This window comes from Comamonas denitrificans (assembly GCF_042654745.1).
GTDB lineage: Bacteria > Pseudomonadota > Gammaproteobacteria > Burkholderiales > Burkholderiaceae_C > Comamonas > Comamonas denitrificans.
This window is the reverse complement of sequence record NZ_JBHSEY010000046.1, coordinates 55493-112480: the sequence shown is the minus strand read 5'-3', so window position 1 is coordinate 112480 and position 56988 is coordinate 55493. Positions and strand designations below refer to the sequence as shown.

Here is a 56988-nt window from a genome sequence, read left to right as displayed (position 1 = left end):
CCATGGCTACGGATGGGTCACCGCGCTCGATACGCGCCATGGTGGGCTGCGAGATGCCCAGCTTTTTGGCCCATTGCGCCTGTGATTCTCCGCGCCGCTTGCGGGCGATGACGATGTTTTGCGCCAGCTGTTCAATTTGCTGGAGCACGGCTTGTGGGTAGTCGGCTGGGGGTGTAGTTTGGCGTGGCATTCATAGATATTAGTGATTTATCAAAAATATGCAAATCTATGAATTTTTTTGAGTAAAGAGGCTATGCATGGCGGCCATGCATAGCAATCAAAAACAACAAAAACCCCTTGAGGGGCTTTTGTTTGCCAGTGCAAAAAACAAGCGTGTTGCACTGGCGTGACCGGGGGGATTGCCGTTGGTCGGCCAACCGCGCTTAGAACGTGTTCATGATCTCGAATGAAGGTGTGGGGGATGCGGTTGGGGATGGGTTGCGAGGCGCAAACCACAGCAATAGCTTGGCTATTGCGAGGATTTGCAACGACGCAGCCCGCCCGAAGCGGCGCCCGCACACCCATGAGGAGATCGTGAACACGTTCTTAGAACGCCGGTACGACCGCGCCTTGGTATTTGTCCAGGATGAACTGTTTGGTCTCTGGGCTGTGCAGGGCTTTCATCAGCTTGGCAATGTCGGCACCGTCAGCGCGGTCTTTGCGGGCGGCCACGATGTTGGTGTAAGGCGAGTCAGCCCCTTCAATGAACAGCGCATCTTTGGTGGGGTTGAGCTTGGCTTCGATGGCGTAGTTGGTATTGATCAGGGCCAAATCCACATCGGCCAAAGCGCGGGGCAGCAGGGGGGCTTCAAGCTCTTTGAATTTCAGTTTTTTGGGGTTTTTCACAATGTCCAGCGGGGTGGGGGTCAGGCTGGCGGGGTCTTTGAGTTCAATCAGGCCCTGCTTGGCCAGCAAGATCAGCGCACGGCCGCCGTTGGAGGGGTCGTTGGGGATGGCGATCAAGGCACCGTCTTTGAGTTCGGCCACGTTTTTGATTTTGCTGGAGTAGGCGCCAAACGGCTCGACGTGAACCTTGCCATTGGGCACGGTGACCAGGCTGCTTTGGCGGTCTTTGTTGTAGCTGTCCAGGTAGGGCTGGTGCTGGAAGAAGTTGGCATCGAGCTGCTTGTCTTGCACGGCGGCGTTGGGCTGCACGTAGTCGCTGAATTCTTTGACTTGCAGCTCAATGCCAGCGGCCTTGAGTTGGGGCTTGATGAAGTTCAGGATTTCCGCGTGCGGCACGGCCGTGGCGGCCACTTTGAGCACGTCAGCGGCTTGGGCGGTGAAGGCCAGGGTGGCGATGGCAACGGCAGTCAGGGTTTTTTTCAACATGGTGGTCAATCAAACAAGAAAACAAGCAGGTTGTGGGGTGTCCAGGGCCTTGGGGGTCGCGGTGCGGTTGCGATTGCCACGGGCCGTGGGGTGAGAAGTTGCATAGTCTAGGGGTGGTTGGTGGGCGTGGATTGGAATTTTTTCTTATTTGGTTATAAGGAATCTGGTTTTTATGCATTTGCAGGCAGGCCTTGCCAGGTCTGCTGGCCGGACGGAGCTGGCTCTGGCGCTGGCGGCAATGCGCCCAGGGTGTACTGGCTGTGAAAGTGGCGCTGTTGCTGGGTTAGGGGGTCGGTGAAGGCAATCGCTTGTGCCAATAGCCGCAGCGGGCGGGAAAAGTCGCCTTCCGGTGCATCGTTCACCTCGGGGTAGAGGCCATCGCCCAAGATGCCGATGCCCAGGGCCGCCATGTGTACGCGCAGTTGGTGGCGTTTGCCGCTGATGGGCTCCAATTGGTAACGGGCCCAGTGGGTGTTGTGCTCTAGCAGCGTCAGGCGGGTGTGGCTATTGGGCGGGCCAGCCACTTCGTGCATGCGGATGAAGTGGCCGCTTTCCTGCATGCGGCTGTGGTGTTCGCGCGGGAAGCCAAGCTCGGGCCGGTAAGGCGCGATGGCTTGGTAGGTTTTGTGCACACGCTGCTCGCGAAACAGCGCTTGGTACGCCCCCCGGTCACTGCGCTGGGTGGACAGCAGTACCAGTCCGGCCGTGTCGCGGTCAATGCGGTGGATGGGGGACAGGTCTGGCAGGCCCAGCTGATTTTTTAGCTGCACCAGCAAGGTGTGCTGGATGTAGCTGCCGCCGGGGGTGACGGGCAGAAAGTGCGGCTTGTCGGCCACGACCAGGTGGGCATCTTGGTACAGCACCTGGGCCCGAAAAGGCATGGGCGGCTCGTGCGCTGTTTGGCGGTAGTAGTAGATGCGCAGGCCGGTCAAAAATGGGGTTTCTGGGGTGACGGGGCGGCCCCGCTCATCGACCACTTCGTGGGCAGCCATGCGCTGCAGCCAGTCGCTGCGCGAGACCGCAGGCAGGCGTTGGCACAAAAAATCCAATGCCAAGCCCTGGCCTTGGCTGGGCAGCACCACGCAGCTGGGTTTGACCCCATTTTTTAATGGGAGCACTTTCGGGTCATTTTTATTGAACATTAGAAATAAAAGTATTTAAAATATCGGCAAATAAAGTGCAAATAGCTATAAAAAAATAAAAAATAGCCCGTCAATCGTTTAAGCCTTCCTGCGTATCTTTGGCAGCAAGCCTCGCAACTTCAGCGAAAATCGCCCGCCATGAATTCTTCCTCCCCAATGTCACCTGCAACCGCCAGTGCGCCGCGTTTGCAGTTGGTGGGTATTACCAAACGGTATCCTGCTGTGGTGGCCAATGATGCGGTCAGTCTAAGCGTGCAACCAGGCCAAGCCCATGCCATCTTGGGTGAGAACGGTGCGGGTAAATCAACCCTGATGAAAATTATCTACGGCAGCACCCAGCCCGATGCCGGTCAGGTGCTGTTTGATGGCCAGCCGGTGCAAATTCGCAATCCCCAGCAGGCCCGCCAGTTGGGCATTGCCATGGTGTTCCAACACTTTAGTTTGTTTGACACCTTGACCGTGGCACAGAATGTGTGGCTGGGCTTGGACAAAAGCTTGAGCCTGGCCGAAGTCACGCAGCGCATGATCGACAAAGGCCGCCAGTACGGTTTGGAGCTCGATCCGCAGCGGCCCGTGCACACCCTCTCGGTGGGGGAGATGCAGCGGGTGGAAATTGTGCGGGCGCTGCTGGCCAATCCCCGTTTGCTGATTTTGGATGAGCCCACCTCGGTGCTCACACCCCAGGCGGTGGAGCAGTTATTTGTCGTTTTGCGCCAGCTGGTCAGCGAAGGCTGCTCTATTCTGTATATCAGCCACAAGTTGCACGAAATTCGTGCCCTGTGTACCGCGTGCACGGTGCTGCGTGGCGGCAAGGTCACGGGCGTGTGCCAGCCGCAAAACGAGAGCAACGCCTCGCTCTCGCGCCTGATGATTGGGGCCGAGCCTGCGGCGCTAGAGCACCGCCCGGCGCAGGCCGGCGACGTGGTATTGCAAGTGCGTGATTTGCTGCTGCCGCGCCAAGATGCGTTTGGCGTAGATTTAATCGATGTGAGCCTGCAGGTGCGCAGTGGCGAAGTGGTGGGCATTGCCGGTGTCTCGGGCAACGGCCAGCAAGAGCTGCTGCGGGCCTTGTCCGGCGAAGACACCCGGGCGCAGCCCGCGATGGTGCAGGTCACCGGCCAAGACGTGGCCCGCTTGGGCCCCCAGCAGCGCCGGGCGCTGGGCCTGCACTTTGTGCCCGAAGAGCGCCTGGGCCGGGGGGCGGTGCCCACCATGGGGTTGGCGCACAACCTGCTGCTTACGCGCAGCGATGCGGTGGGGGCCATGGGTTGGTTGCACCTGGGGCAACTGAAGGCGCAGGCCCGGGCCATCATTGAGCGTTTTGGTGTGAAAGCGGGGGGGGCCGATGCGCCAGCGCGCTCGCTTTCCGGGGGGAATTTACAGAAATTCATTGTGGGGCGCGAGATTGCCGCCCAGCCCAAGCTCATCATCATTGCCCAGCCCACCTGGGGCGTGGATGTGGGGGCGGCCGCGCAAATTCACGCCGAGATTTTGGCGCTGCGCGATGCCGGGTGTGCCGTGCTCATCGTGAGCGAAGAACTGGATGAATTGTTTGAGTTAAGCGACCGTTTGTACGTACTGGCCAAAGGGCATTTAAGCCCCAGCGTGGCCCGTGCCGATGCCACGGTCCAGCAAGTAGGGGAATGGATGAGTGGCTTGTGGAATGCCGACGTGCAACAGCATTTGGCCGATATGGAGCAGGTGCTGCCCAGCAGCGAAGCCGCGCAGGCAAATGCCCTGGTGAAGGGGCCGCAGCATGTTTAAGTTGGAACAACGCCCGCAGCCATCCAAGCTGTGGACTTATGCGGCGCCGCTGTTGGCCTTGGCGGTGACCGTGGGCATTGGCGTGCTGCTCTTTATTTTGCTGGGCAAAGACCCGGTGAAAGGCTTGCAAGCTTTTTTTTGGGAGCCGATCAAATCCGCCTACGCACTGGGCGAGTTGGCCATGAAGGCCACGCCCCTGCTGCTGATTGCCTTGGGGCTGGCCGTGTGCTTTCGCTCCAATATCTGGAACATTGGGGCCGAGGGGCAATTTGTCATCGGCGCGGTGGCCGCCGGTGGCGTGGCGCTGCTGGCGGACAAGAGCACGGGGGGCTGGATTATTCCGGTCATTTTGCTCGCCGGGGTGTTGGGTGGCATGGCCTGGGCGGCCATCGTGGCCTTGCTGCGTGACCGTTTTAATGCCAATGAGATCTTGGTCAGCCTGATGCTGGTGTACATCGCCACCTTGGTACTGAGTTACTTGGTGTATGGCCCATGGAAAGACCCGGCCGGCTACAACTTTCCGCAATCGAAGCTGTTTGAGCCGATTACACAAATACCTAAATTAATAGCTGGAAGCCGTTTAAACATCGGCGTTTTCCTGGCTTTGGGTGCTGCTGCGCTGCTGTGGGTGTTTTTGTTTCGCACCCGCGCTGGCTTTGCGCTGCAGGTGGGCGGCTTGGCCCCGGCCGCAGCGCGGTATGCGGGATTTTCTTCGCGCCGTGCGTTGTGGACGGCGCTGTTGGTCTCTGGGGCTACCGCCGGTTTGGCCGGGGCATTGGAGGTAGCGGGCCCCATCGGCCAGCTCACGCCGTATGTGCCAGCGGGCTACGGTTTTGCGGCCATCATCGTGGCCTTTGTGGGGCGCTTGCACCCGGTGGGCATGATTTTTTCGGCGATTTTGATGAGTATGTTTTACATCGGGGGAGAGTTGGCCCAATCCCGTTTGGGGCTGCCCAAGGCCTTGTCAGGCGTGTTCCAGGGGTTGCTGCTGTTTAGCCTGTTGGCCTGCGATACCTTGATCGCTTACCGCGTGCGCTGGATGGGGCGCGCCCAAGCAGTTGCCGCTGCACAAGGAGGGCGCTAAGCATGGATGCCTACGCTTTACTCTTTGCCTCGACGCTGAGCGCGGGCACGGTATTGGCCCTGGCTTCGCTGGGCTTGCTGATCAATGAAAAGGTCGGCATCGTTAATTTAGGTGCCGAAGGCATGATGCTGTGCGCCGCCTTGGCCGGTTTTGCCACTGTGGTGGCCACCGGCAGCACAGGGCTGGGGTTTGCCGCAGGCATGGCCGCAGGTGCTGTGCTGGCCGGTATTTTTGGGGTGCTGGTGATTTGGCTCAACACCAATCAGTACGCCACGGGGCTGGCGTTAAGTTTGTTTGGTGCCGGTTTTTCTGCCTTTGCCGGCTTGAATTTCGTCCAGGCCAAGATGCCGACCTTGCCCAAGTACAGCATCCCGGGCTTGTCCGATATTCCGCTGATCGGCCCGGCCCTGTTTAACCACCACCCGTTGGTGTACCTGGCCGTGGTGCTGGCGCTGGGGCTGATGTGGTGGCTGGACCACTCTCGCGCTGGCTTGGTGCTGCGGGCGGTGGGCGAATCGCCCGATTCGGCACACGCCCTGGGCTATCCCGTGCGCCGCATCCGCTTGCTGGCGGTGATGGCCGGGGGCGCTTTGTGTGGCTTGGCCGGGGCGTATATCTCCACCGTCTATACCCCCCTGTGGGTTGAAGGCATGGTCGCCGGCCGGGGCTGGATTGCCCTGGCCCTGACCACCTTTGCCACCTGGCGACCTGTGCGGGTGCTGCTGGGCGCGTATTTGTTTGGTGGGGTGACCATGCTGCAGTTTCACTTGCAAGCCTCAGGGGTGCAGGTGGCCAGCCAGCTGTTGTCGATGCTGCCTTATGTGGCAACCATCGTTGTTTTGGTGTTGATTTCGCGCAACCCCACTTGGATTCGTGCGAACATGCCCGCCTCGTTGGGTAAGCCTTTTTATCCAGGCAATTGACCGTTTTTTCCTTGGAACGTGTTGGCGCTTTGCGCACAGGTGGCCGCTGTTGCCTACCTGTGCGGCAATCGTAAACATGGGCTTCAGGCGAGCGCACTGGGCTCGCCTTTTTTCATACTGTGTGTTTGCTTTATGACTTTATTTGCACAACGCCCTGTTGGGGGCAAAACCTTGGCGCTGTCCATTTTGGCCGCCGTCGCTTTGGCCGCCTGTGGCGAAAAAGAAGCGCCACCACCGCAAGCGGCCCCAGCCCCTGAGTCGGCCCAGGCCGCTGGCCCCTTAAAAATCGGCTTTATGTACGTCAGCCCCATCGGCGATGGAGGGTGGACCTACCAGCATGAGCTGGGCCGCCAAGCTGTGCAGGCCAAGTTTGGTGACAAGGTACAAACCAGTTTTATCGAAAGCGTGCCCGAAGGCCCCGATGCGGAGCGCGTTTTGCGCGACATGGCGGGCCAAGGCACACAGCTGATTTTTGCCACCAGCTTTGGCTTTCAGGAATACGTGCAAAAAGCCGCTGGCGATTTTGCCAACGTCAAATTTGAGCACGCCACCGGCTACAAACAGGCCAACAACGTGGCCGTGTACGACAGCAAAACCTTTGAAGGTGCCTACCTGGCAGGCATCGTTGCCGGGGGCATGACCAAGACAAATACCGTGGGCGTGGTCGCCTCGGTGCCCATTCCGGAGGTGGTGCGCAACGTCAATAGCTTTGTGCTGGGGGCGCAAAGTGTGAACCCTGCCATTCAGGCCAAAGTGGTGTGGGTGAACGAATGGTTCAACCCCCCCAAAGAGGCCGAAGCGGCCAGCAGCCTGCTCAATGGCGGCGTGGACGTGATGTACCAAAACACCAATTCGCCAGCCGTGCTGAAAACGGCCGAAGAGCGCGGTGCTTACGCCTTTGGCAAAGATGGCGACATGAGCGCCTTTGCACCCAAAGCGCACCTGGGTTCGGCGGTCATCAATTGGGAGCCCTACTACACCAAAGTGGTGCAAGACACGCTGGATGGCCAATGGCAAGGCGGCAATTACTGGTGGGGAGTGAAAGAAGGCGCGATGGACTTGATCAAAGTGCCCGAGATCGTCCCCCAGGAGATTCATGCCAAAGTGGCCGCCGCCAAAGCGGGCTTAAAGGATGGCAGCTTTGCTGTCTGGACTGGCCCGATCCGCAACAACCAAGGCCAAGAGGTGCTGGCCGCTGGCCAAGTGGCCGACGATGCGTTCTTGCGCGGGATTAACTTCTTTGTCCAAGGCATTGAAGGCCAAGTGCCCGGCACCCCCTAAATTTTTAAAACTTCGCGAGGAAGACCATGCAAAAACGCCAATTTTTCCAACTTGCAGCGGTTTCTGTCGCCGCTGTTTTGGGCTTGAGTGCCTGCGGTGAAAAAACACCGCCCCAAGCACAAGCCCCGGCGGCAGCGCCCACGGCGCAAGAAGCCCCGGCCGCCACCCCAACCGGCCCCTTAAAAATCGGTTTTGCCTACATTGGCCCGGTCGGCGATGGTGGTTGGACGTTTGCCCACGACCAAGCACGCAAGCAGCTGGAGGCGCAGTTTGGCGACAAGATTGAAACCACTTTTGTTGAAAGCGTGCCGGAAGGGGCCGATGCCGAACGCGTGCTGCGCGACCTGGCCACCCAGGGCAACACGCTGATTTTTGGCACCACCTTTGGCTACATGGACACCATCCAAAAGCTGGCCGCCGATTTTCCCGATGTGAAATGGGAGCACGCCACCGGCTACAAAACGGCGGCCAACGTGCGCACCTACGACACCCGCACCTATGAAGGCGCTTACCTGGCCGGCATCGTCGCTGGCAGCATGACCAAAAGCAACCAGCTGGGGGTGGTGGGCTCGGTGCCGATTCCCGAGGTGCTGCGCAACCTCAACAGCTTCACCCTGGGGGCGCAAAGCGTCAATCCCAACATCAGCACCAAGGTGGTGTGGGTGAATGAATGGTTCAGCCCACCCAAAGAAACCGAGGCCGCTACCAGCCTCATCAACAGCGGCGTGGATGTGTTGTTCCAAAACACCGATTCCCCGGCGGTGCTGAAAACCGCCCAAGAAAAAGGCGTGCGTGCTTTCGGCTGGGATTCGGACATGAAAGACTACGGCCCGCAAGCGCACCTGGGCTCGGCAGCGATTAATTGGGTGCCGTACTACACCCAATCGATCAACGATGTCTTGAATGGCACCTGGGCCGAAGGCAAAGCCTGGTGGGGCGTGAAAGAAGGCGCAATCGACTTGGTTTCGATGGCCGATGACATCCCCCAAGAGGTCAAAGACAAAGTGGCCGCCGCCAAGGCTGGCTTAAAAGACGGCAGCCTGCACATCTGGCAAGGCCCCCTTGTGAACAATCGCGGCGAAGTCGTGCTGAAAGACGGTGAAGTGGCGGACGATGGCTTCCTTGCCGGGGTCAATTTCTTCGTGCAAGGGGTGGAGGGCAAGGTGCCCGGCAGCAATTAAACGGTTATTGCTATATTAAATATAGCTTCATCCGCTTGAATTTTATGAGTTTAAAGGTTTTAATGCCTTTAAATTCTTATGATCAAAGCGGATGAAGCTATTTTTTATTCATAGCCCACCCGGTCTTTGGCCGGGTTTTTTGATGGATGAACGCACCCACGAAAAAAAGCCGCTGTGTAAACACAACGGCTTTTTATGTCACAACGGCTTTTTATGTGGTGCCCAGGAGAGGACTCGAACCTCCACGCCTCGCAGCGCTAGTACCTGAAACTAGTGCGTCTACCAATTCCGCCACCTGGGCTGATCGTTTTGCTTTTTCTTAGGAGTGTGGTAGCACTCAGCAAAACTATCTGCAAAATTTTAATCACTCACAATCAATCAACGGCTTTGGTGCCCAGGAGAGGACTCGAACCTCCACGCCTCGCAGCGCTAGTACCTGAAACTAGTGCGTCTACCAATTCCGCCACCTGGGCTCTTGCTAAAAGCACGTTGAATAATCTTTTTTTCTCTGAATTCTTTTCACAATTGGGTGAAGTGCTTCACCGCATATCGTTAAACTTGGTGCCCAGGAGAGGACTCGAACCTCCACGCCTCTCAGCGCTAGTACCTGAAACTAGTGCGTCTACCAATTCCGCCACCTGGGCATTTCAGGAAAGACTCAAATTGTATATTAAAAAAAACACCTCTCGCAATAATTCCCGCGAGTTTCAAAAAGAAATTGAAGGACAAGTGCAAGGCCACCGCGATGGCCATGGCTTCGTGCTGCGCAGCGATGGGCAATCGGACATCTATCTGCCGCCCAATGAAATGCGCGCTGTGCTGCACCAGGACAAGGTGCGCGTGCGCATCATTGGGCAAGACCGCAAAGGCCGCCCGGAAGGCCATGTGCTGGAAATTGTTGAGCGGCCCGTCAAACAACTCATTGGCCGCTTGCTGCAAGAAAGCGGTGTCTGGCTATTGGCCCCGGAGGACAAACGCTTTGGCCAGGATGTGCTGCTGCCGCAGGGGCCGGGGGAAGGTAAATCGGGCCAAGTCGTTGTTGTTGCCTTGACCGAAGCGCCTGCCCTGTATGGCCAGCCCGTGGGCAAAGTGATTGAGGTACTGGGCGAGGTCGATGACCCGGGCATGGAAATTGAAATTGCCGTGCGCAAATACAGCGTGCCGCATGTGTTCTCTGCGGACTGCTTGGCCGCAGCAGAAGCATTGCCCGACAAGGTCCTGGCCAAAGACCGCAAAGGCCGGGTGGATCTGCGCGATGTGCCGCTGGTCACCATTGACGGCGAAGATGCCCGCGATTTTGACGATGCCGTGTACTGCGAAAGCGCCAAAATTGGCCGCGCCAAGGGCTGGCGCTTGCTCGTGGCGATTGCCGATGTCAGCCACTACGTGCAAAACGGCAACGCCATTGACGTGGATGCCTACGACCGTGCCACCAGCGTGTACTTTCCGCGTCGGGTCATTCCCATGCTGCCGGAAAAGCTGAGCAACGGCCTGTGCTCACTCAACCCCAAAGTGGATCGTCTGTGCCTGGTGTGCGATATGCTGATTACCGCTGATGGTGATTTGCATGCCTACCAGTTCTACCCGGCGGTGATGAACAGCCATGCCCGGCTGACCTACACCGAAGTGGCCGCGATCTTGAGTAATACCCGGGGGCCAGAAGCGGCACAACGTGCAGATTTAGTCCCACACCTCCTGGATTTGCACGGGGTGTACAGCGCCTTGCTCAAAGCCCGCGAAGCGCGCGGTGCCGTGGACTTTGACACGGTGGAGACGAAAATCGTCAGCGACGAGGCGGGGCGCATCGAAAAAATTGTGCCAAGCCAGCGCACCCTAGCGCACCGGCTGATTGAAGAGTGCATGCTGGCAGCCAACGTGAGCGCCGGTGATTTCATCTTGCACAACCAGCGTTTGGCGCTGTTTCGAGTCCACGAAAAACCGTCCATCGAGAAGATAGAAATTCTGCGGGCTTACCTGAAAGCCTTGGCCATCCCTGCCAGCATCAGCGACCATCCCACCGCTGCTGAATTTCAAGCGATCGCCAAAGCCACGCACGACCGCCCAGATGCGTTGCAGGTGCACACCATGCTGCTGCGCTCGATGATGCAGGCTATGTACACCCCGGAGAATATTGGCCACTTTGGCTTGGCCTATGAGGCCTATACCCACTTCACCAGCCCCATTCGCCGCTACCCGGACTTGCTGCTGCACCGGGTGATCAAAGCCATCCTGGCCGACAAGCCCTACACCCTGCCAGCGCTGCCCACCCCCGGCGAAGCGCAGGCCAAGCTGGCCAAACGCTTGGCCGAGCGGGTCACGGCCCCCCAAAGCGCCCAGGCAACCCGTAGCCGCGTTGCTCAGGCGCAAATGCAAGGCTGGGAGGCCGCCGGCCTGCATTGCAGTGCCAATGAGCGCCGCGCCGATGAAGCCAGCCGCGATGTGGAGGCCTGGCTTAAATGCAAATACATGCGCGATTACTTGGGCGAAGAGTTTTCGGGCACGGTCTCAGCGGTCACCAGCTTTGGCCTGTTCGTCACGCTGGAGACGATGTACGTCGAAGGCTTGGTGCACATCAGCGAGCTGGGTGGGGACTACTACCGCTTTGATGAGATGCGCCAAGAGCTGCGCGGTGAGCGCACCGGCGTGCGCTATGCCATTGGCACCCGCATGCAAGTGCAGGTCAGCCGGGTGGACCTGGATGCCCGGCGCATTGATTTTTGCCTGGTGCAGGAAGAGAGCAAAGAGGGGAAAGAGGGCAAAGACCTGGCCGCTGCACCGCTGCCGCAACGTGGCCCGGGCCGCAGCCGGGCGGCGCGGCGCACGGCGGCCTTGCTACAGCAGCAAGAGCAGGAAGAGATGGCGGGGGCATTGATCCCCGATGCACGCTTTGATGAGGCCCTAGCCTTCGGAAAAGTGGGCAAGGCTGAGCAGCGCGTACCCTCTGGTGCGAAAACCGCGTCCACGCACAAGGCCGGCGGCGCTCAAGCGGTGAAGGCCAGCAAAGCCAGTGCCAAAGCCACCAAAGGCAAGTCGCTCGGTCGCGCCAGTGGCCAAGCGAAAGCCGCAAAAGACGCTGCTAGCAGCAAAAAACTTAAATAAAAAAAGAGCATCTACCGCTTTAAATACGTGGAATTCAAGGTGAAAACACCATGAATTCCATTTTTTATCAGCGGTAGAAGCTCTTTTTTAAAACTTTGCTTGCCTGCGCAAGCTAGAGAAAACTTAAGGCTTTGGCAAATTTGTTTGTGTTTTTTCCGGATCTTCACCTAAGCGGATTTTGCCGAGGAACAAAATTGTGAACCAGATCCACATGACGATCAGAAAAACGATGACCGCCAAGCTCATCAGTCCATAGTCGGTGGAGAATAAATCAATCAGCATTTGCATAGCAGCCCTCAATTTGTTTAAGTTGGTAGTGCCCTAAATATCCATGCTCTTAGTAGTTTTTTGTTTGACGCATATCAAAATTTAGGATTGACCCTAGAGTTGTGCTTTGCTGTGGCATTTGCTTACTATCGCTCCCCCTTTGCTGTGCAGTTCCTAGTATGAATCTTGGTATGGATACTTCAACCGTTGCCCAAAACGTGCAGCTGGCACTGGCTCCCGTCTTTTTTTTAACGGCTGTGGCGGGCATGATTGCCGTGGTTGCAGGACGGCTGGCCCGCATCGTCGATCGTGCGCGGGTGGTGGAGTTGGCTTTGGAAAATGCCAGTAAAACCACTGAAGTCGAAAAAAATTTGCGTGAGTTGCGTTACTTGCACTTGCGCGGGCGGTTGTCCAATGCCTCGATTGGGCTGCTGACCTTGTGCGGCTTTTTGATTGGCCTGACGATTATTTTTCTGTTCTTGGGGCAAGAGTGGGGCCTGCACGGCCAACGCATGGCGATATTTAGTTTTTTGGCTGGCGTGGTGTCGTTTATTGCGGCACTGATCGGCTTTTTGTGGGAAACCGTGCTGGCGATGCAGTTGTTCAATTCCAACGCTTTAGAAGTCGAGCGGCACATCCAGCGCGAAGGCTGAAATGGGCCGCAGGCAGGCAAGAGTGCGCAGCCTTAGTCCAGGCGTGCCAAGGCTTCGAGCAAGCCCCATTGATTGGCCAAAATTTGGTAGTGCGCGGTTTGTCCGGTTTTTTGGCTTTCCCCTTGAATAATCACCACATTGCCCATGGCTTGGGCTTTGGACGACAGGGGTTTGATTTTGTCGTATTGGTAGTTCTCAGCAATATCGCCCCGAAAATTAATGATTTTCGGGTTGCCCGATCCCATCTGCTGGGCATGGGTGCTTAGTGTGCGCTCGCGGGTTACTTCGCTCAGGCCCTGGGTGATGGCTTTATCAAGGGAAATAGGTGTGTCGGTCATCGCTGTCTCTGAATCAATAATCCCGCCATCATGCCAGTTTGCTGGGGCAATCCCAAGCCGTGAGGGCCTGGGCTAGGGAAAACATGGTCGAATGCTGTGGCAAATTTCAAACGCCCGCCGCGATGCCCTTGGTGGGCGTTTTTGCACGCAATTGGTGAAATCACCAATGCGACCGATGGGTTGTTATTGTCCACTCTCGCCTTGTTTAGCACGGTCGTGCTTTTGCTGATGAGGAGAGATTCTGGTGGCCAAAAACAAGCAGGGCAGGATGCCCCATTTGAGCGTGACGCAAAAGTTGTGGCTGGGCGTGGCCACCATGGTGGTGGGCTCGATTGTGATTGCGGGCATGGCGGGGGTGCAATCGGCGCAGCACCAAAAAAGCTTTACAGCGCATGAGCAGGAGATTGAGGGCTTGGTCCAGGCGCTGCAAGCCAGTGCGCAAACACCGCAAGACAAACTGCAGTTGCAACAGGTGCAGCAGTTGCGTGAGCAGGCCTTGCAGCAGCGCCAAAAAATCTTCGCTGCCGATGGCGATGCCACCAGTCAGATTGCGCAAACCTATTTGCCTGCAGCGCAAGCTTATTTGCAGGGGATTGAGGGGTTGGTGCAGCACACAGGCCAAAGCTTGGCGGCACTGCGTTCAGAAATGGGAGCGGCCCGCCAAGGCGTGGTGCGCGGTGCCGTGATTAACATGCTGGTTTTGTTGGCCTTCATTGCGCTGGGTGCTTACCAATTGATTAATGGCATCCGGCGCGACTTGCTGCAGGCCAATGCTGTGGCAGGGCAAATTGCCGCAGGGGATTTGGCTGTGGCGGTGCAGGTGCAGCGCCAAGACGAATTTGGCCAGTTGCTGCAATCGATGCAAAGCATGAGTGGCTCGTTGGCGCAAATGCTCAGTGAGGTGCGTGATAGTGGCGACACGATTGCTTTGGCCAGTGCGGAAATTGCAGGTGGCAACCACGATTTGTCTTTGCGCACAGAGCAAACCTCCAGCCATTTGCAGCAAGCGGCAGGGGCTGTGCAGGCACTGGTGCAAACCTTGCAAACCACGGCGGATGGGGCGCAGCAGGCGGCTGAGTTGGCCGGCCAAGCGTCCAGTGTGGCCCAGCGTGGCGGGGCAGTGGTGGGGGAAGTGGTGGCGACGATGCAGGACATTCATGCCCATAGTGAAAAAATTGCGGACATCACCAGCGTGATTGACAGCATTGCGTTTCAAACCAATATCCTGGCCTTGAATGCGGCGGTTGAGGCGGCCCGGGCGGGTGAGCAAGGGCGTGGTTTTGCCGTGGTTGCGGCCGAGGTGCGCGAATTGGCCCAGCGCAGCGCCCAGGCAGCGCGGGAGATTAAACAGTTGATTCAGGATTCTGTGCAGCGTGTGGCCGATGGGAGGCGGCTGGTGGATACGGCCGGCAGCACCATGAGCGAAGTGGTGCAAGCAATTTACAGCGCCAGCACGGTGATGCACGGTATCAATGCCAGTGTGGCGGCCCAGCGCGATAGCGTGGGGCAGGTGCATGCGGCGGTGGGCGCTTTGGATCAAATGACGCTGCAAAATGCGGCCTTGGTCGAGCAAAGCGCGGCGGCCGCCAGCAGCATGCACCAGCAATCGGAGCAATTGCGCGGGTTGGTGCAGCGCTTTCATTTGGCCGATGTGGCCTATGCCTTGCCTGCGGTGCAGCCGACGTTGCGCTTGGCGTGAGCGCAGGCGCAAGCCAGGCTGGCTGTGAAATAAAAGGAGCGTTTTGCGCAGTATTTATAACAAATTAATTGGTTTAACCCTTGAATTTGTTGATAAATATGCGAAAGCAGCTATTATTTTTGAATATCCGCCTCTACGCCGGGCGGAAGCTGGCGCTTGATGGCGGGCCGCTGCAGACGTTGCTCGGTTTTTTGGCCCAGGTCGCTGGCGCGGCGCAGGTGAATTTGTGCTTCCATCCCGCCCCCTTCGGCGTTTTGCAGGGTCAGATGGCCGCCCATGCGCTGCACGGTTTTATCGACGATCGACAGGCCCAGCCCCGCCCCGGCGGCGGCCGTGCGGGCGGTGTCGCTGCGGAAAAAGGGCTCGATCAGCTTGGCTAACTGTGCGGGCGGTACACCGTTGCCGTGGTCGCGCACTTTTAGGCGCACGTGGCGGTGGCGGATGTCCACCGAGATATTGACCTGGGCAATATCGGTGTCTGGTGTCTTGCCGTAGCGCCGTGCGTTTTCCAAAAGGTTGGAGATCACCCGTGCCAGCTCGACCTCGTCGGCCAAGACGGCGCAGTCCTCTGGAACCTCCATGGTGATTTGCAGCTCATGGTGGTTTTGCACGGCGTACATGCAAGAGGAAACCACTTGATGCAGATTGATGGGAGTGAGATGGACGTGGTCGGGGCGGGCGTAGTCCAGAAACTTATCAATCGTTGCATCCAGCTGGACGATGTCGGCAATCATGTGCTCCCGCGCGACATCGTCGGTCACGCTCATTTCGGTTTCCAGGCGCAGGCGGGCCAAAGGGGTGCGCAGATCGTGGGAGATGCCCGCCAGCATGACGGCGCGGTCTTGCTCTAGGCTGGCAAGTTTTTGTGCCATGCGGTTAAAGCCGATATTGACTTCGCGGATTTCACTGGTGGCCGCCTCTTCATCCAGTTGGCTATCGAGAAAATCACCTTCACGCACCCGGGTGGCTGCGTAGCGCAGCTGTTTGAGGGGTTGGTTAATGAGCCGGGCAATCATGGCCGCGCCAGCAAAAGACAGCACCACGGCCACCATCAGCCACAGCAGCCAGGTTTTTTCTTCGGGCAGGACGGGAGGGGGGCGCTGCTCCAGCAACAGCCAATGGGGTCGGTCGTGAATGTCAAAGCCGATCCAGGTTCCGGTTTGTCCGTTCACATCGCTGGCCAAAATGGTTTCTGGGCCTAGGCGCTGGCGGATGATTTCGTGCAAGTACTGGTTGTCATGAGTCACTGCCATGGGCTTGAAGCTGTCGCTGGGCTTGCGTTCGCGAATGCGCAGCCCCTCTTGATCCGCCAGGGTTTTAAGCAAGGCTACCTGGGTAATGCCATCGGCATGCTCCAGCGCGGCACGGCTGAGATTGACCAGCGAGGCCGTTTGCTCTGCCGCCAGCAAATCATGGGGCTGGGCGTTGAAGGCGCGCAAAGCCTGCAGCCACCCGCCAGTGCTGGAGAGCATCAGCACGGCGAGTAAAAAAAAGGTGCGCCAAAAGAGGCTGAGCTCTACTTTGCGCCAACTGGGCTTATTGGGCATTAGTGCGCACCATCTGGAACAAACACATAGCCCACGCCCCAAACGGTTTGGATGTAGCGCGGGTTGGCGGCATCCTCTTCCACCAGTTTGCGCAGGCGTGAGACTTGCACGTCCAGGCTGCGGTCAAAGGGCTCGAATTCACGTCCTCGGGCCAGCAAGGCCAGTTTTTCGCGTGACAGGGGTTGCCGGGGGTGGCGCACCAAGGCTTTGAGCATGGCAAATTCCCCAGTGGTGAGCGGTTGTTCTTCGTTATTTTTCAGTAACACGCGGGTGCCCAAGTCCAGGCAGAAGGGGCCAAAATTAACCACTTCATTCTCGCTACTGGGGGCCCCTGGCGCTTCTGGTTGTGGGCGGCGGCGCAAAACGGCGTGGATGCGGGCCAGCAATTCACGGGGGTTAAAAGGCTTGCCCAAGTAGTCATCGGCCCCGACTTCCAGGCCGACGATGCGATCGACATCTTCGCTTTTGGCGGTCAGCATGATGATGGGGGTGCGGTCGTGGGCCGCGCGCAAGCGGCGGCAGATGGACAGACCATCTTCACCGGGCATCATCAAGTCCAGCACGATCAAGTCGGCACTTTCACGCAGCAGCAAGCGGTTGAGGGCTTTGCCATCTTCGGCAATCGAGACTTCAAACCCTTCTTGGGTCAGATAGCGGCGCAGCAGGTCGCGGATGCGTGCATCGTCATCGACCACAATGATTTTGTCGGTGCGGCTGGGGGAGGTAGACATCTCAAAATCCTTTCAAACGGGCAGCATCTGTAACATGCGCCAATTGTGCCGGGTTCTGTGGTTACTAATTGTTATTTTCTGTTTGCCTGACTAAAAGTTACATAAATTGCCAAATACTAAGAACGTGTTCATGATCTCGAATGAAGGTGTGGGGGATGCGGTTCGGGATGGGTTGCGAGGCGCAAACCACAGCAATAGCTTGGCTATTGCGAGGATTTGCAACGACGCAGACCGCCCGAAGCGGCGCCCGCACACCCATGAGGAGATCGTGAACACGTTCTAAGAAGGCCTGCACCTTGGTGCAGGCCTTTGTGCGCAGCGACAAAAAGGGGGCCGTGCGCTTACTGCGCAGCCCAGCCACCGTCCATGTTCCACGCCACACCGCGCACGTTGTTGGCGGCCGGTGAGCAGAAGAAGACGGCCAAGCCGCCCAGCTCTTCGGGGGTGGTAAATTGCATCGAGGGCTCTTTTTCCCCCAAGAGCAGTTTGGTGGCTTCGGCGTTGGAGATGCTGTGCTCAGCCGCTTTGGCATCCACTTGCTTTTGCACCAGGGGAGTCAGTACCCAGCCGGGGCAGATGGCGTTGCAGGTGACTCCTGTGGTGGCATTTTCCAGGGCCGTGACTTTGGTCAGGCCCACAATGCCGTGCTTTGCGGCGACGTAGGCGGATTTTTGGGCAGAGCCGACCAAGCCATGCACGGAGGCAACGTTGATGATGCGCCCCCAGTTGGCTTGCTGCATGGCAGGCAGGGCCAAGCGGGTGGTGTGAAAGGCGCTGGAGAGGTTGATGGCCAAAATCGCATCCCATTTCTCCACCGGAAAGTCTTGCACCGGGGCCACATGCTGAATGCCGGCGTTGTTTACCAAAATATCCACCCGGCCAAAGCGCTCAGCGGCAAAAGCCATCATGGCGGCAATTTCGTCGGCTTTGCTCATGTCGGCACCGTGGTATTCGACTTGGATGGCACGCTGGCCGGCCGCTTGGCGTACGGCCGCGATGGGGCCTTCAGTCTCACCAAAGCCATTGAGGATGATGTTGGCACCTTGGGCGGCCAAGGCTTGGGCAATCCCCAAGCCAATGCCGCTGGTGGAGCCAGTGACTAAAGCAGTTTTTCCTGTGAGCATGATGACTTTGCCTCTCTTTGATAGCAGCAGAATGAATTACGATGAGGCATTCATTATCAAATGCCCCATGGCATGTTTTCTACCATGATTGAATCTAGGCTGAACTACGTAATGTGCCCCGGTGCCGCCCGCGCCGTCCCGGGCGGGGAAGACGGTGTGACTCAGCACCGTGTGGGCTATTGGGAGTGGAACCAAACCGGTCAGGTGGACCATCCGCATGTCATTGTTTGTGTCCATGGATTAACCCGGCAAGGACGTGATTTTGATGTGTTGGCGCAGGCGCTCAGCCACCATGCACGGGTGATTTGCCCCGATATCGCAGGCCGTGGCCAAAGCGACTGGCTGGCCGATCCGATGGCCTATGGCGTGCCGCAATACGCATTCGATATGCTGGTGTTGCTCACGCAGGTGCATGCCCAGTACCCCATTGCGCAGCTCGATTGGGTGGGTACCAGCATGGGCGGTTTGATTGGTATGGCGGTTGCTGGAACCCCAGACTTGGCCTTGCCGGTGCCGATTCGGCGTTTATTGCTCAATGATGTTGGGCCGCGCTTGGAGTGGTCGGCGCTGCAGCGCATTGGCACGTATGTGGGCCAGTCGCCCCGCTTTGCCTCGGTGGAGGAAGGTGCCGCCTGGCTGCGGGTGCAGTCGGCCGATTTTGGGCCGCATACCGATGCACAGTGGCTGGCCTTGTCTGAGCCGATGCTGCGCCCTGGGCCTGAGGGCGGATTTGTCTTGCACTACGACCCCAAAATTGCCGTGCCGATGCAAGGCATGACCCAGGAGCAGGTCGTGCAGGGTGAAGCCTTGCTCTGGAATTTGTATGACGCGATCACCGCGCAAACGCTGGTGCTGCGCGGTGCAAAATCGGATTTGCTGACCGCTCAGACGGTGCAGGAAATGGCCCAACGCGGCCCCAAAGCACACAGCGTGACGCTTGAATGTGTGGGGCATGCCCCTACATTGGTGCAGCCAGAGCAAGTGGCGCTGGTGAAAGAATTCTTATTTAGGTAAATAAATGCCCTGTTGTAACTTTGGCATCCACCCGGGGCGTGTATGCGCAGCGTAACCTCCTTGCCTCCCACAGTGGGAGAAAACGTCACGCCCCCCAATGTGATTGCCCAGCCGGTTCAGCCCGTGGCCGATGTGCCAGATTTAATCGCGGCGACGGCCAATTCAATTCCGGGACAGGTCAATGCTTTGCTGCGGGCCCGTACCTTTGCCGAGCCCTTGTTGGCGGGTGAAACCCTTTCTACTGGCGAAGGCACCTTGGCCCACGCCGATGCCGTAGCGGCAATTTTGCAAGGCATTGGCGGCTCAGAAACCATGCAGGCGGCGGTGTATCTGGTGTATGCCAGCTTGCACTTGAATAAGCCCCTGGAGGTGCTCACCAAGGCGTTTGGCCCGCACTTTGCCTCTTTGGCGGTGGAGACTGTCAAGCTCATGCGCGTGCAGCAGCAATCGCGCAATGCCGAGCGCTTGGTGGCCCAGGCGCAAAACCCAGGCTTGCAAACCGAGACCGTGCGCAAAATGCTGCTGGGTTTTTCGCGTGATGTGCGGGTGGTATTGCTGCGCTTGGCCTCGCGCCTGCAAACCTTGCGCTGGTATGCGGCCAGTAAGCAAACCATCGCTCCGGCCATGGCGCACGAGGCTTTGCATGTGTTTGCGCCCCTGGCCAACCGCTTGGGTATTTGGCAAATCAAGTGGGAGATTGAGGATTTAGCATTTCGCTTTTTGGAGCCACAAACTTACCGTGAAATTGCCAAGCTTCTGGATGAAAAACGCGCTGAGCGCGAGGTGTACCTGGAGCAGCTGCGCCATAAATTAGAGGCCCAATTGCGGGCGGCAAGCATCAGTGCCAGCGTGCAAGGGCGGCCCAAGCACATCTATAGCATTATCAAAAAAATGCGCGGCAAGCGCCTGAGTTTTGACCAGCTGTTTGATCTTCGGGCCTTGCGTGTGGTGGTTCCCACGGTGAAAGATTGCTACACCACCTTGTCATGGGTGCACCAGCATTTCAAGCCGATCGAGTCGGAGTTTGACGACTACATCGCCCGCCCCAAACCCAATGGCTACCAGTCGTTGCATACCGTGGTACGTGATGAAAATGGCAAGGCCATTGAAATTCAAATTCGCTCTCAAGCCATGCACGACCATGCAGAAAATGGTGTGGCTGCGCACTGGGCCTACAAAGAGGCGGGGACCAAGGGCTATGCCGGAGTGAGTGCGACCGGGCAATACGATGCAAAAATTGCTGTCTTGCGCCAGCTGCTGGCCTGGGGCAAGGATTTGTCCGAAGACCCAGCGCACAAAGGGCTGTTTGACGATCGCATCTATGTGCTGACCCCAGATGCAGCGGTGATTGAGTTGCCGGAAGGGGCCACTCCGGTGGATTTTGCCTACAGCGTGCACACGGATTTGGGCCACCGCTGCCGGGGCGCGCGGGTCGATGGCAACATGGTGCCGCTTAATGCAGCACTGAAAAGCGGGCAGACGGTAGAGATCATCACCGTCAAAGAAGGCCGCCCTTCGCGCGATTGGCTCAATTCTGATTTAGGTTATTTGCATAGCAACCGCGCCAAGGCCAAGGTGCGGGCTTGGTTCAATGCCCAGGCCACGCACGAAACGGTGGCACGCGGGCGCGAGTCGGTCGAAAAACTCCTGCAGCGCGAAGGTAAAACAGCACTCAAACTGGACGACTTGGCACTGCAGCTGGGTTTTAAATCGGCCGATGCCTTGTTTGAAGTGGTGGGCAAGGATGAGTATTCCCTGCGCAATATTGAAACCTTGCTGCGACCCGCTGAGTCGGCTGCGCCGGACACCGACCCCCAATTGCTGGTGCGCAAACCCCGCACCAACCAAGGGAGCAAAGGAGGGGTGTTGGTAGTGGGGGTGGATTCTTTATTGACCCAGTTGGCCAAATGCTGCCGCCCGGCACCGCCAGATCCGATTGCCGGCTTTGTCACGCGTGGCAAAGGCGTGAGTGTGCACCGCACCGATTGCACCAATTTTCGGCAAATGGCCGCCTGCAACCACGAGCGGGTGATTGATGTGGCATGGGGCGCAAGCAATGCCAGCGCTGACAGCAAAGCCGCTGTTTACCCTGTGGATGTGGCCGTGCAAGCCAGCGACCGCCAAGGCCTGTTGCGAGACATCTCTGAGGTCTTTGCCCGGGAGAAAACCAATGTCATTGGTGTGCAAACCCAGTCGCTTAAAAATGTGGCGTGGATGACGTTTACCGTCGAAGTCTCGGATGCTGTGCGCTTGGCCAAAGTGCTGGCGTTGGTTGCGGGCGTGCCCGGTGTGCGCTCTGCACGCAGGCGATAAACGCAGGGCAGATCGGCTGCAAACACGGATAAATGAATAAATCGGTATTTTTGAAAAATCATCGAAAAAGTGGTGCTACAATTCGATCTTCGCAACGACAGGCGCGTAGCTCAGTTGGTTAGAGCACCACCTTGACATGGTGGGGGTCGTTGGTTCGAATCCAATCGCGCCTACCAAATTATTAAAAATCCCGCATTAAAAATTGCGGGATTTTTTTTTGCCTATTTTTTATGGATCATCCAGTTCTGCGTTGGGCTATTTTCTGTCAAGTTATTGATAATTTTGGCGATATCGGCGTTTGCTGGCGGTTGGCGGCCGATTTGGCCCAGCGTGGACATGCCGTATGTTTGCGGGTGGATGATTCGGCTGCCTTGGCCTGGATGGCCCCGCAGGGTACCAATGGGGTGCAGGTGCTGCCCTACGATGCGCCATGGAACGATGCGCAAGCGCCCAATGTGGTCATTGAAGCCTTTGGCTGTGAGGCGCCGCCTGCGTACTTGCTCGCCTTGGCCCAGCGACCGGTGCCGCTCATTAATTTGGAATATTTAAGCGCTGAAGGCTATGTGGAGCGCTGCCACCGCCTGCCGTCCCCGATTTTGCAAGGCCCAGGGCAGGGCTTGGTGCGCTGGTTTTTTTATCCTGGATTTACGCCAATGACCGGCGGTTTGCTGCGCGAGCCTGATTTGCCGCAGCGCCAGGCGGCGTTTGATCGCCAGCATTGGCGCCAGCAGCAGGGCGTGCGTGCTCAATCTTTGGCGATCTCTTTGTTTTGTTATGAACCGGCGGCCTTGCCGGAGTGGTTGCAACAGTGCGCAGCCCAGCCCGATTGGCAGTTGCTGGTGACCCCAGGGCGGGCAACTGCGGCAGTGCAAGAATATTTAGATAAAAATGCTGCTTATCCCTTGATGGATAAGCGTAAGCAGCTCTTATTTTTAAACCCCTGCAGCCAAGCTGAGTTTGATCATTTGCTCTGGGCCTGTGACCTCAATTTGGTGCGGGGTGAAGATTCATTGGTGCGGGCGCTGTGGGCGGGCCAGCCGTTGGTGTGGCACATCTACCCGCAAGAGGATGGTGCCCACCATGCCAAGCTGCAAGCGTTTTTGGATTGGCTGCAAGCCCCGGCCAGTTTGCGGGACTTTCACTGGGCCTGGAATGGCATGGCGGCCTCCGATACCTTGCCGTTGCTTGACCACGCCATGCTGGCGCAGTGGCGCGCTTGCACCGTGGCCGCGCGCCAGCGTTTGCTGGAGCAAAACAGCCTTATTGATCAACTGCAAATGTTTATTGCTGAAAAAAGTTAAAATCCGCAGCTTTTGCTGACCGTGGGTCATGCCTTTGCATGTTTTTACGTCTTTGGCCGGTGCGGTTGCTCTTTCTCTTTATTCCCTTTTTTCCTCTCTAGTTAAATTATGAAAATCGCTCAAGAAATCCGCGCTGGTAACGTCATCATGAACGGCAAGGATCCAATGATTGTTCTGAAAACCGAATACGCCCGTGGTGGCCGTGGCGCGGCAACGGTGCGCATGAAGCTCAAAGCCTTGTTGGGCAACATGGGCACCGAAGTGGTGTTCAAGGCCGACGACAAAATCGACAACGTGGTGCTCGACAAGAAAGAGTGCACCTACTCTTACTTCGCCGATCCTATGTACGTGTGGATGGACGCTGAGTACAACCAGTACGAAGTGGAAGCCGAAAACATGGCCGATGCCCTGAACTACCTGGAAGATGGCATGACCGCTGAAGTCGTGTTCTATGACGGCAAAGCCATTTCGGTCGAGCTGCCCACCATCGTGGTGCGTGAAGTGACTTGGACCGAGCCGGCTGTCAAAGGCGACACCTCGGGCAAAGTGCTCAAGCCCGCCAAAATTGCCACCGGCTTTGAAGTGGCCATCCCCTTGTTTGTGGACCAGGGCGACAAGATTGAAGTGGATACCCGCACCGGCGAATACCGCAAACGCGTGTAATCAGCGTGCCCAGCACGGCTGGAACGAAAAAAGGCTTCCGCAGGGAAGCCTTTTTTATGTGTGGCCGGATGGGGGGTATGTGGGCTTTTGTAAGCATTTCGGATAAAATCGCCCGCTTTGCTAACTAGGCCTAAGTGCTTTTGTTGTTCTTGCAAAAAAGATGTTTAAGATTTTTTTACTCTAGGAAAAATATTTCATGGCCCTCGAACGTACCCTCTCGATCATCAAACCCGACGCTGTTGCCAAGAACGTGATCGGTCAAATCTACGCTCGTTTTGAAGCTGCTGGCCTGAAGATTGCGGCTGCCAAAATGGCCCACCTGTCGCGTGGCGAAGCCGAGCAGTTCTACGCCGTGCACAAAGAGCGCCCTTTCTTTAAAGATCTGGTGGACTTCATGGTCTCCGGCCCCGTGATGATCCAGGTGCTGGAAGGCGAAGGCGCCATCCTGAAAAACCGTGAGCTGATGGGTGCTACCGATCCCAAGAAAGCCGAAGCGGGCACCATCCGTGCTGACTTTGCTGACAGCATCGATGCCAACGCCGTACACGGCTCGGACGCTGCGGAAACTGCCGCTGTGGAAATTGCCTTCTTCTTCCCCGGCATGAACGTTTACGCACGTTAATTTTTTGCGCTGACAGCAAAAAGCCCCATGCGGCCTTGGCGCTGCATGGGGCGTTGCCTTTTGGTGCGCGCACTTGCGCTGGCATGGGCATCATGACCACTACTACCACGACTTCCTTGACCAATCTTTTGAATTTTGATCTCCCAGGCCTGATTGCGTATTGCCAGGAGCTGGGGGAAAAACCTTTTCGCGCCACGCAGCTGTTTCGCTGGATTCACCAGCGCGGGGCGCCCGACTTTGCCCAGATGACCGATCTGGCCAAGTCGCTGCGCGAAAAGCTCACCGCCCAGGCCCGCATTGAAGGCCTGAAAATCCTCACCCAGCAGGAATCGCGCGACGGCACGATCAAGTGGCTGTTTGATGTGGGCGATGGCAATGCGGTCGAGGCGGTCTTCATTCCCGAGGACGATCGCGGCACGCTGTGCGTTTCTTCCCAGGCCGGGTGCGCGGTGGGCTGCCGTTTTTGCTCCACGGGCCACCAGGGCTTTAGCCGCAACCTGACCAGTGGTGAAATCATTGCCCAGCTGTGGTTTGCCGAGCATTTTTTGCGCCAGCACTTACAAACTTCTGAGCGTGTTATCACCAATGTGGTGATGATGGGCATGGGCGAGCCGCTACAAAATTATTCGGCCTTGGTGCCGGCCTTGAAAATCATGCTGGATGACCATGGCTACGGCCTGTCGCGCCGGCGGGTCACCGTGTCCACGTCTGGGGTGGTGCCGATGATGGAGCGCCTGGGCCAGGATTGCCCGGTGGCCCTGGCGGTGTCGCTGCACGCGCCCAACGATGCGCTGCGTGATTACTTGGTGCCACTCAATAAAAAGTATCCGCTGGCCGAATTGCTCCAGACCTGCGAGGACTATTTGCAGTTTGCCCCGCGTGACTTTGTCACCTTTGAATATTGCATGCTCGATGGCGTGAACGACCAGCCTGAGCACGCACAGCAGCTGATTGACTTGGTACGCCAGTACGGCAACGGCAAGGCCTGGTGCAAACTCAATTTGATTCCGTTCAACCCCTTTCCCCAGTCGGGGCTGCAGCGCTCGAGCAATGCGGCAGTGCAGCGCTTTGCCCAGTTGCTCACGCAGGCGGGCATCGTCACCACCGTGCGCAAGACGCGCGGCGATGATATTGATGCGGCCTGCGGCCAGTTGGCCGGCGACGTAAAAGATCGCACTGGAGCGGCTGACCGGATGGCAAAGCAACGTACTATTCGCATTCACCGCACCCACTAGGGTTTTTTGGTTGTTGAAAGTGAAAGGATCTTCATGTCTGCAGCGTTTGTCCCCTCTCGGTTGCTGCCCTCTGTGTTGGCTATTGCACGTCGATTGCAATCGGGCTTAAGCGTTGGGATATTGGCTGCAGCCATGGCCGGTTGCACTACCACGGGGGCGATGCACGATAGTGCAAGTGCAGTGAGCACGGGAATCGACACCGAGTCCGAGGTTTATCGCCTGGCCAACACCCGATTGCAACTGGGGGCCATGCACTTTCAAGAAGGGCGCAATGAAATCGCTTTGAACGAAGTGACGCGCGCTTTGCAGGTGTACCCGGAGTATGTCGATGCGCATAACCTGCAGGGCTGGATTTACATGGCCGAGCGCGATTACCTCAAGGCCGATGCCAGCTTTGACCGTGCGCTCAGACTGCGCCCGGGGGACCCCAACACCCGTTACAACCAAGGCTGGTCGCAGTGCCAGCAAAAGAATTTTGATATGGCCCAGCTGCACTTTGATGCGGCCTTGGCTGCCAGCCGCTTTGCCAACGAGGACCGTGCCCGCACCTTGTTGGCCAAGGTGGTGTGCCTGCGCCAGGCGGGGAGCAAAGAAGATTTGCTGCCGTTGATGGCCCAGGCCTATGAATTGAACCCGGGCAATCCGTCGATCGCGCTGAACTATGCGCAAGTCTTGTTTGACCAAGACAATGCCCAAAAAGCGCGTTTTTATGTGCAGCGGTTGAATAACAGTGAAGGGGTCAGCGCCGCCTCTTTGTGGCTGGGGATCAAGGTTGAGCGCAAGCTGGGCGACAGCGTGGCTGTGCGCCAATTGGCGGGCCAGCTGGTGCAGCGCTTCCCCACTTCGCCAGAGCGTGAGAAGTTTGAGCAAGGGACGTTTGATGAGTGATTCGATGTCAGCGGCGACAGAAACAGCGTTGCCACAGGAGGTGGCGCCTGCCGCAGCGGTATCTGCCGGTGCCTTGCTGCGCCAAGCGCGCCAAGCCCAGGGGGTGGCGCTGGAGGATTTGGCGGCGACGTTAAAAGTGCCGGTCGAAAAACTCCAAGCCCTGGAAGATGAAGATTGGCAGCGCTTGCCCGATGTGGTCTTTTTGCGTGCTTTGGCGCAAACCATCTGCCGCACTTTGCACCTGGAGGCTGCGCCGGTTCTGGCATTGTTGCCGCAGCAAAAAGTGACGGCCCTGGCACCACAGGGCGGGCTCAACGCCCCCATGCGCGAGCGTGGCGTGCCATCGATTCTGGCTACCAACACCAAGCACTCCCCTTGGCCTTGGGTGGTGTTGTTGCTGATTGTCCTGGGTGGGGGCGGCTACCTTGGGGTGCAGTGGATGGCACCAGAGTGGGTGCGTGGCGTGTCCACCACGGTGTCTGCCCCGTCCGACCCGGCAGGCGACAGCCCCTTGTTCTCCCCTGCCGTGCCCGAAGAAGGCGATGGGGGCGGTATGGGCAATATGGGCGATGTTGCCCAGGCCGGCGAAGTCCCCACAGTTCAAGCGGCGGCTTTGATGCAGCCTGCCTTGCCGGAGGAAGAGGGCGCTCAGCCCGGCTTTGCAGCTCCAGCTCCAGCTGCTGAGCCAGCAGCGGCACCAGCAGCGCAGGCAGCGGCCAGCGTGAGCCCTGTGCTGCGCATTACCGCCAAGGGGGCCACCTGGGTGCAGGTGTTGGATGCCCAGCAGCGCCTGCTGATTGAGAAAATTTTGCAAGACGGCGAGGTGTTCTCCACCTCTGCCCCCAAGCCGCTGACGGTGGCGGTGGGCAAGGCCGATCTGGCGACGGTGGAAGTCAATGGTGCCCCGTTTGATGTGCAGGCTGTGGCCCGCAGCAACGTGGCCCGTTTTGAGGTGAAGTAACAAGTGTCTGTTGAATTTTTGGCCGCCAGCCCCATTGCGCTGGCCGCACCCCTGCCTCGGCGCAGCCGCCAGGCCCGCGTGGTGTGGGGCAGTCATGTGGTGACGGTGGGCGGCGATGCCCCCGTGCGCCTGCAGTCCATGACCAATACCGACACCGTGGAAGCGGTGGAAACCGCTATCCAGGTGCGTGATCTGGCCCAGGCCGGCTCGGAGCTGGTGCGCATTACCGTCAATACCCCAGAGGCCGCCCAGGCCGTGCCCTACATCCGCGAGCAGCTCGACCGCATGGGCTGCAACGTGCCGCTGGTGGGCGATTTTCACTACAACGGTCACCGGCTGCTGACCGACTTTCCGGACTGCGCCCAGGCGCTGTCCAAGTACCGCATCAACCCCGGCAACGTGGGCAAGGGCGACAAAAAAGACAAGCAGTTTGCCCAGATGATCGAGATCGCCGCCCGCCACGACAAGGCGGTGCGCATCGGCGTGAACTGGGGCAGCCTGGACCAAGAGCTGCTCGCGCAATTGATGGATGTGAACGCCCAGCGCCCCCAGCCCTGGGATGCGCGGCAGGTGATGTACGAGGCGCTGATCACCTCGGCCATTGACTCGGCACGCCGCGCGCAGGCTCTGGGGCTGAACGGCGACAACATCTTGCTGTCCTGCAAAGTCAGTGGTGTGCAGGATTTGATCGCCGTGTACCGCGAGCTGGCACGGCGCTGCGACTACGCCCTGCACCTGGGCCTGACCGAGGCTGGTATGGGCACACGCGGCACGGTGTCGTCCAGCGTGGCCTTAGGCATCCTGCTGCAAGAGGGCATTGGCGACACGATTCGCGTCTCGCTCACGCCCCAGCCGGGCGAAGCACGCAAGCAAGAGGTGGTGGTAGCGGCCGAAATCGTGCAGGCACTGGGCATGCGCTCGTTTGTGCCCAGCGTCACCGCCTGCCCCGGCTGCGGGCGCACCACCAGCACCGTTTTTCAAGAGCTGGCCAAAGAGATTGATGACTTCCTGCGGGCGCAAATGCCCGTGTGGCGCAAGCAATATCCAGGCGTGGAAAGCATGAAAGTGGCCGTCATGGGTTGCATCGTCAATGGCCCCGGCGAGAGCAAGCACGCCGATATCGGCATCAGCCTGCCTGGCACCGGCGAAGCGCCCACAGCCCCGGTGTACATCGACGGCGAAAAAGCCCTGACCCTGCGCGGTGAACACATTGCGCAAGAGTTTCAGCGCATCGTGCTGGATTACGTCCAGCAGCGGTACGGAAAAAATTAATAGCTGTTTGCGCTTTTTTATAAACAGTTTCAGGTCAAAATTGCCCTGAAACTCTTATCAATAAAGCGGTAGAAGCTCTTTTTAAAAATCTAAAACAAGATGACAAAACCCGAAAAGTTAAGCGCCGTCAAAGGCATGAACGACATCCTGCCCGGTCAGTCCGAGCGCTGGCAGTGGCTCGAAGCGCAGGTGCGCGACTTGATGGACGGCTATGCCTACCGCAATGTGCGCACACCCATCGTGGAGCACACCCAGCTGTTTGTGCGCGGTATCGGTGAAGTGACCGACATTGTTGAAAAAGAGATGTACTCGTTCGAAGACAAGTTGAACGGCGAGCGCCTGACCTTGCGCCCCGAAGGCACCGCCAGCCTGGTGCGTGCCACGGTCGAGCACAACCTGCTCTACGACGGCGGCAAGCGCATGTGGTACATCGGCCCCATGTTTCGCCACGAGCGGCCCCAGCGCGGTCGCTACCGCCAGTTCCACCAGATCGGTGCCGAGGCCCTGGGCTTTGCCGGGCCAGATGTTGATGCCGAATTGATCTTGCTGGCCGTGGCCCTGTGGAAGCGCCTGGGCCTGTCGCAATGGCGCTTAGAAATCAACAGCCTGGGCCAGCCCGCAGAGCGCCAGGCGCACCGCACCGCGCTGATTGCCTACCTGGAGCAGCACCAAGAGGTGCTGGACGAGGAAGCCAAGCGGCGCATGTACAGCAACCCCTTGCGCGTGCTGGACACCAAAAACCCCGCCATGCAAGCCATGGTGAACGCTGCGCCCAAGCTGATTGATTACCTGGGCGAAGCGTCCCTGGCGCACCTGCGCGGCGTGCAAGCCATCCTGGATGCCAACGGCGTGCCCTGGACGCTCAACCCCCGCCTGGTGCGCGGCCTCGATTACTACAACCTCACGGTGTTTGAGTTCGTCACCGACCTGCTCGGTGCCCAAGGCACCATCTGCGCCGGTGGGCGCTACGACTACCTGATCGAGCAAATTGGCGGCAAACCGGCCCCGGCTGTGGGCTGGGCGCTGGGGGTGGAGCGCGTGCTGGAGCTGGTCAAAGAGCTGGGCACCGACATCCCCACGCCCCAGCCCGATGCCTATGCCATCGTTCCCGATGCGGCGGCCATGCCCCAGGTGCTCACCACCTTGACGGCGCTGCGCGAAGCGGGGGTGCGCGTGCAAATGCACGCCGCCACCGAGCAAGGCATGGGCAGCATGAAGTCGCAATTTAAAAAAGCCGATGCCAGTGGGGCCCACTTTGCCCTGATTTTTGGCGGCGACGAGCTGGCGCGGGGCGAGGTCACCGTCAAAGCTCTGCGCGATGACCAAGGGGCGCAAACCACCCAGCCGCTGGCCGCTGCCGCAGACTGGGCGCACCACCTACAATCACGGGCTTAAATTTTTGGCGAAGGCACAGCACGATGGCAACGCATTTGGACTTAGAAGAACAGGAACAGCTTGACCAGCTCAAGCATTTTTGGAACCAGTGGGGCACCCCGATCACCAGTGTTTTGGTCGTGGTACTGGGCAGTTTTGCCGCCTGGAACGGCTGGCAGCTGTGGCAACAACGCCAGGCAGAGCAAGCCGCCGCCTTGGCCGATGCGGTGACTGTTGCCATTGAAAGCCAAGACCAAGGCCGCGTGGCCCTGGCCTTTGAAGCCCTGAAAAACGAATACGGCAGCACCGTGCAAGCCAGCCAAGCGGCGCTGCAGGTGGCCAAATCGGCCGAAGCAGCCCACAAATCCGACACCGCCAAAGCCGCTTTGCAGTGGGCCGCTGACCACGCTGAAGACCCTGGCTACCAAGCGGCGGCCAAATTGCGTCTGGCGGCCTTGCACGTCGAGGCCAAAGACTACGATGCCGCCGCTGCTGTGCTGCAAGGCGCTATCGCCCCCGAATTCAACGCCCTGGTGCAAGACCGCCTGGGCGATGTGCTGCAGCTGCAAGGCAAAACGCAAGAGGCCATTGCCGCCTACCAGCAAGCTTGGCAGCAGCTCGACCCCCGTTTGGAATACCGCGCCCTGGTGGGCTTCAAACTCAACGCCTTGGGCGTGGCAACTACAACACCGCAGGCTTCGTAATGACAATCTCTACTCTTCCCCGCTGGGCGCAGCGCAGCGCTTTGGTTTTGGCCCTTGCCTTGGGGCTGGCCGCGTGCGGCTCCAAAACACCGAAACCTGCTGATTTGGGCCCCAACATCCCCCTGCTGCCCGTGCGCCAGGCCTGGCACAGCAGCATTCCCAGTTTGAAAAACGCCAGCATCGCCCCCCAAGTGGTGGGCCAAAGCCTGGTGCTGGCTGCGGCCGATGGCACCGTGGTGAGCCTGGACGGAGCCACGGGCCGTGAACAATGGCGCGGCCAAGTCGGCAAAGCCTTGCTGACCGGCGTGGGCAGCGATGGCACCCAGGCAGCGGTGGTCACCGTGGCCAATGAGTTGGTGCTGCTTAACCAAGGTCGCACGCAGTGGAGCAAACCGCTCAATGCGGCCTCCTATACCGCACCCTTGGTGGCCGGTGGCCGGGTGTTTGTGCTCACCGCCGATCGCCATTTGAGCGCCTACGATGCCCAAGACGGTGCCCACTTGTGGACGCTGCAACGCGATGGCGAACCCCTGGTGCTGCGCCAGCAGGGCGTGTTGGTCGCCCATGGCAATACCTTGCTGGCGGGCCTGTCGGGCCGCTTGGTGGCAATCGATCCGGACAACGGTGCCGTGCTGTGGGAAGCGCCCTTGGCTGCGCCCCGGGGCACCAATGATGTGGAGCGCCTGGTTGATTTGGTTGGCCCCTCCACCCGCAACAACGATGTGGTCTGTGCCCGCGCCTACCAAGCCAGCGTAGGCTGCGTCGATGTCGGTCAAGCCCGGCTGATGTGGACGGCCAAATCCACCGGCGTGGTTGGCATTGCCAGCAATGCCGAGCAGGTCTTTGGCAGCGAAAGCAATGGCACCGTACAGGCCTGGAGCCGCCGCGATGGCAGCAAACAATGGAGCACGCAGCGCTTGCAGCTGCGGCAATTGACAGCTCCTTTGGCCTTAGGTCGTTCTGTGGTGGTCGGTGATAGCTCTGGTTTAGTGCATATGCTCTCCAAAGACGATGGCACCCCGCTCAACCGTTTGACCACCGACAGCAGCGGCATTGCCGCCGCCCCCGTGGTGGTGGCCGATACCCTGGTGGTGCTGACCCGCAATGGCGGGGTGTACGGCTTCCGCCCTGATTAAAAAAGTTAAGAATTCACATGAAACCCGTGATTGCCCTGGTAGGGCGGCCCAATGTGGGCAAATCCACCTTGTTTAATCGCCTGACCAAGTCGCGCGATGCCATCGTTTCGGACTACGCCGGACTGACGCGCGACCGCCACTATGGCCAAGGCCGCCAGGGCAAGCGCGAATACATCGTGATTGATACGGGTGGCTTTGAGCCCGATGCCTCGCAAGGCATTTTTCGGGAAATGGCCAAGCAAACCCGCCAAGCCGTTACCGAGGCCGATGTGGTGGTCTTTGTCGTCGATGCCCGCGATGGTTTGTCGGCCCAGGACCACGAAATTGCCAACTACCTGCGGCGCTTGAGCAAACCGTGCTTGCTGGTGGCCAACAAAGCCGAAGGCATGCAGGCCGGTGCGCAACTGTCCGAGTTTTATGAGCTGGGGCTGGGAGAGGTCTATCCGGTCTCCGCCGCCCATGGTCAAGGGGTGCGTGATCTGGTCGATTTGGCCTTGGCCCCTTTGCAACTGCCCGATGAAGAGACTTTGCCCGAGCTGGTAGAGGGCGAGGTGGCCCCGATCAAATTGGCCCTGGCCGGTCGCCCCAATGCCGGTAAATCCACCCTCATCAACACTTGGCTGGGCGAAGAGCGTTTGGTCGCTTTTGACTTGCCGGGCACGACGCGCGATGCCATCAGCGTGCCCTTTGAGCGCAATGGGCAAAAGTTTGAACTGATTGACACGGCAGGGCTGCGGCGCAAAGGCAAGGTGTTTCAGGCGATTGAGAAGTTCTCCGTCGTCAAAACCCTGCAAGCCATTGAATCGGCCAACGTTGTGTTGCTGTTGATTGATGCCACCGAAGGGGTGACCGACCAAGATGCGCATATCGCTGGCTACATCCTGGAAAGTGGCCGCGCCGTGGTGTTGGCTGTGAACAAATGGGATGCGCTCGATGAGTACCAGCGCGAGCTGGTGCAGCGCTCCATAGAAACGCGCCTGGGTTTCTTAAAGTTTGCCAATCTGCACTTTATTTCTGCGATCAAACGCCAAGGTCTGGCACCGCTGTGGGCCTCCATTGCGCAGGCGCACAAGGCAGCGACCTGCAAAATGTCCACCCCAGTGCTCACCCGCGTGCTGCTGGAGTCGCTGCAATTCCAAACCCCGAAAAAAGTTGGTGCCTACCGCCCGAAAATGCGCTACGCCCACCAAGGGGGGATGAACCCGCCCATCATCGTGATCCATGGCAATTCGCTCAATCTGGTTACCGATGCGTACAAGCGCTTTTTGGAAGGGCGCTTTCGCAAGGAATTCAATTTGGTGGGGACACCCTTGCGCGTTGAATTTAAAACGGCAGACAACCCCTATGCCGAGAAGAACAAGAAATAAAATCCCCTTCGCAGTAAGAAACACACTTGCCTTAGCGCATAAGTCTTTCTTTGCTGTGGTAAGGTGTCGGTTTACAACAACAACCCCTAACACGGAGTTATATCGTGAGCAATAAAGGCCAACTTTTGCAGGATCCGTTTTTAAATGCCCTGCGCCGTGAGCATGTCCCGGTTTCGATTTACTTGGTCAATGGCATTAAATTGCAAGGCCAAATTGAGTCGTTTGACCAATATGTTGTGCTGTTGCGTAACACCGTAACGCAAATGGTTTACAAGCATGCCATCTCCACCATCGTTCCCGGTCGTCCGGTGAACTTCAGCGTGACTGAAGCTGACGACAGCGCGGCCGCTTGAGACCATTAATCTGGGGTGCGTGGGTGCCTGAACTCGCGCAGGCTAGCGCTATATGACCGCATCCTTATCATCTTCCTCTCTGTCTGCATCCACCCCAGTTATTTTGGTTGGGGTGGATTTGGGTTTTTCACATTTTGATGGCGAGCTGCAAGAACTGGGCTTGCTGGCCGAGACGGCGGGTATGCAGCCGGTGGCCGATTTGGTGTGCAAGCGCAAAGCACCTGATCCGGCCTTGTTCATTGGCAGCGGCAAGGCCGAAGAGCTCAAACTCTTGGTCGATATGCACCAGGCCAAGGAGGTGCTGTTTGACCAGGCCTTAAGCCCTGCGCAGCAGCGCAATTTAGAGCGCTTTTTGCAGTGCCCGGTCAATGACCGCACGATGCTGATTCTGGAGATTTTTGCCCAGCGTGCCCGCAGCCACGAGGGTAAGTTACAGGTCGAATTGGCGCGGTTGCAGTATTTGAGCACCCGACTGGTGCGCCGCTGGAGCCACTTGGAGCGCCAGCAAGGCGGTATCGGCCAGCGCGGAGGCCCGGGCGAGACGCAGATCGAATTGGATAAGCGCATGATTGGCGAAGCCATCAAGCGCACCAAGGAGAAACTGCAAAAGGTGAAAAAACAGCGCGGTACCCAGCGCCGTCAACGCCAGCGCCATGGGGTGTTTACGGTTTCTTTGGTCGGTTACACCAATGCGGGTAAATCCACACTGTTCAATACCCTGGTCAAAGCCCAGGCTTACGCTGCCGATCAGTTGTTTGCTACGTTGGATACCACCACGCGGCAGATGTATCTGGAAGGGGCGCAAACCTCGGTGTCGCTCTCGGACACGGTGGGCTTTATCCGTGCCTTACCGCACGGCCTGATTGATGCGTTTCAAGCAACGCTGCAAGAGGCCATTGATGCTGATTTACTGTTGCATGTCGTTGATGCGGCCAACCCCAATTACCGTGAGCAAATTGGCCAAGTGCAGCAAGTGCTGGCCGAAATTGGTGCCAGTGCGATTCCCCAAGTGTTGGTGTTCAATAAATTGGATGCCATAGAGCCTGGGCAGCGCCCCTTGCGGTTGCAAGACCACTACGAAGTCGATGGTCAAATGCTGCCCCGTATTTTTGTCAGCGCTGCAGCCAACCAGGGCTTGGATGCGCTGCGTGAGCTGTTGACCCAGCGGGTATTGCAAGCACCAACCGCAGTTGCTCGGGAATTTTCGGATCTTCCCCCTATCTGTTCTGTTGAGCCTGATAAGGGCGAAAACTTGTTTTGATCACGGTGGAAACACCGCCTTCTTTTCATTGAGATTTTGCGCATGAATGTTCCTCATCGCCTTCCTCGCTGGGTACTTGCACTTCCTGGTTTGCGCGGCATGTTCAATTTAAATGACCCGCGTTGGGGTCGGGGTGAGGAGGGGGGCGAACAGCGCCCGGCCGATTCGGATGATCGGCCAACGCCTCCGCCCCCTCCACCCCCGCCGCGGGGGCGTGGTCCCCAGGGCTCTGGTGGCGGGCAACCCCCGGACTTGGACGAACTGTGGCGCGATTTAAACCGCAAGCTGTCGGGCTTGCTGGGCAATAAAGGCGGGGGCGGGCGTGGCGACGGTCTGCGTCCGGACAATACGCCGCCGGACATGAAAAGCACCGGCATTGGCATCGGTTTGATCAGCGGTTTGGCGGCTTTGATTTGGCTGGGTACAGGCTTTTTCATTGTGCAAGAGGGCCAGCAAGCCGTGGTCACCCAGTTTGGCCGCTACCACTCCACTGTGGGGGCGGGTATCAACTGGCGCATACCATATCCGGTGCAAAGCCATGAGTTGGTGTTTGTCACTCAAATTCGCTCGGTGGATATTGGCCGCGATATCGTGATTAAAAGCACCGGCCTGCGCGAATCGGCCATGCTCACCGAAGACGAAAACATTGTCGAAATCAAGTTTGCCGTGCAATACCGCTTAAGCGATGCCCGTGCCTGGCTGTTTGAAAGCAAGAACCCCGATATCGCGGTGGTGCAAGCAGCTGAATCGGCCGTGCGCGAAGTGGTGGGCAAGATGCGGATGGATTCGGCTTTGGCCGAAGAGCGCGATCAAATTGCCCCTCGGGTGCGTGAACTGATGCAAACCATCCTGGACCGCTACGCCGTGGGCGTGGAAATCGTCGGGATTAACTTGCAGCAAGGCGGTGTGCGCCCGCCGGAGCAGGTGCAAGCAGCGTTTGATGATGTGCTCAAAGCGGGCCAAGAGCGCGAACGGGCTAAAAATGAGGCCGAAGCCTACGCCAACGATGTGATTCCTCGGGCCAAAGGTACGGCGGCCCGTTTGGCACAAGAGGCTGAAGGGTACAAAGCCCGCATCGTGGCCCAGGCCGAAGGTGATGCCCAGCGCTTTAGCTATTTGCTGACCGAATACAAAAAAGCACCGCAAGTCACGCGTGAGCGCCTCTACACCGAAGCGCTGGAAGAGGTTTACAGCAATGTGACCAAGGTATTGGTCGATTCGCGCCAAGGCTTGTTGTATTTGCCATTGGACAAAGTCATGCAAAACGCCGGGGTCAATCCGCGTGCCGCTGCCGAGGCCGCCAGCCGCGCACCGGCCCCTTCCGGCAATGCTGCGGCACTGGAGCCCAATCCCCCCGCCAGCAGTACCCGCGCTCGCGATGCCGACCGTTCGCGTGCCCGTTAATCGCGTTAAACGCTTAGGAGTTAAAGAGTGAATCGATTGGCTTTTTTCGCTACCTCGGCCCTGGTTGCGCTGGCGCTGGCCAGCTCCATGCTGTTTGTTGTCGATCAGCGGCAATTTGGCGTGGTCTATGCCTTGGGACAAATTAAAACCGTCATTACTGAGCCAGGTTTGAACTGGAAGCTGCCGCCGCCGTTTCAAAACGTCAGTTACATTGACAAGCGCTTGCTAACCCTGGAGAGCACGGACACCGAGCCCATGCTCACGGCGGAAAAGCAGCGCGTGGTGATTGACTGGTATGTGCGTTGGCGCATTACCGATCCGTCGGAATACATCCGCAACGTCGGCCTGGATGAAAACGCCGGCACCCTGCAGCTCAATCGTGTGGTGCGCAACGCCTTCCAAGAAGAAATCAACCGGCGCACCGTGCGCGAGCTGTTGTCTTCCAAGCGCGAAACCTTGATGGCCGATGTCAAGAAAGAAGTGGTTGAAGCCATTCGCCGGGGCAAGCCCTGGGGCATGGATGTGGTGGACGTGCGCATTACGCGCGTCGATTACGCCGAGACCATCACCGAATCGGTTTATCGCCGCATGGAAGCCGAGCGCAAGCGCGTGGCCAACGAGTTGCGCTCCACCGGCGCAGCCGAGGGCGAAAAAATTCGTGCCGATGCCGATCGCCAGCGTGAAGTGACCGTGGCCAATGCCTACCGGGATGCGCAAAAGGTCAAAGGCTTGGGCGATGCGGAGGCCGCACGGCTGTATGCCGAGGCTTTTGGACAAGATGCGCAATTTGCCAAGTTTTACCGCAGCTTAGAGGCTTATAAAGCCAGTTTTGCCAATAAGAGCGATGTTTTGGTCATCGATCCTGCCAGCACCGAATTCTTTAAGCCCTACCGCCAAGGTGGCGGCGCTTCGGCAGCCAACTAAGCCCCCAGGCACCGCTGGTGGGTGCCGCCCTTGCAGAACCGCACTTGTCACGGCTTCTGTCGATATCGCAGTGCAGGCCCAGTCCTTTTCCAAGGGGCGGGCCTGCGACCCGATAGAATCACCTTTTTAACAGCTCCCCCTTTTTCCTTTCTCCTTCATGTCAGCCTGGCTCTTGCCGGATCACATTGCCGACGTCTTGCCCTCTGAGGCGCGGCATATCGAGGAATTGCGCCGTGGTCTTTTAGATACGGCCCGCAGCTATGGGTATGAATTGATCATGCCCCCCATGCTCGAATACCTCGACTCCCTGCTTACCGGCGCAGGGGAAGCGCTCAATCTGCAAACGTTCAAACTGGTCGATCAGCTTTCGGGCCGCACCCTGGGGCTGCGGGCCGATACGACCCAGCAAGCCGCCCGCATTGATGCGCACTTGCTCAACCGCCCCGGCATTGCCCGCTTGTGCTATTGCGGGCCGGTGCTGCACACCCAGCCTGACCGCCCCCGCGCCACGCGCGAGCCGCTGCAGTTTGGGGCTGAAATTTACGGCCATGCCGGCATGGAGGCTGATGTTGAGGCCCTGGCCCTGGCCCTGGACTGCCTGCGCGGCGCGGGGGTGAAAGACTTCAGCGTGGACTTGGCCGATGTGCGCATCGTGCGCCATCTGTGCGCTGGCGTGATGGTGGATGCCGCCGTGTTGCAGCGGGTGCATGCCGCGTTGGCTGCCAAAGATGCCACCGAGCTGGCCCAGCTGACGAAAAACTTTCCTGCGCCTGCCCGCGAAGGGTTGCTCGCAATTTTGCAGCTGTACGGGGACGAAAAGGTTTTAAAAGAGGCAGAAAAAGCCTTGAAAGCTACACCTGCCGTGCGGCAAGTGCTGCAAAATTTGCAATATCTGACTGAGCAATTCACCGGGGTGAATTTCACCTTCGATTTGGCCGACTTGCGCGGGTACGCCTACTACAGCGGCACGCGCTTTGCCGCTTACGTGCCCCAAGCCAGCGATGCGCTGGTGCGTGGTGGGCGCTACGACGAGGTGGGGGCCGTGTTTGGCCGCAACCGCCCAGCGGCTGGCTTTAGTTTGGATATCAAACAGCTGGTTGCCGTCGTGCCTGAGCGCCCGCTCAAAGCCGCCATCCGCGCGCCCTGGGCGCACGATGCTGCGCTGCATGCGCTGATTGCCCAATTGCGCCAAGCGGGCGAAACCGTGGTCTGTACCCTGCCAGGGCAGGATGACCGGGTGGATGAATTTCGCTGCAACCGAAAACTGGCCCAAGTCGATGGCCAGTGGACGGTGCAAGCCCTTTAAAAAGTTTTCCTTCTTTTATGGATGTGAACGTGATGAACGCAAACAAAGCTCGTAACGTGGTGGTCGTTGGCACTCAGTGGGGTGACGAAGGCAAAGGCAAATTGGTCGATTGGCTGACCGAAAGTGCCCAAGGGGTGGTCCGCTTCCAAGGCGGGCACAACGCTGGCCACACCTTGGTGATCAATGGTCAAAAAACCGCCTTGCACCTGATTCCCAGCGGCATCATGCGCCCGGGGGTGAAGTGCTTTATTGGCAATGGCGTGGTGTTGTCGGTGGGCAAGTTGTTTGAAGAAATTGCCGGCCTGGAAAAGGCGGGCGTGCAGGTGCGCAATCGTTTGCGCATCTCGGAAGCGTGCCCGCTGATTTTGCCGGTTCACCAAGCGCTGGATGTGGCCCGCGAAGCCGCCCGCGAGCAAGGCGGCCAGCAAAAAATCGGCACCACTGGCAAAGGCATTGGCCCGACCTACGAAGACAAAATTGCCCGCCGCGCCCTGCGCGTGCAGGATTTGAAGCACCCTGAGCGCTTTGCCGCCAAGCTGCGCGATTTGCTGGCGCTGCACAACCATGTGTTGGTCGAGGTGCTGGGCAGCCGCACGTTTGAATTTCCTGAAGCGCTCAAACCCTACATCGTCAATGGCGAAGTGCAGTTTGACGCGGTGTACAACGAAGCCATGGAACAAGCCCAAGCGCTCAAACCCATGATTGCCGACGTTTCGCGCGAGCTGCATGAGACCTACAACGCGGGTGGCAACCTGCTGTTTGAAGGGGCCCAGGGCACGCTGCTGGACGTGGACCACGGCACTTACCCCTACGTTACCTCCAGCAACTGCGTGGCCGGCAATGCCTCGGCCGGTGCGGGTGTGGGGCCGGGCATGCTGCATTACGTGCTGGGCATTACCAAGGCGTATTGCACCCGCGTGGGCAGCGGCCCCTTTCCGACCGAGTTGGATTGGGAAAAAGAAGGCACCCCTGGCTACCACATGAGCACCATCGGTGCCGAAAAAGGCGTGACCACGGGCCGCGCGCGGCGCTGTGGCTGGTTTGATGCGGCGCTGCTCAAGCGCTCGGCGCAGATCAATGGCTTGTCGGGCCTGTGCATTACCAAGCTGGATGTGCTCGATGGCCTGACTGAGCTGCAACTGTGCGTGGGCTATGAGCTGGACGGCGAGAAGATCGACATCCTGCCCCTGGGCGCGGACGATATCGAGCGCTGCAAGCCCATTTATGAAACCATGCCTGGCTGGACGGATACCACCGTGGGCGTGACCGATTACGCCCAGCTGCCCGCCAATGCGCGCCGCTACCTAGACCGTATTCAGGAAGTGACCGGCGTGCCGATTGCCATGGTTTCCACCAGCCCGGACCGCGATCACACCATCTTGCTTCATAACCCCTATAGCGCCGTTTAAGGCCATAAAGGATGTTTCCTATGCTGACGGAAGACGGCAAACACTTGTACGTAAGCTACGACGATTACCACGGTTTGATTGAAAAGCTGGCACTGCAAATTCACAAATCCGGTTGGCAATTCGACACCATTTTGTGTCTGGCCCGTGGGGGCCTGCGCCCGGGCGATATCCTGAGCCGCATTTTTGACAAACCGCTGGCCATCATGTCCACCAGCTCGTACCGGGCCGAGGCCGGCACTTTGCGCGGGCACCTCGATATTGGCCGCTTCATTGCCACGCCCAAGGGCGAAATTGCCGGGCGCGTGCTGTTGGTTGATGACTTGGCCGATTCGGGCGTGACGCTGACCGCCGTGGTCAAGCGCCTGCAAGAGAGCTACCCACCGATCACCGAGCTGCGCACGGCGGTGATTTGGACGAAGGGCATTTCCACCTTCCGCGCCGATTACTCGGTCGAGGATTTGCCCACCAACCCCTGGATTCACCAGCCCTTTGAAGGCTATGACAGTCTTACGCCAGATAAGCTGCTGAAAAAATGGCAGCTCTAAAATACTGACCGCTTCGATCTCAGAGCGCCGCTTGCGGCGCTTTGGTGTTTCTTTTTTTGACACCTTTTTTCTTCCTTCCCCCCATGAGCCAACCTGCTTTTACCGTTGCCGATATTCGGAAGACGTTTCTGGACTTCTTTGCTTCCAAGGGCCACACCATCGTCGAGTCCAGCCCCCTGGTGCCTGGCAACGATCCCACGCTGATGTTCACCAACAGCGGTATGGTGCAGTTCAAGGACGTGTTTTTGGGCACCGACAAGCGCTCGTACAACCGCGCCACGTCGGTGCAGGCCTGCCTGCGGGCCGGTGGCAAGCACAACGACCTGGAAAACGTCGGATACACCGCCCGCCACCACACCTTTTTTGAAATGCTGGGCAACTGGAGCTTTGGCGACTACTTCAAGCGCGAAAGCCTGAAGTGGGCCTGGGAGCTGCTCACCGAAGTGTATAAATTGCCCGCCGACAAGCTGCTGGCCACCGTGTACGCCGAGGACGACGAGGCCTACGACATCTGGACGAAAGAAATCGGCCTGCCGCCCGAGCGCGTGATTCGCATCGGCGACAACAAGGGCGGGCGCTACAAGAGCGACAACTTCTGGATGATGGCCGACACCGGCCCCTGTGGCCCGTGCAGCGAAATCTTCTACGACCACGGAGCGCACATTCCTGGCGGCCCTCCGGGCAGCCCCGATGAAGATGGCGACCGCTTCATCGAAATCTGGAATAACGTGTTCATGCAGTTCGAGATGCACGAAGACGGCAGCGTCACCCCGCTGCCCGCGCCCTGCGTGGACACCGGCATGGGGCTGGAGCGCTTGGCCGCCATCTTGCAGCACGTGCACAGCAACTACGAGATCGACCTGTTCGATGCGCTTATCAAGGCCGCAGCCCGCGAAACCGGCTGTGCCGATCTGGCCAATCCGTCGCTCAAAGTGATTGCCGACCACATTCGCGCCACCAGCTTTTTGATTGTCGATGGTGTCATTCCCAGCAACGAAGGCCGGGGCTACGTGCAACGCCGCATCGTGCGCCGCGCCATTCGCCACGGCTACAAGCTGGGCCAGAAAACGCCGTTTTTCCACAAGCTGGTGCAAGATTTGGTGCAGCAAATGGGCGCGGCCTACCCCAAGCTGGCCGCACAAGAAGCCCGTATTACCGAGGTGCTGCGGATCGAGGAAGAGCGCTTCTTTGAAACCCTGGCCCACGGCATGGAGATTTTGGACAGCGCCCTGGCCGGTGGCCAGCAGCAGTTGCCTGGCGAGGTGGCCTTCAAGCTGCACGACACCTACGGCTTCCCGCTGGATTTGACCAACGATGTCTGCCGCGAGCGCGGCCTGAGCGTGGATGAAGCCGGCTTTAACGCCGCCATGCAGCACCAAAAAGAAACGGCCCGCGCCGCCGGCAAGTTCAAGATGGACAAGCTGCTGGACTACCAGGGCGCCGCCAACGCGTTCACCGGTTACACACAGCTGGCCGAATCAACAAAAATCGTAGCTCTTTACGCAGAAGGTACGCCAGTTTCTGTATTGAATGCTGGTGAGAGTGGCGTAATCGTGCTGGAAAGCACTCCCTTTTATGCCGAAAGCGGCGGCCAGGTGGGCGACCAGGGCGTGATCAGCGCTGGCAGCAGCCGTTTTGCCGTGCAAGACACGCAAAAAATCAAAGCCGATGTGTTTGGCCACCACGGCGTGCTGGCCGAAGGCAGCCTGAAAGTGGGCGATGCCGTGCAAGCCCAGGTCGATACCGATCTGCGTGCGGCCACCATGCGCAACCACTCCGTCACCCACCTCATGCACCATGCGCTGCACACCGTGCTGGGCGAGCATGTGCAGCAAAAAGGCAGCTTGGTGAATGCCGAGCGCACGCGCTTTGACTTCACGCACAACGCCCCGGTCACGCCTGCGCAAATTGCGCAGATTGAAGCGCTGGTGAACGCTGAAATTTTGGCCAACACCGCCACCGCTGCTCGCGTCATGGACATTGAGGCGGCCAAAGCCACCGGCGCGATGATGCTGTTTGGCGAGAAATACGGCGAAACCGTGCGCGTGCTGGACATTGGCACCAGCCGCGAACTGTGCGGCGGCACCCACGTGCAGCGCACGGGCGATATCGGCCTGTTCAAAATCGTGGCGGAAAGCGGCGTGGCCGCTGGCGTGCGCCGCGTCGAAGCCGTCACCGGCCTGAACGCGCTGACCTACCTGCAAGGCTTGGAGGCTACGGTCGATGCGGCGGCCAGCACCCTGAAAGCACCCACGGCCGAGCTGACCACCCGCATCGTCAGCACGCTGGAGCAGATCAAAACCCTAGAAAAAGAAGTGGCCCAGCTCAAAGGCAAGCTCGCCTCCAACCAGGGCGATGAACTGCTGGGGCAGGCCGTGGAAGTGCAGGGCGTGAAAATCCTTGCTGCGCAACTGGAAGGGGCCGATGCCAAAACCCTGCGCGATACCCTGGACAAGCTCAAAGACAAGCTCAAGAGCGCCGCCATCGTGCTGGCCGCCGTCGATGGCGACAAAGTGCAGCTGGCCGCTGGTGTCACGCCCGACACCCTGGGCAAGGTTAAAGCCGGGGAACTGGTGAATTTTGTTGCCCAACAAGTCGGCGGCAAAGGCGGCGGCAAGCCCGACATGGCCATGGCCGGCGGCACCCAACCGGCCGCACTGCCCCAAGCGCTGGCCAGTGTGCAAGCCTGGGTGGCGGGGAAACTTTAAGCCCCTCGTCGGGATAAATTGATCTGACCAAATCGGCTGCCAGCGCTTTCGATTCAAGTGCTGGCAGCTATTTTTTTGTTGAACGGCTGTTGATTTGCGTAGCCCGTGGTTCGCCACTTTCCTGAAAATCCCTGCAATGAGAAAAATCAAACAACTTCTGGCCTGCGCGGTTCTGGCTTTCAGCGCCGCCGCTTCGGCCCTGCCCGTGGCTGCGGAACGCACGGAATGGGCGGCTTTTTTTGCGCAAGCGCCCGCTGTGGGCACCATCGCCATCCTGGATACCCGTGGGGGCGAAGAACATGTGTGGGTTCACAACGCCGCGCGGGCGCAGCAGCGGTTTTCGCCTGCGTCCACCTTCAAGATTCCTCACACCCTGTTTGCCCTGCAAGCCGGTGCCGTGCGAGATGAGTTCGAGGTCATCGCCTGGGACGGTGTGCAGCGCGGCTACCCGGGGTGGAACCAGAACCAAACCCTGCGCTCTGCCATGCGCTATTCCACCGTCTGGGTGTTCGAGCGCTTTGCTGAAAAAATCGGTCACCCGCAGCTTGCTGCCTGGATGCGGGAAAACGGCTACGGCAATGCCGCCACCACCGGCGAAGCGCCTTTCTGGGTTGAAGGCGATCTGGCGATTTCTGCGCTGGAACAGCTGGTCTTTTTGCAAAAGCTCTACCGCAATGCGCTGCCGTTTGATCGTGCTCACCAGCTGCTGACCAAGGACGTAATGGTCGTCGAGGCCGGCAGCGACTGGATAGTGCGGGCCAAAACCGGCTGGAGCGGCAGCATCGGCTGGTGGGTTGGGTGGGTAGAGCGTCCCACGGGCACGGTATTTTTTGCGCTGAACATCGATACGCCCCGCCGCCAAGATGATTTGGCCAAACGCCAGAGCATCGCCCGGCAGGTGTTGCGTGCCATCCAGGCCTTGCCGGTCGCACCATGATGCTGTGGTGCCTTTGCGGCCAATAGCGTCTTTTTTATGCCCCGCCAAGCAGCGGTGCCAACTGCCGAAACAGCGCCGCCGCCACAATCCCGGCGCTAATGGCGGGCAGGGGCTTTTTCAGCACCAGGGCCACCCCTGCGGTGACGAGCAGGGCCAGCTTGGCCCCGCCGTCGCCCTGGGCGGCCAAGGGGGCCAACAGGGCAATCAGCACCGAGCCGGACATGGCCCGGATGAACTGCTGCACCCGGCGGCTGATGGGCACAAACGCCATGATGAACACCCCGCCCCAGCGCGTTGCCAGGGTGACGAGGGCCATGATGAGGATGATGAGCAAGGTGCCCAGATCGGTCGTTGCGATGCTCATGCGGCGTTCTCCTCGGGCCAGAACGCGCCCAGCAGGCCGCCGGCGATGGCCCCCACCACCACGTGGCTGTTTTCCGGCAGGTAGCGCCAGGCCAGCAGCGATGCCCCGGCCGCCATGGCCCAAATGGCGACCAGGCGCCGGTCTTTGCGTCCATCCACCACCATGGTCAGCAAAAAGCAGCCCATCACCATGTCCAGCCCCCAGCGCACCGGGTCGGCAATGGCGTTGCCCATGTACAAGCCCAGCCAGGTGCCCACAATCCAAAACAGCCACAGCGCCAGCCCCCCGCCCAGCAGCAGGCCCAGGCCCCGGTTGGTGTCGTTTTGGCCCAGCGCCTGAATGGACAGGGCCCAGTTGGCATCCGAGGCCACCAGCATCACCGCATAGCGCTGCACGGGCGGCAGATGGCGCAGCCAGGGGTAGAGGGTGGCCCCCATCAGCAGATGGCGGGCATTGATGGCAAACACCGTGACCGCCAGGGGCACCAGCGGCACCTGTGCCCCCCACAAATCCAGCGTGGCAAACTGCGCTGCCCCGGTAAACACCAGGGCACTCATCAGCACAATGGCGCTGCCGCCCAGCCCGGTTTGCACGGCAGCCAGCCCAAAGGCCAGACCAAAGACGGCGACGAACAGCGAAATCGGCAGCAATTGCCGAAAACCGCGCCAAACGGCGTGGCGGTTGAGCGTAACGGCGGGGGTAGGCAGGGGCGGCACGGACAAAGCGCTTTCAGAAAAGAACAACAGAAAAAACGAACCGGGGCGCGAGTATGCCCGCGCTTTGCGCCGCCAGCGGCCTGTGCGGCCGATGCGCTGCGTGCGCGGGTTTTCTGGCCCTTGGGCAGGCGTTGGGAGTGTCGTTATTTGCAGCTTGAAAGACAGTTTTTGCACCATGGCCCGCCTGGGTTTGCGGTATGGTGGCCATTTTTTGCGCCAATCTTTGCGCCAATCCAAGGAGACACCAGACCATGACGCAAACCACCGAACTGCTGTGCGAAGTGCGCGGCCAAGTGGGCTTTATTACTTTGAACCGCCCCAAGGCGCTCAACGCCCTGTCGCTGGGCATGGTGCGCGGCCTGCTGGCCCAACTGCTGGCCTGGCGCGATGATCCGGCGGTGCTGGCCGTGGCCATTCGCGGCAGCCACAAGGAGGGCGTATTTGGCCACTTCTGCGCCGGTGGGGATATCCGCTTTTTGCACCAGACGGTGCAAGCGGGCAGTCCGCAGATCGAAGACTTCTTTACCGAGGAATACACCCTCAACCACGTCATCTTCACCTACCCCAAGCCCTACATCGCCTTTATGGACGGCGTGGTCATGGGCGGCGGCATGGGCATCAGCCAAGGGGCCAGCCTGCGCATCGTCACCGAAAAATCCAAGCTGGCCATGCCCGAGGCCCTGATCGGCCTGTTCCCCGATGTGGGCGGCGGCTACTTTTTGGCCCGTTGCCCTGGGCGGGTGGGTGAATGGCTGGGACTGGCCGGCGAGAGCCTGGCCGCCAGCGAAGCCATCGCCTTTGGCTGGGCCGATGCGTACCTGCCCGCTGCCGAGCAGGCTGGGCTGTGGGAGGCACTGGCCACGCAAAGCTTTGCCGATAGCGCCGCCGTGCAGGCTTTTGCCGCCAGCCGCACCCAGCCCCAGGGGCCAGAGGCGGTGCGCGACACCAGCGTGATTGATCGCGTGTTTGCCCTGCCCACGGTGCAGGCCATCATTGACACCCTGGAGGCCGATACCAGCAGCGCATCCAGCGCATGGGCGCAGCACACCGCCGCGGCCCTGCGCAAGCGCTCGCCGCTGCTGCTGCACGTCATCCTGGAGCAAATCCGACGCGCCCGCAGCATGACCATGGCCGAAGACCTGCGCATGGAGCGCGATTTGGTGCGCAACTGCTTCTTCCTGCGCCCGGGGCAAAGCGAAACGATGGAAGGCATCCGCGCCCTGGCCATCGACAAAGACCAAACCCCGCGCTGGAACCCCGCGCGCATCGAAGAGGTGACTGAGGACGCATGGCGCGCCTTTTTTACCAGCCCCTGGCCCGCGCACAGCCACCCTCTGGTGGCGTTGAAGGATTGATGGACTGATGCGCGCGCACGGCGTTTTGGCCGTGCGCGCTGCGATACCGAAGGTGCGGCCGGCGCGGGTACAAAGCTTGCTGGGATAATCCCGCCCCTTATGCCTTCTCTATCTTCCTTGCAGATCACCTTCCCCGAAGCCCTTCCTGTATCCGCCCGCCGCCAAGAGATTGCCGAGGCGCTGCAGACCCACCAGGTCATCATCGTCTGCGGCGAAACCGGCTCGGGCAAAACCACGCAGCTGCCCAAGATTGCCCTGGCGCTGGGCCGGGGCGTGTGCAATGCGCCGCAAGGGCAGCGCGGGCGGCTGATTGGCCACACCCAGCCCCGGCGCATTGCCGCCAGCAGCGTGGCCAAGCGCATTGCGCAAGAGCTGAACACGCCGCTGGGCGAGGTGGTGGGTTTTAAGGTGCGTTTTCAAGACACGCTGCAAAAAGGCGCGTCGGTCAAGCTGATGACAGACGGCATTTTGTTGGCCGAGACGCAGACCGATCCGCTCTTGAAGGCCTATGACACCCTGATCATTGACGAGGCGCACGAGCGCAGCCTGAACATCGACTTTTTGCTTGGGTATTTGAAGCAAATCCTGCCCCAGCGGCCCGATTTGAAGGTGGTGGTGACCTCGGCCACGATTGATGCCGAGCGCTTTGCCCGGCACTTTGCCGATGCCCAGGGGCAGGCCGCGCCGGTGATCATGGTGTCCGGGCGCACCTACCCGGTGGAAATGCGCTGGCGGCCTTTCGAGGAGAAAAAGGATTACGGCCTGAACGAGGCCATTGCCGATGGCGTGGACGAGCTGTGGCAAGGCGGCGCGGGCGGCGACATTTTGATTTTTCTGCCCGGCGAGCGCGAAATTCGCGAGGCCGCCGACCACCTGCGCCAGCACCTGCAGCACTACCCGGCGCTGCGCAACAGCGAGGTGCTGCCCCTGTTCTCGCGCCTGTCGCAGGCCGAGCAAGACCGCATTTTTGACAGCCACAGCCAGCGGCGCATTGTGCTGGCGACCAACGTGGCGGAAACCTCGCTCACCGTTCCTGGCATCAAATACGTGATTGACGCAGGCACAGCCCGCGTTAAGCGCTATTCATTCAGAAGCAAGGTGGAGCAATTGCTGGTCGAGCCGATCAGCCAGGCCGCCGCCAACCAACGCGCTGGGCGCTGCGGGCGCGTGGCCAACGGCATCTGCATTCGCCTGTACGACGAGGCCGATTTCAACCAGCGCGATGCCTTTACCGACCCGGAAATTTTGCGCTCTTCGCTGGCCGGGGTCATCCTGCGCATGAAGGCGCTGGGGCTGGGCGATGTGGTGAATTTCCCCTTTTTGCAAGCCCCCTCGGGCCGGGCGATTGCCGATGGCTACCAGCTCTTGCAAGAGCTGGGCGCGGTCGATGAGCGCGGCGGCCTGCTGCCCATGGGCAAAGCCCTGTCGCGCCTGCCGCTGGACCCGCGCGTGGGCCGCATGATTGTTGAGGCCCGCAGCCGCGGGGCGCTGGCCGAGGTGCTGGTCATTGCCGCCGCCCTGAGCGTGCAGGACGTGCGCGACCGCCCCCTAGAGGCGCAGGCCCAGGCCGACCAGCAGCACGCCAAGTTTGACGATGAGAAAAGCGAGTTCTCCGGCTACCTGCGCCTGTGGCAGTGGCTGCAGGATGCCCGCGGCGGCAAGGCTGTGGCCAAAAGCCGCAAGGAGATGGCGGCCCAGGCCGCGCACAAGGCACCGGCGGCAGCGCAAAAAAATCAGTCTTTTTTGCCTGTAGCCCAGCGTATGCAAGCGTCTGCAGCTACTGAGTTGATAGCACCTGAGCAAGACACCCACAAACTCAGCAACCGCCAGTGGGAGCAGCTGCTGCGCCAGAACTTCATCAACATCCGCCGCGTGCGCGAGTGGCGCGATATTTACTCGCAACTGCTCACCGTGGTGAAAGAGCAGCAGTGGCAGATCAATACCCAGCCCGCCAGCTACGAGGCGGTGCACCTGTCCATGCTGTGCGGCTTGCTGGGCAACATCGGCTTTAAGGGCGAAGAGAGCGAGGCCTACCTGGGGGCACACGGCATCAAGTTCCACCCGCATCCGGGGGCGCATTTGAGCAAAAAGCCGGGGCGCTGGATTGTGGCTGCCGAGCAGGTGGAAACCTCGCGCCTGTATGGCCGGGGCATTGCGGCGATTGAGCCGCAGTGGCTGGAAGAAGTCGGTGCCCATCTGCTGAAAAAACAACTGCTTGACCCGCACTGGAGCAAGAAACGCGCCGACGTGATCGCCTTTGAACGCGCCACGCTCTACGGCCTGGTGGTCTATAACAACCGGGGCGTGAGCTATGGCCGCAAAGACCCGCACGATGCGCGGCAAATGTTCATCCGCCGTGCCCTGGTCGAGGGCGAGTGGGAGACGAGCTGGCCGTTTTTGGCCGCCAACCAGAAAACCATCCGCAAGGTTGAAGAGCTGGAGCACAAAAGCCGCCGCCAAGACGTGCTGGTGGACGATGCGCTGATCTACGCCTTTTATGACCAGCACATCCCCGACGGCATTTTCAGCGGCGCGACTTTTGACGCGTGGTACCGCCAGGCCAGCCAAGCGCAGCCCCAGCTGCTGCGCCTGTCCAAAGACGAACTCATGCGCCACGAGGCGGCGGGCATCACCACCGATGCCTTCCCCAAGCTGGTGCGCCTGGGCGGTGTCGATTGCGCGGCCAGCTATTTGCACAGCCCCGGCGATGCCCGCGATGGCTTGACGGTGACGGTGCCGCTGTTCGCCCTGAACCAAGTCAGCGAAGACCGCGCCGAGTGGCTGGTGCCGGGAATGCTGAAAGAAAAAATCCAGGCCCTGCTGAAAAGCCTGCCCCAGCGCCCGCGCAGCCGCCTGGTGCCACTGCCCGAAAGCGCCGAGCGCCTGGCCGCGCTGTTCACCCAGCCCGAGCGTTGGGGGCAGGGCGGGCTGATCGATGCCCTGCTGGAGCAGGTGCGCCAGGAGACCGGCCTGGACGTGAAACGTGCCGACTTCAAGCCCGACATGCTGGGCACCCACCTGTTCATGAACCTGCGCATCATCGACGAGCATGGCCGCCAGCTGGCGCAAGGGCGTAATATCGCCGCCCTCAAGGCCCAGTGGGGCAGCAAGGCGCGGGGGGCCTTCCAGGCGCTGGCTTCATTAAAAATAGCTTCTTCCGCTGAAGATAAAGTGGTTTCAGAGCCAAAACAGCCTAAAAACACCAATTTAAAAGCGCAATCAGCTATTGAAAAAGATAACTCGCCGGGAACGGCTGCGCCCCATGCCGCAGGCGCACGCCACACCAGCTGGGACTTTGGCAGCTTGCCTGAGCTGATGGAAATCCAGCAGGGCAAGCAGATGCTGATCGGCTTTCCCGCCCTCATCGACCAGGGCGATGCCGTCACCATCGAGGTGTTTGACGAGCCAGACATTGCCGCCGCCCGCCACCGCCAGGGCCTGCGCCGCCTGTGCGCCCTGCAGGTGAAAGACGCGCTGAAATACCTGGAAAAAAACATCCCCGATCTGCAAAAAATGGCCGTGGCCTACATGCCGCTGGGCACGCAAGAAGAGCTGCGGGCGCAGATTCTGGATGTGGCGCTGGACCGCGCTTTTGTGCAAGAGCCCTTGCCCCAGGATGCCGCCCAGTTCGCCCAGCGCGTGCAAGAGGGCCGCGCCCGCCTGACACTGATCGCCCAGGAAGTGGCCCGCCTGGCCGCCACCATCTTGACCGAATACGCCAGCGCTCAGCGCAAGATCAAAGACACCAAAAACGCCCAAGAGGCCACAGAAGACGCAGGCAAGCAGCTACACAATCTGATGCCCAAGGACTTCATCGCCCGCACCCCCTGGGCGCAGCTGCAGCACTTTGCCCGCTACCTGAAGGCCATCACCATCCGCCTGGACAAATACCGCGCCGATCCGGCCCGCGATGCCGCCAAATTGAAGGAACTGCAACCGCTGCAGCAGCGCTATACCCGCCTGCTGGCCCAGCGCAAAGGCCAACACGATGCGCGGCTGCAGGAATACCGCTGGATGCTGGAAGAGCTGCGCGTGAGCTTCTTCGCCCAAGAGCTGCGCACGCCGTACCCGGTGAGCAGCAAGCGCCTGGACAAAGTGTGGGCGCAGTTGCAGCATTGACGGCCTGAACAAATACCTGCCCCATCACCCTTGCCATGGCCACTGACCGCTTCGCCCCCACCGCCGATCTGCCGCGTTTGACCAAGGAGGTGATGGTGCTCACCACCCTGGTGCAAGGTGCGGGTGTGTACGCTTTGCTGGAGGGCTGGTTTGGCCCTGCCGGGCCGCTGCGGCTGATTGCCCTCTCTTTGCTGCTGGCGGTACCGGGTTTTTTTGTGCTGTGCGTGCGCCAGCTGGGCGACCGCCTGCTGTGGCGCGGCATGGCGGCGCTGGCGCTGCTGCTGCTGGCCTTGCACGGCAGCGTTTGGTGGCTGCTGGGCAGCCAGGATGCACGCAGTGGCAGCGCCTGGGTGCCCTGGTTGCTGAGCCAGGGGGCATTGCTGTTTATCGCCCTGGCATGGATGCAGGCGCTGCAGCAACAACGCAGCCTGCGCCGCGTGCCGTATGCCCTGCTGTTTGACCACGCCTGGAACAACGCCGTGGTGCTGGGCTTTGCCCTGCAATTTGTTGCCCTGGGCTGGGCCGTGCTGGGGTTGTGGGCCGGGCTGTTTGCCTTGGTCAAGGTGCGGCTGTTTGCCGATACTTTTACGGCCCCGGCTTTCGTGTACATGGCCACGGGGCTGATGGCCGGTCTGGGTGTGCTGCTGGCACGTGGCCAGCCCCGGCCTTTGCGCCTGATGCTGCAACTGGTGCTGACCCTGTACCGCCTGCTGCTGCCGCTATTGGCGCTGGTGGTGGTGCTGTTCGTGGCTTTTTTGCCCTTCACCGGCGTGCAGCCGCTGTGGGAAACGCGCAAGGCGGCCCCGTTGCTCATGGGGGTGCTGTTGTGCCTGTTGGTTTTCGTCAATGCCGTTTACCAAGACGGCAGCCGCCAGGCAGCGCCTTACCCCGCTGCGCTGCGGGCCTTGATTGCCGCCGCCCTGGCGCTGATGCCCGTGCTGGCCGCTCTGGCCCTGTGGGCCGTGGCGTTGCGCGTGCGCCAATACGGCTGGACGCATGAGCGCATCTGGGCTGTGGCCATCGCCGGCGTGCTGATGCTCTATGCCCTGGGCTATGCCTGGGCGGCGCTGGAGCGCGATGCCGCCGCGTGGCTGCAACGGATCGGCCGTATCAATCCGGCCATGTCCTGGCTGGTCATGGCGCTGCTGGTGCTGTTGCACACCCCTTTGCTCGATCCTTACCGTATTGGTGCGGCCAGCCAGTACCAGCGCTTGGCGGACGGCACGCAGGCACCGACGCTGCAGGCCCTGCAGGATTTGCGCTTTGACCATGGCCGCCACGGGCTGCCAGCGCTGCAGCGCTTGCAAGGTTTACCCGCATTTGCCCAAGGGGAGGTAGCGCAGGATGTGCGCCAGATACTGGGTGCCGAAGCCAAGCGCTACCTGCCCCGGCAGGCCAGCGCGCTGTCGGCTGCCGATTGGCGCAGTCGGCTGGCCATCGCGCCGGGCCACGCCCAGCCGCCCGAGGACTGGTGGCAAGCGCTGGCCGATAAGGAAATCACCAGTGGCAGTGTCTGCCGGGGCGCGGGACAAAAATCTGCACCAACAGCGGGTGCGCAGCCATCCCCCGATCCGCAAACGGCCTCTTGCCTGGTCTTGCAAGCGTCTCTGGACAGCACCAGCGAGCAGCCTCAGCAGTTGCTGTGCACGACGGTCCGGTACAACCTGATGTGCCGGGTGTTTGCCCGTGACACGCAGAGAGAGCAGGCGCATTGGCAGCAGGTCGGTGAAGTGCGCTGGCCTCAGGCTACGGAACAGCAACAGGCACAACTGGTGCAGGCCTTGCGGGAAGGGCGCGTCCAGGTACAGGCCTCCCCCTGGCGTGACTTGGCCGTGCCGGGGCTACCGACCGGACGGGTGCAATAGGGCAGGAGCACTAAATACCTGCCCGAAGAGGGCTTACATCGCCCCGTGCCCGCCCAGTTGCCCGCCAATCACGCCCTTGAGGGCATCGCGCACGTTTTGCGCCACCACGCGCATGGTTTGTGGGTCGGCTTCGGTGTTGATGGCGTTGAGCTCGTTGTAGTGCATCAGCAGCAGACCGCGCAGGGTGCGGAAGGCGTTGTTGCAATGCTGGATGTCGCACAGGCTGGTGTCGTTGGCCAGCACCCGCTCGGCAATGCCGGGATCGAGCAGGCGGATTTTGCAGATGATGGCCAAGCGCACAATTGCCAAATCCAGCTCCTTGAGCCGTGCCTCACGGTCGGTGGGCAAAAAGCGGCTGGCGTTGGTATTCATACAAGCTCCTGAGTCGAGAAAAAATCAGCAAAACTGGCAGCTTAAAACCACAATACTGGGGGGTCAATGCAGCACCTGGCTACATCCCACTGAAACACTCTGCCTCAAACGCCAACAGCCCCCTAGGGGGCTGTTGCTGGTACAGGGGCGGGTGGGTGCCGACAGGCAGGCTCAGCGCTCCAGCATGGCCAGCTTGCCGTCCTTGCCATTCCACTCGTCGGCATCGGGCATGGCGGCTTTGCGTTTGGTAATGCTTGTCCAGCCCTTGGCAAAGGCCAGGTCGGCATTGAGTTTGATGAAGTGCAGCTGATCGGCGGGGGTGTCCTCTTCAGCAAAAATAGCGTCGGCCGGGCACTCGGGGATGCAAACGGCGCAGTCAATGCACTCGTCGGGATCAATGACCAGCATGTTCGGGCCTTCGCGGAAGCAATCCACGGGGCAAACGTCCACGCAATCGGTGTATTTACATTTGATGCAGTTTTCGGTGACGACGTGTGTCATGGCAGTCTTTTTTATTAATAAGAAATCGGAAAAACCCCGATTCTAGGGATTTTCCGCAGCGCTGGCAGCCCAAAGCCCTATTCAGAGTGCTGTCAGCAGACTGCAGTCCAACAAAATAGGGACGAAAAAAAACCAGCAGTTAGCTGGTTTTTTTGGTTTGGTTGCGAGGGAAGGATTTGAACCTCCGACCTTTGGGTTATGAGCCCAACGAGCTACCAAGCTGCTCCACCTCGCGGTAATTTGGTTTCTGTTGATTGAGCGATATTTTTGTTGGCAAATCAAGAGAAGCGCTGATTGTAGCCTATTTTTAGCTGCAAAGATGAAAGCTTTTTACTTCGCGCCTATTTTCTGCCAGCGCCCAGCAAGTTAGCGCCCGGCCATGGTGCTGTGGGCGTGGGGTTTGGTCGTTGTTTCCACCGACAAAATGTGCGTCAGCTCTTTCTCTAAATCCAATTGCCGGGTGGTGTGTTGCAGTTGGGGGCCTTCCAGCAAAAAGCTGTCCTCCACCCGTTCCCCCAGGGTCATGACTTTGGCCAGCTGCACGCTCAGACCGTGGCGGGCCAGGACGCGGGCGATGCTGTAGAGCAGGCCGGCGCGGTCGGTGGCGCTGATGTGCAACAGCCAGCGCTGGGCTTTTTCATCGGGCTCCAGGCTCACGTGGGGGGGAATCGGAAAGCTGCGGGCACGGCGCGAGGGCTGGCGGCGCACTGGCTCGGGCAAAGGGGTGGCAGCGGCCAGCGCAGGGGGCAGACGCGCCTCGATCAAAGAGGAGAGGGTGCGGGCATCCATCTCTAGCTGCGTGGGCAGCACTTGAAAGGTGTCGAGTGCATGGCCGTGCGGGCTGGTGTAGATGCGGGCGTGCAGGATGGAGAGGTTGGCTTGGTCAAAATACCCGCAAATGCGGGCAAACAAATCTTGCGTATCTGGTGCATAGACCAGCACTTGCACGCCTTCACCGGCCAAAGAGGGGCGTGCCCGCACGATGGGCTGTGGGCTGCCCACGTGCAGCATCAATTGCCGGGCGTGCCAAGCGATGTCGGCGGGCTCGTGGCGCAGGAAGTAGCCGGGCTCCAGCGTATTCCAGAGCAGCTGGGCACTTTCTGCGGGCCAGCCCCGTTGGCGCAGCAAGACCTGGGCTTGCTGCTGGCGTGCCTGGGTCAGGGCCTGGCCTTGCAGGGCTTGCCCGCCGAGCATGCGCAAGGTGGCATGGAACAGGTCCGACAGCAACTTGCCCTTCCAGGCGCTCCACACCTTGGGGCTGGTGCCGCGAATATCAGCCACGGTCAGCAGGTACAGACCGACCAGGCGCTGGGGCGTTTGCACGCAATCGGCAAAGGCGCGGACGACGGCAGGATCATTGGTGTCTTGCTTTTGCGCCACGGTGCTCATGCGCAGGTGTTCGCGCACCAGAAACTCGACCAAATCTGCATCGGCGGGGGCCATTTGGTGCTGGCGGGCAAAGCGGCGCACTTCAATTGCCCCCACGGCGCTGTGGTCGCCCCCCCGGCCTTTGCCGATGTCGTGAAACAGGGCGGCCAAGTACAGCAGCCACGGCTGGGCCCACTGGCTGGCCAGCTCTGAGCACAAGGGGTATTCGTGCGTGAACTCGGGCATGAAAAAGCGGCGCATATTGCGCAGCACCATGAGCGAGTGCTGGTCCACGGTATAGACGTGAAACAAGTCGTGCTGCATCTTGCCGACAATGCGCCGAAACGACCACAAATAGCGCCCCAGTACCGAGGTGGCATTCATCAAGCGCAGCGCCCGCAAGATGCCGCTGGGTTGCTGCAGGATGCGGATAAAGGTGGCGCGGTTGGCCGGGTCGTGGCGCCAGGTGGCATCCATGCGGTCGCGGGCGTTGTACAGCGCGCGCAGGGTGCGGGCAGAAAAATCGCGCAGCCCTGGGTGGGTTTGCAGGGTGAGAAAGCTGGGCAGTATGGCCAGCGGCTGGTGCTGGTAAAGGTCGGCATCGCGCACGTCGAGCAGGCCGTTTTTGTCGGCAAACCAGTCATTGATGGGCAAGGGGGCGGCCTGGCTGGGGTGCAGGCGCTCTTGGATATTGAGCAGCACGATTTGCTGCAGCTGCATTACCGCTTTGGCCGCCCAGTAGTAGCGGCGCATAAGCACTTCGCTGGCGCGTACCGGGTAGTTTTGGCCTTGCGGCGTGTGGTTTTTCAGGCCCAGGCTGAGCGCCACCGCCGTTTGCAAATCGAACAGCAGGCGGTCTTCGTGGCGGCCCGCCACCCCATGCAGGCGAGCGCGGATTTGGAACAGCGTGGTTTCGTTGCGTTCAAGCTGCTGCGCTTCCAGGTTGGTGAGGATGCCGTGCTGGGCCAGTTCATGCCAGTCGTGCCCGAGATTGGCCGCTTTGGCCACCCACAAAATGGTGTGCAAGTCGCGCAAGCCGCCGGGGGATTCTTTGCAGTTGGGCTCCAGTGCGTAGGGCGCATTTTCAAACTTGGTATGGCGCTGGCGCAGCTCCAGGTGTTTGGCCAGAAAAAATTCCTGGGGATGGAAAGTGCTGGGCAGTTGGGCCAGCAATTGCGCAAAGTGCTCTGTGCTGCCGCCAATGTGGCGCATTTCCAGCATCGAGGTTTGCGCGGTAATGTCCTGCTGCGCCAGGGCCAAACATTCATCGACGGTGCGCACGCTGGAGCCAATCTCCAGCCCCGTATCCCAGCAGGCGGTGACAAAAGCCTCCAGCGCTGGGCGCAAAGCGGCATTGTCCGGCGGCACCAGCAGCAGAACGTCAATGTCCGAATACGGAAAAAGCTGGCTGCGCCCATAACCGCCCACCGCCACAATGGCCACCTGCGCTGGCAAGCCCGTGGCCGCGGCCAGGGCCAGCAGTTGCTGATCGACCAATTGGGTCAGGCGCTGCAGCAGCAGGCGCACCGCAGGGCCACCTGGGGCCTGCAAAGGAGCCAGCAACTGCGCTTTGTCGGCCTGGTAGCGCTGGCGCAGCGCAGCCAGCGCGGGAGCAAGGGGGGAGGGGGCGGTCACCGGCTTGCTCCCTGGGGTTTAGGTGCGAATGCTTTTGATAAACGGCGGCGGGGTGGGCGAGCCGTCTGACCAGGTGAGGATGTCATAGCCGGTGGCGGTGACGGCCATCATCAGCTCCCACTGGGCCGAGAGGCTGCGGTCTTTGGTGACGATGGTCCAGCCGTCTTTGCCTTGCTCTTTCACATCGCGCTTGCCCAGGTTGAGCATGGGCTCGATGGTGAACACCATGCCTTCTTGCAGCTTCACGCCAGTGCCCGGTTTGCCGTAGTGCAGCACCTGGGGGTCTTCGTGGAATTTTTGTCCAATGCCGTGGCCGCAGTATTCGCGCACCACGGACAGGTGGTGGCCTTCGGCAAAGGTTTGGATGGCGTGGCCCACGTCGCCCAGGGTGGCGCCGGGCTTGACCTGTTCGATGCCTTTCCACATGGCTTCAAAGGTGAGTTGGCACAGGCGTTTGCCGGCAATGGTGGCCTCGCCAATCAAGAACATGCGGCTGTTGTCGCCAAACCAGCCGTCTTTGGTGATGACGGTCACGTCCACGTTCAGGATGTCGCCTTTTTTCAGCACCTTGTCGTTGGGGATGCCGTGGCAAACCACGTGATTGACCGAGGTACACACATGCCCTGGGTAGGGCGGGTAGCCCGGGGGCTGGTAGCCCACGGTGGCCGATTTGGTGCCCTGGCGGGCCATGCACTCGGCGCTGAGGCGGTCGATTTCAAGGGTGGTGATGCCGGGCTGGATAAAGGGGGTGATGTAGTCCAGCACTTCCGAGGCCAAACGCCCCGCTTCGCGCATGCGTTCGATGTCGTCGGCGGTTTTGTAAGTGATATT

General features: G+C 59.7%; 46 protein-coding genes, 5 tRNA genes and 2 pseudogenes (2 of these 53 only partly in view). 35 read left to right on the top strand and 18 right to left on the bottom strand.

Translation table 11 applies throughout. The features are described from left to right. From ACFO24_RS09600 to ACFO24_RS09590, 3 genes are all read right to left on the bottom strand, one after another. A protein-coding gene (locus ACFO24_RS09600; protein ID WP_377738139.1) for a helix-turn-helix transcriptional regulator crosses the window boundary here: on the bottom strand, positions 1–190 show its 5' portion. Its footprint begins 269 nt before the window's first position; only the first 190 of its 459 coding nucleotides appear in the window; its start codon is at positions 188–190; its stop codon lies off the left edge, out of view. Positions 191–546: 356 nt separating this feature from the next. Then, positions 547–1332 (bottom strand): MetQ/NlpA family ABC transporter substrate-binding protein, encoded by a 786-nt coding sequence (locus ACFO24_RS09595; RefSeq protein WP_207574655.1) that lies wholly within the window; start codon positions 1330–1332, stop codon positions 547–549. Between the two features lie 170 nt (positions 1333–1502). After that, on the bottom strand, positions 1503–2474 hold the full coding sequence (locus ACFO24_RS09590; RefSeq protein ID WP_207574656.1) for a pseudouridine synthase: 972 nt from the start codon (positions 2472–2474) through the stop codon (positions 1503–1505). Positions 2475–2612: 138 nt separating this feature from the next. On the opposite strand from ACFO24_RS09590, the gene ACFO24_RS09585 reads away from it, so the two are divergent. From ACFO24_RS09585 to ACFO24_RS09565, 5 genes are all read left to right on the top strand, one after another. Further along, positions 2613–4238 carry an ABC transporter ATP-binding protein gene (locus ACFO24_RS09585; protein ID WP_377738138.1) on the top strand — a complete coding sequence of 542 codons (1626 nt, stop codon included), beginning with the start codon at positions 2613–2615 and terminating at the stop codon, positions 4236–4238. After that, complete coding sequence (locus ACFO24_RS09580; protein ID WP_377738137.1) at positions 4231–5322, top strand: ABC transporter permease; 1092 nt, start codon at positions 4231–4233, stop codon at positions 5320–5322. Before ACFO24_RS09585 ends, ACFO24_RS09580 begins: the two co-directional genes overlap by 8 nt. A 2-nt stretch (positions 5323–5324) precedes the next feature. Then, complete coding sequence (locus ACFO24_RS09575) at positions 5325–6245, top strand: ABC transporter permease (protein WP_377738136.1); 921 nt, start codon at positions 5325–5327, stop codon at positions 6243–6245. Between the two features lie 132 nt (positions 6246–6377). Next, the gene (locus tag ACFO24_RS09570) at positions 6378–7526 is read left to right on the top strand and encodes a BMP family ABC transporter substrate-binding protein (RefSeq protein WP_207574660.1); all 1149 of its coding nucleotides are present in this window, start codon (positions 6378–6380) and stop codon (positions 7524–7526) included. Between the two features lie 26 nt (positions 7527–7552). After that, a complete protein-coding gene (locus ACFO24_RS09565; protein ID WP_377738135.1) occupies positions 7553–8707 on the top strand; it encodes a BMP family ABC transporter substrate-binding protein in 1155 nt (384 codons plus the stop codon). Between the two features lie 216 nt (positions 8708–8923). Here the strand turns inward: ACFO24_RS09565 and ACFO24_RS09560 are convergent. The 3 genes from ACFO24_RS09560 to ACFO24_RS09550 form a co-directional block, all read right to left on the bottom strand. Beyond that, a tRNA-Leu gene (locus tag ACFO24_RS09560) sits at positions 8924–9008 on the bottom strand. 87 nt (positions 9009–9095) lie between these two features. Next, positions 9096–9180: transfer RNA gene (locus ACFO24_RS09555), tRNA-Leu, on the bottom strand. A gap of 86 nt (positions 9181–9266) precedes the next feature. Further along, positions 9267–9351, bottom strand: a tRNA-Leu gene (locus ACFO24_RS09550). Between the two features lie 19 nt (positions 9352–9370). Here ACFO24_RS09550 and rnr point away from each other — a divergent pair. Continuing rightward, on the top strand, positions 9371–11806 hold the full coding sequence (gene rnr / locus ACFO24_RS09545) for a ribonuclease R (protein ID WP_377738134.1): 2436 nt from the start codon (positions 9371–9373) through the stop codon (positions 11804–11806). 123 nt (positions 11807–11929) lie between these two features. Here rnr and ACFO24_RS09540 read toward each other — a convergent pair whose 3' ends face one another. Beyond that, a complete protein-coding gene (locus ACFO24_RS09540; protein ID WP_377738133.1) occupies positions 11930–12094 on the bottom strand; it encodes a DUF3149 domain-containing protein in 165 nt (54 codons plus the stop codon). A 170-nt stretch (positions 12095–12264) separates the two neighbouring features. Here ACFO24_RS09540 and ACFO24_RS09535 point away from each other — a divergent pair, with 170 nt between their 5' ends. After that, complete coding sequence (locus tag ACFO24_RS09535; RefSeq protein WP_377738132.1) at positions 12265–12726, top strand: DUF2721 domain-containing protein; 462 nt, start codon at positions 12265–12267, stop codon at positions 12724–12726. Positions 12727–12758: 32 nt separating this feature from the next. On the opposite strand, the gene ACFO24_RS09530 is transcribed toward ACFO24_RS09535, so the two are convergent. After that, complete coding sequence (locus ACFO24_RS09530) at positions 12759–13064, bottom strand: hypothetical protein (RefSeq protein WP_207574665.1); 306 nt, start codon at positions 13062–13064, stop codon at positions 12759–12761. Positions 13065–13332: 268 nt separating this feature from the next. On the opposite strand from ACFO24_RS09530, the pseudogene ACFO24_RS13340 reads away from it, so the two are divergent. Together ACFO24_RS13340 and ACFO24_RS13335 are read left to right on the top strand one after the other, a co-directional pair. After that, positions 13333–13938: pseudogene (locus tag ACFO24_RS13340) on the top strand (HAMP domain-containing protein); the annotation flags it as partial. Positions 13939–14064: 126 nt separating this feature from the next. Further along, a pseudogene (locus ACFO24_RS13335) lies at positions 14065–14763 on the top strand (methyl-accepting chemotaxis protein); the annotation flags it as partial. A gap of 113 nt (positions 14764–14876) precedes the next feature. On the opposite strand, the gene ACFO24_RS09520 reads toward ACFO24_RS13335, so the two are convergent. The 3 genes from ACFO24_RS09520 to ACFO24_RS09510 form a co-directional block, all read right to left on the bottom strand. After that, a complete protein-coding gene (locus ACFO24_RS09520) occupies positions 14877–16310 on the bottom strand; it encodes an ATP-binding protein (RefSeq protein ID WP_377738130.1) in 1434 nt (477 codons plus the stop codon). Continuing rightward, positions 16310–17041, bottom strand: coding sequence for an osmolarity response regulator transcription factor OmpR (ompR, locus tag ACFO24_RS09515; RefSeq protein ID WP_207574668.1), 732 nt, complete (start codon positions 17039–17041; stop codon positions 16310–16312). The genes ACFO24_RS09520 and ompR overlap by 1 nt, the downstream gene beginning before the upstream one ends. A gap of 341 nt (positions 17042–17382) precedes the next feature. Continuing rightward, positions 17383–18165 carry a 3-hydroxybutyrate dehydrogenase gene (locus ACFO24_RS09510; protein WP_377738129.1) on the bottom strand — a complete coding sequence of 261 codons (783 nt, stop codon included), beginning with the start codon at positions 18163–18165 and terminating at the stop codon, positions 17383–17385. Positions 18166–18249: 84 nt separating this feature from the next. Between ACFO24_RS09510 and ACFO24_RS09505 the strand changes: the two genes are divergently transcribed. The 23 genes from ACFO24_RS09505 to ACFO24_RS09395 all read left to right on the top strand — a co-directional run bounded on the left by ACFO24_RS09505 (position 18250) and on the right by ACFO24_RS09395 (position 43862). Then, entirely contained in the window at positions 18250–19179 is a 930-nt protein-coding gene (locus ACFO24_RS09505; protein ID WP_377738127.1) for an alpha/beta fold hydrolase, read from the top strand. Between the two features lie 99 nt (positions 19180–19278). Then, positions 19279–21492 (top strand): RelA/SpoT family protein, encoded by a 2214-nt coding sequence (locus tag ACFO24_RS09500; RefSeq protein WP_377738146.1) that lies wholly within the window; start codon positions 19279–19281, stop codon positions 21490–21492. Between the two features lie 99 nt (positions 21493–21591). Next, a tRNA-Val gene (locus tag ACFO24_RS09495) sits at positions 21592–21668 on the top strand. A 54-nt stretch (positions 21669–21722) separates the two neighbouring features. Next, on the top strand, positions 21723–22793 hold the full coding sequence (earP, locus tag ACFO24_RS09490) for an elongation factor P maturation arginine rhamnosyltransferase EarP (RefSeq protein WP_377738125.1): 1071 nt from the start codon (positions 21723–21725) through the stop codon (positions 22791–22793). A 108-nt stretch (positions 22794–22901) separates the two neighbouring features. Next, the gene (gene efp, locus ACFO24_RS09485) at positions 22902–23456 is read left to right on the top strand and encodes an elongation factor P (RefSeq protein WP_207574672.1); all 555 of its coding nucleotides are present in this window, start codon (positions 22902–22904) and stop codon (positions 23454–23456) included. Between the two features lie 196 nt (positions 23457–23652). Continuing rightward, positions 23653–24078: a nucleoside-diphosphate kinase gene (ndk, locus tag ACFO24_RS09480; RefSeq protein WP_207574673.1), complete on the top strand. Its 426-nt coding sequence runs from the start codon at positions 23653–23655 to the stop codon at positions 24076–24078. A gap of 92 nt (positions 24079–24170) precedes the next feature. After that, a complete protein-coding gene (gene rlmN, locus ACFO24_RS09475) occupies positions 24171–25313 on the top strand; it encodes a dual-specificity RNA methyltransferase RlmN (protein ID WP_377738124.1) in 1143 nt (380 codons plus the stop codon). Positions 25314–25445: 132 nt separating this feature from the next. Then, entirely contained in the window at positions 25446–26201 is a 756-nt protein-coding gene (locus tag ACFO24_RS09470; RefSeq protein ID WP_377738123.1) for a tetratricopeptide repeat protein, read from the top strand. Next, positions 26194–27162: a helix-turn-helix domain-containing protein gene (locus ACFO24_RS09465; RefSeq protein ID WP_377738122.1), complete on the top strand. Its 969-nt coding sequence runs from the start codon at positions 26194–26196 to the stop codon at positions 27160–27162. Before ACFO24_RS09470 ends, ACFO24_RS09465 begins: the two co-directional genes overlap by 8 nt. Before the next feature lie 3 nt (positions 27163–27165). Beyond that, positions 27166–28434, top strand: coding sequence for a flavodoxin-dependent (E)-4-hydroxy-3-methylbut-2-enyl-diphosphate synthase (ispG, locus tag ACFO24_RS09460; RefSeq protein WP_377738121.1), 1269 nt, complete (start codon positions 27166–27168; stop codon positions 28432–28434). A gap of 99 nt (positions 28435–28533) precedes the next feature. Continuing rightward, positions 28534–29829: a histidine--tRNA ligase gene (hisS, locus tag ACFO24_RS09455; RefSeq protein ID WP_377738119.1), complete on the top strand. Its 1296-nt coding sequence runs from the start codon at positions 28534–28536 to the stop codon at positions 29827–29829. 23 nt (positions 29830–29852) lie between these two features. Further along, positions 29853–30512, top strand: a complete 660-nt coding sequence (locus ACFO24_RS09450) for a YfgM family protein (RefSeq protein ID WP_207574679.1) — start codon at positions 29853–29855, stop codon at positions 30510–30512. After that, positions 30512–31648: an outer membrane protein assembly factor BamB gene (gene bamB, locus ACFO24_RS09445; RefSeq protein ID WP_377738118.1), complete on the top strand. Its 1137-nt coding sequence runs from the start codon at positions 30512–30514 to the stop codon at positions 31646–31648. The genes ACFO24_RS09450 and bamB overlap by 1 nt, the downstream gene beginning before the upstream one ends. 17 nt (positions 31649–31665) lie before the next feature. Continuing rightward, entirely contained in the window at positions 31666–33015 is a 1350-nt protein-coding gene (der, locus tag ACFO24_RS09440; RefSeq protein ID WP_377738117.1) for a ribosome biogenesis GTPase Der, read from the top strand. Between the two features lie 104 nt (positions 33016–33119). Further along, complete coding sequence (gene hfq / locus ACFO24_RS09435; protein ID WP_207574682.1) at positions 33120–33368, top strand: RNA chaperone Hfq; 249 nt, start codon at positions 33120–33122, stop codon at positions 33366–33368. Positions 33369–33420: 52 nt separating this feature from the next. Beyond that, positions 33421–34629 (top strand): GTPase HflX, encoded by a 1209-nt coding sequence (gene hflX / locus ACFO24_RS09430; protein WP_377738116.1) that lies wholly within the window; start codon positions 33421–33423, stop codon positions 34627–34629. A 42-nt stretch (positions 34630–34671) separates the two neighbouring features. Then, on the top strand, positions 34672–36033 hold the full coding sequence (hflK, locus tag ACFO24_RS09425) for an FtsH protease activity modulator HflK (RefSeq protein WP_377738114.1): 1362 nt from the start codon (positions 34672–34674) through the stop codon (positions 36031–36033). 27 nt (positions 36034–36060) lie between these two features. Beyond that, on the top strand, positions 36061–36957 hold the full coding sequence (gene hflC, locus ACFO24_RS09420) for a protease modulator HflC (RefSeq protein WP_377738113.1): 897 nt from the start codon (positions 36061–36063) through the stop codon (positions 36955–36957). 157 nt (positions 36958–37114) lie between these two features. Continuing rightward, positions 37115–38263, top strand: coding sequence for an ATP phosphoribosyltransferase regulatory subunit (locus ACFO24_RS09415; RefSeq protein ID WP_377738112.1), 1149 nt, complete (start codon positions 37115–37117; stop codon positions 38261–38263). Positions 38264–38295: 32 nt separating this feature from the next. Then, on the top strand, positions 38296–39672 hold the full coding sequence (locus tag ACFO24_RS09410; protein ID WP_377738111.1) for an adenylosuccinate synthase: 1377 nt from the start codon (positions 38296–38298) through the stop codon (positions 39670–39672). 20 nt (positions 39673–39692) lie between these two features. After that, positions 39693–40217 carry a phosphoribosyltransferase gene (locus ACFO24_RS09405; RefSeq protein WP_377738110.1) on the top strand — a complete coding sequence of 175 codons (525 nt, stop codon included), beginning with the start codon at positions 39693–39695 and terminating at the stop codon, positions 40215–40217. Positions 40218–40300: 83 nt separating this feature from the next. Then, entirely contained in the window at positions 40301–42925 is a 2625-nt protein-coding gene (gene alaS / locus ACFO24_RS09400) for an alanine--tRNA ligase (RefSeq protein ID WP_377738109.1), read from the top strand. A gap of 136 nt (positions 42926–43061) precedes the next feature. Continuing rightward, a complete protein-coding gene (locus tag ACFO24_RS09395) occupies positions 43062–43862 on the top strand; it encodes a penicillin-binding transpeptidase domain-containing protein (RefSeq protein ID WP_377738108.1) in 801 nt (266 codons plus the stop codon). A 34-nt stretch (positions 43863–43896) separates the two neighbouring features. Here ACFO24_RS09395 and ACFO24_RS09390 read toward each other — a convergent pair whose 3' ends face one another. Together ACFO24_RS09390 and ACFO24_RS09385 are read right to left on the bottom strand one after the other, a co-directional pair. Beyond that, the gene (locus tag ACFO24_RS09390; RefSeq protein WP_207574690.1) at positions 43897–44226 is read right to left on the bottom strand and encodes an AzlD family protein; all 330 of its coding nucleotides are present in this window, start codon (positions 44224–44226) and stop codon (positions 43897–43899) included. Further along, entirely contained in the window at positions 44223–45119 is an 897-nt protein-coding gene (locus ACFO24_RS09385) for an AzlC family ABC transporter permease (RefSeq protein WP_377738107.1), read from the bottom strand. The genes ACFO24_RS09390 and ACFO24_RS09385 overlap by 4 nt, the downstream gene beginning before the upstream one ends. 74 nt (positions 45120–45193) lie before the next feature. Between ACFO24_RS09385 and ACFO24_RS09380 the strand changes: the two genes are divergently transcribed. From ACFO24_RS09380 to ACFO24_RS09370, 3 genes are all read left to right on the top strand, one after another. Beyond that, positions 45194–46297 (top strand): enoyl-CoA hydratase/isomerase family protein, encoded by a 1104-nt coding sequence (locus ACFO24_RS09380; protein WP_377738106.1) that lies wholly within the window; start codon positions 45194–45196, stop codon positions 46295–46297. Between the two features lie 99 nt (positions 46298–46396). Further along, positions 46397–50416 (top strand): ATP-dependent RNA helicase HrpA, encoded by a 4020-nt coding sequence (gene hrpA, locus ACFO24_RS09375; protein ID WP_377738105.1) that lies wholly within the window; start codon positions 46397–46399, stop codon positions 50414–50416. A 35-nt stretch (positions 50417–50451) separates the two neighbouring features. Then, a complete protein-coding gene (locus ACFO24_RS09370; protein WP_377738104.1) occupies positions 50452–52281 on the top strand; it encodes a DUF4153 domain-containing protein in 1830 nt (609 codons plus the stop codon). A 33-nt stretch (positions 52282–52314) separates the two neighbouring features. Here ACFO24_RS09370 and ACFO24_RS09365 read toward each other — a convergent pair whose 3' ends face one another. The 5 genes from ACFO24_RS09365 to map form a co-directional block, all read right to left on the bottom strand. Continuing rightward, positions 52315–52653 carry a hypothetical protein gene (locus tag ACFO24_RS09365; RefSeq protein ID WP_377738103.1) on the bottom strand — a complete coding sequence of 113 codons (339 nt, stop codon included), beginning with the start codon at positions 52651–52653 and terminating at the stop codon, positions 52315–52317. A gap of 171 nt (positions 52654–52824) precedes the next feature. Then, the gene (gene fdxA / locus ACFO24_RS09360; RefSeq protein ID WP_207574697.1) at positions 52825–53154 is read right to left on the bottom strand and encodes a ferredoxin FdxA; all 330 of its coding nucleotides are present in this window, start codon (positions 53152–53154) and stop codon (positions 52825–52827) included. A gap of 158 nt (positions 53155–53312) precedes the next feature. Continuing rightward, positions 53313–53389 (bottom strand) — tRNA-Met (locus ACFO24_RS09355). A 131-nt stretch (positions 53390–53520) separates the two neighbouring features. After that, on the bottom strand, positions 53521–56157 hold the full coding sequence (locus tag ACFO24_RS09350; protein WP_377738102.1) for a [protein-PII] uridylyltransferase: 2637 nt from the start codon (positions 56155–56157) through the stop codon (positions 53521–53523). 18 nt (positions 56158–56175) lie between these two features. Beyond that, positions 56176–56988: the 3' portion of a type I methionyl aminopeptidase gene (gene map / locus ACFO24_RS09345; protein ID WP_377738101.1), read on the bottom strand. 3 nt of this gene lie beyond the right edge of the window; 813 of the gene's 816 nt are visible here — the last part of the coding sequence; the start codon falls outside the window, past its right edge — the gene reads right to left on this strand; it ends in the stop codon at positions 56176–56178.

What these genes read in the sequence shown, in the direction of transcription:
- ACFO24_RS09585 (WP_377738138.1), top strand. Translation starts at nt 2,613, where the DNA reads ATGAATTCTTCCTCCCCAATGTCACCTGCAACCGCCAGTGCGCCGCGT.
- ACFO24_RS09580 (WP_377738137.1), top strand. Translation starts at nt 4,231, where the DNA reads ATGTTTAAGTTGGAACAACGCCCGCAGCCATCCAAGCTGTGGACTTAT.
- hrpA (WP_377738105.1), top strand. Translation starts at nt 46,397, where the DNA reads ATGCCTTCTCTATCTTCCTTGCAGATCACCTTCCCCGAAGCCCTTCCT.
- ACFO24_RS09595 (WP_207574655.1), bottom strand. Translation starts at nt 1,332, where the DNA reads ATGTTGAAAAAAACCCTGACTGCCGTTGCCATCGCCACCCTGGCCTTC.
- ACFO24_RS09565 (WP_377738135.1), top strand. Translation starts at nt 7,553, where the DNA reads ATGCAAAAACGCCAATTTTTCCAACTTGCAGCGGTTTCTGTCGCCGCT.
- ndk (WP_207574673.1), top strand. Translation starts at nt 23,653, where the DNA reads ATGGCCCTCGAACGTACCCTCTCGATCATCAAACCCGACGCTGTTGCC.
- fdxA (WP_207574697.1), bottom strand. Translation starts at nt 53,154, where the DNA reads ATGACACACGTCGTCACCGAAAACTGCATCAAATGTAAATACACCGAT.
- ACFO24_RS09465 (WP_377738122.1), top strand. Translation starts at nt 26,194, where the DNA reads ATGAGTGATTCGATGTCAGCGGCGACAGAAACAGCGTTGCCACAGGAG.
- ACFO24_RS09535 (WP_377738132.1), top strand. Translation starts at nt 12,265, where the DNA reads ATGGATACTTCAACCGTTGCCCAAAACGTGCAGCTGGCACTGGCTCCC.
- hflK (WP_377738114.1), top strand. Translation starts at nt 34,672, where the DNA reads ATGAATGTTCCTCATCGCCTTCCTCGCTGGGTACTTGCACTTCCTGGT.
- ACFO24_RS09450 (WP_207574679.1), top strand. Translation starts at nt 29,853, where the DNA reads ATGGCAACGCATTTGGACTTAGAAGAACAGGAACAGCTTGACCAGCTC.
- ACFO24_RS09415 (WP_377738112.1), top strand. Translation starts at nt 37,115, where the DNA reads ATGTCAGCCTGGCTCTTGCCGGATCACATTGCCGACGTCTTGCCCTCT.
- ACFO24_RS09370 (WP_377738104.1), top strand. Translation starts at nt 50,452, where the DNA reads ATGGCCACTGACCGCTTCGCCCCCACCGCCGATCTGCCGCGTTTGACC.
- ACFO24_RS09385 (WP_377738107.1), bottom strand. Translation starts at nt 45,119, where the DNA reads ATGGTGCAAAAACTGTCTTTCAAGCTGCAAATAACGACACTCCCAACG.
- ACFO24_RS09530 (WP_207574665.1), bottom strand. Translation starts at nt 13,064, where the DNA reads ATGACCGACACACCTATTTCCCTTGATAAAGCCATCACCCAGGGCCTG.
- alaS (WP_377738109.1), top strand. Translation starts at nt 40,301, where the DNA reads ATGAGCCAACCTGCTTTTACCGTTGCCGATATTCGGAAGACGTTTCTG.
- ACFO24_RS09520 (WP_377738130.1), bottom strand. Translation starts at nt 16,310, where the DNA reads ATGCCCAATAAGCCCAGTTGGCGCAAAGTAGAGCTCAGCCTCTTTTGG.
- ACFO24_RS09395 (WP_377738108.1), top strand. Translation starts at nt 43,062, where the DNA reads ATGAGAAAAATCAAACAACTTCTGGCCTGCGCGGTTCTGGCTTTCAGC.
- ompR (WP_207574668.1), bottom strand. Translation starts at nt 17,041, where the DNA reads ATGTCTACCTCCCCCAGCCGCACCGACAAAATCATTGTGGTCGATGAC.
- ACFO24_RS09540 (WP_377738133.1), bottom strand. Translation starts at nt 12,094, where the DNA reads ATGCAAATGCTGATTGATTTATTCTCCACCGACTATGGACTGATGAGC.
- rlmN (WP_377738124.1), top strand. Translation starts at nt 24,171, where the DNA reads ATGACCACTACTACCACGACTTCCTTGACCAATCTTTTGAATTTTGAT.
- ACFO24_RS09380 (WP_377738106.1), top strand. Translation starts at nt 45,194, where the DNA reads ATGACGCAAACCACCGAACTGCTGTGCGAAGTGCGCGGCCAAGTGGGC.
- hflX (WP_377738116.1), top strand. Translation starts at nt 33,421, where the DNA reads ATGACCGCATCCTTATCATCTTCCTCTCTGTCTGCATCCACCCCAGTT.
- ACFO24_RS09390 (WP_207574690.1), bottom strand. Translation starts at nt 44,226, where the DNA reads ATGAGCATCGCAACGACCGATCTGGGCACCTTGCTCATCATCCTCATC.
- efp (WP_207574672.1), top strand. Translation starts at nt 22,902, where the DNA reads ATGAAAATCGCTCAAGAAATCCGCGCTGGTAACGTCATCATGAACGGC.
- ACFO24_RS09405 (WP_377738110.1), top strand. Translation starts at nt 39,693, where the DNA reads ATGCTGACGGAAGACGGCAAACACTTGTACGTAAGCTACGACGATTAC.
- ACFO24_RS09570 (WP_207574660.1), top strand. Translation starts at nt 6,378, where the DNA reads ATGACTTTATTTGCACAACGCCCTGTTGGGGGCAAAACCTTGGCGCTG.
- ACFO24_RS09410 (WP_377738111.1), top strand. Translation starts at nt 38,296, where the DNA reads ATGAACGCAAACAAAGCTCGTAACGTGGTGGTCGTTGGCACTCAGTGG.
- ACFO24_RS09505 (WP_377738127.1), top strand. Translation starts at nt 18,250, where the DNA reads ATGATTGAATCTAGGCTGAACTACGTAATGTGCCCCGGTGCCGCCCGC.
- ACFO24_RS09365 (WP_377738103.1), bottom strand. Translation starts at nt 52,653, where the DNA reads ATGAATACCAACGCCAGCCGCTTTTTGCCCACCGACCGTGAGGCACGG.
- der (WP_377738117.1), top strand. Translation starts at nt 31,666, where the DNA reads ATGAAACCCGTGATTGCCCTGGTAGGGCGGCCCAATGTGGGCAAATCC.
- ACFO24_RS09510 (WP_377738129.1), bottom strand. Translation starts at nt 18,165, where the DNA reads ATGCTCACAGGAAAAACTGCTTTAGTCACTGGCTCCACCAGCGGCATT.
- bamB (WP_377738118.1), top strand. Translation starts at nt 30,512, where the DNA reads ATGACAATCTCTACTCTTCCCCGCTGGGCGCAGCGCAGCGCTTTGGTT.
- earP (WP_377738125.1), top strand. Translation starts at nt 21,723, where the DNA reads ATGGATCATCCAGTTCTGCGTTGGGCTATTTTCTGTCAAGTTATTGAT.
- ACFO24_RS09575 (WP_377738136.1), top strand. Translation starts at nt 5,325, where the DNA reads ATGGATGCCTACGCTTTACTCTTTGCCTCGACGCTGAGCGCGGGCACG.
- ACFO24_RS09590 (WP_207574656.1), bottom strand. Translation starts at nt 2,474, where the DNA reads ATGTTCAATAAAAATGACCCGAAAGTGCTCCCATTAAAAAATGGGGTC.
- hisS (WP_377738119.1), top strand. Translation starts at nt 28,534, where the DNA reads ATGACAAAACCCGAAAAGTTAAGCGCCGTCAAAGGCATGAACGACATC.
- ACFO24_RS09470 (WP_377738123.1), top strand. Translation starts at nt 25,446, where the DNA reads ATGGCCGGTTGCACTACCACGGGGGCGATGCACGATAGTGCAAGTGCA.